55 protein-coding genes and 2 pseudogenes (1 of these 57 cut by a window edge) are annotated in these 55,081 nt (G+C 63.6%); 32 read left to right on the top strand and 25 right to left on the bottom strand.

What is annotated here, in order from left to right; all coding sequences use genetic code 11:
• The 4 genes from M2D63_RS03625 to M2D63_RS03610 all read right to left on the bottom strand — a co-directional run.
• A protein-coding gene (locus tag M2D63_RS03625) for a winged helix-turn-helix domain-containing protein (RefSeq protein WP_285861435.1) crosses the window boundary here: on the bottom strand, positions 1-715 show its 5' portion. It extends 65 nt beyond the left edge of the window; the window shows 715 of its 780 coding nt (coding positions 1-715); it begins with the start codon at positions 713-715; the stop codon falls past the left edge of the window.
• 175 nt (positions 716-890) lie between these two features.
• On the bottom strand, positions 891-2,387 hold the full coding sequence (locus M2D63_RS03620) for a YifB family Mg chelatase-like AAA ATPase (protein WP_285861434.1): 1,497 nt from the start codon (positions 2,385-2,387) through the stop codon (positions 891-893).
• Positions 2,388-2,573: 186 nt separating this feature from the next.
• The gene (locus M2D63_RS03615) at positions 2,574-3,002 is read right to left on the bottom strand and encodes a molybdopterin-binding protein (RefSeq protein WP_285861433.1); all 429 of its coding nucleotides are present in this window, start codon (positions 3,000-3,002) and stop codon (positions 2,574-2,576) included.
• 39 nt (positions 3,003-3,041) lie between these two features.
• Complete coding sequence (locus M2D63_RS03610; RefSeq protein WP_285861432.1) at positions 3,042-3,305, bottom strand: accessory factor UbiK family protein; 264 nt, start codon at positions 3,303-3,305, stop codon at positions 3,042-3,044.
• Positions 3,306-3,712: 407 nt separating this feature from the next.
• Between M2D63_RS03610 and glnK the strand changes: the two genes are divergently transcribed.
• The 3 genes from glnK to sutA all read left to right on the top strand — a co-directional run bounded on the left by glnK (position 3,713) and on the right by sutA (position 6,224).
• Positions 3,713-4,051 carry a P-II family nitrogen regulator gene (glnK, locus tag M2D63_RS03605; protein ID WP_002555808.1) on the top strand — a complete coding sequence of 113 codons (339 nt, stop codon included), beginning with the start codon at positions 3,713-3,715 and terminating at the stop codon, positions 4,049-4,051.
• Between the two features lie 42 nt (positions 4,052-4,093).
• Positions 4,094-5,425: an ammonium transporter gene (locus tag M2D63_RS03600; RefSeq protein ID WP_285861431.1), complete on the top strand. Its 1,332-nt coding sequence runs from the start codon at positions 4,094-4,096 to the stop codon at positions 5,423-5,425.
• A gap of 475 nt (positions 5,426-5,900) precedes the next feature.
• Positions 5,901-6,224, top strand: a complete 324-nt coding sequence (sutA, locus tag M2D63_RS03595; protein ID WP_285861430.1) for a transcriptional regulator SutA — start codon at positions 5,901-5,903, stop codon at positions 6,222-6,224.
• 128 nt (positions 6,225-6,352) lie between these two features.
• Here the strand turns inward: sutA and M2D63_RS03590 are convergent, their stop codons facing one another.
• The 6 genes from M2D63_RS03590 to M2D63_RS03565 are packed head-to-tail and all read right to left on the bottom strand — an operon-like array spanning position 6,353 to position 10,924.
• Positions 6,353-7,048, bottom strand: coding sequence for an HAD family hydrolase (locus M2D63_RS03590; protein WP_285861428.1), 696 nt, complete (start codon positions 7,046-7,048; stop codon positions 6,353-6,355).
• Entirely contained in the window at positions 7,045-7,944 is a 900-nt protein-coding gene (gene xerC, locus M2D63_RS03585; protein ID WP_285861427.1) for a tyrosine recombinase XerC, read from the bottom strand. Before xerC ends, M2D63_RS03590 begins: the two co-directional genes overlap by 4 nt.
• The gene (locus M2D63_RS03580) at positions 7,944-8,681 is read right to left on the bottom strand and encodes a DUF484 family protein (protein WP_285861426.1); all 738 of its coding nucleotides are present in this window, start codon (positions 8,679-8,681) and stop codon (positions 7,944-7,946) included. The genes xerC and M2D63_RS03580 overlap by 1 nt, the downstream gene beginning before the upstream one ends.
• Before the next feature lie 13 nt (positions 8,682-8,694).
• On the bottom strand, positions 8,695-9,525 hold the full coding sequence (gene dapF, locus M2D63_RS03575; RefSeq protein ID WP_285861425.1) for a diaminopimelate epimerase: 831 nt from the start codon (positions 9,523-9,525) through the stop codon (positions 8,695-8,697).
• Between the two features lie 4 nt (positions 9,526-9,529).
• Positions 9,530-10,777, bottom strand: coding sequence for a diaminopimelate decarboxylase (gene lysA, locus M2D63_RS03570; protein ID WP_285861424.1), 1,248 nt, complete (start codon positions 10,775-10,777; stop codon positions 9,530-9,532).
• A 3-nt stretch (positions 10,778-10,780) separates the two neighbouring features.
• Positions 10,781-10,924, bottom strand: coding sequence for a lipoprotein (locus M2D63_RS03565; protein ID WP_285861423.1), 144 nt, complete (start codon positions 10,922-10,924; stop codon positions 10,781-10,783).
• A gap of 193 nt (positions 10,925-11,117) precedes the next feature.
• Between M2D63_RS03565 and cyaY the strand changes: the two genes are divergently transcribed.
• From cyaY to rnk, 3 genes are all read left to right on the top strand, one after another.
• Positions 11,118-11,450, top strand: coding sequence for an iron donor protein CyaY (gene cyaY / locus M2D63_RS03560; protein WP_285861422.1), 333 nt, complete (start codon positions 11,118-11,120; stop codon positions 11,448-11,450).
• 1 nt (position 11,451) lies between these two features.
• Positions 11,452-11,673 (top strand): DUF1289 domain-containing protein, encoded by a 222-nt coding sequence (locus M2D63_RS03555; protein ID WP_285861421.1) that lies wholly within the window; start codon positions 11,452-11,454, stop codon positions 11,671-11,673.
• A 131-nt stretch (positions 11,674-11,804) separates the two neighbouring features.
• Complete coding sequence (gene rnk / locus M2D63_RS03550) at positions 11,805-12,224, top strand: nucleoside diphosphate kinase regulator (protein WP_285861420.1); 420 nt, start codon at positions 11,805-11,807, stop codon at positions 12,222-12,224.
• A 3-nt stretch (positions 12,225-12,227) separates the two neighbouring features.
• On the opposite strand, the gene M2D63_RS03545 is transcribed toward rnk, so the two are convergent.
• The 3 genes from M2D63_RS03545 to M2D63_RS03535 all read right to left on the bottom strand — a co-directional run bounded on the left by M2D63_RS03545 (position 12,228) and on the right by M2D63_RS03535 (position 15,846).
• On the bottom strand, positions 12,228-15,077 hold the full coding sequence (locus tag M2D63_RS03545; RefSeq protein ID WP_285861419.1) for a class I adenylate cyclase: 2,850 nt from the start codon (positions 15,075-15,077) through the stop codon (positions 12,228-12,230).
• Between the two features lie 153 nt (positions 15,078-15,230).
• Positions 15,231-15,476, bottom strand: coding sequence for a TIGR02647 family protein (locus tag M2D63_RS03540; protein WP_285861418.1), 246 nt, complete (start codon positions 15,474-15,476; stop codon positions 15,231-15,233).
• Positions 15,477-15,561: 85 nt separating this feature from the next.
• On the bottom strand, positions 15,562-15,846 hold the full coding sequence (locus M2D63_RS03535; protein ID WP_285861417.1) for a hypothetical protein: 285 nt from the start codon (positions 15,844-15,846) through the stop codon (positions 15,562-15,564).
• A gap of 147 nt (positions 15,847-15,993) precedes the next feature.
• On the opposite strand from M2D63_RS03535, the gene M2D63_RS03530 reads away from it, so the two are divergent.
• Together M2D63_RS03530 and M2D63_RS03525 are read left to right on the top strand one after the other, a co-directional pair.
• The gene (locus M2D63_RS03530) at positions 15,994-16,656 is read left to right on the top strand and encodes a glutathione S-transferase family protein (protein WP_285861416.1); all 663 of its coding nucleotides are present in this window, start codon (positions 15,994-15,996) and stop codon (positions 16,654-16,656) included.
• 122 nt (positions 16,657-16,778) lie between these two features.
• Positions 16,779-17,459, top strand: coding sequence for a glutathione S-transferase family protein (locus M2D63_RS03525; RefSeq protein WP_285861415.1), 681 nt, complete (start codon positions 16,779-16,781; stop codon positions 17,457-17,459).
• 16 nt (positions 17,460-17,475) lie between these two features.
• Here the strand turns inward: M2D63_RS03525 and argH are convergent, their stop codons facing one another.
• Entirely contained in the window at positions 17,476-18,870 is a 1,395-nt protein-coding gene (argH, locus tag M2D63_RS03520; RefSeq protein ID WP_285861414.1) for an argininosuccinate lyase, read from the bottom strand.
• 219 nt (positions 18,871-19,089) lie between these two features.
• On the opposite strand from argH, the pseudogene M2D63_RS03515 reads away from it, so the two are divergent.
• From M2D63_RS03515 to rsd, 8 genes and pseudogenes are all read left to right on the top strand, one after another.
• Positions 19,090-19,158: pseudogene (locus M2D63_RS03515) on the top strand (hypothetical protein); the annotation flags it as partial.
• Between the two features lie 35 nt (positions 19,159-19,193).
• Positions 19,194-19,940, top strand: a complete 747-nt coding sequence (locus M2D63_RS03510; protein WP_285861413.1) for a LytTR family DNA-binding domain-containing protein — start codon at positions 19,194-19,196, stop codon at positions 19,938-19,940.
• Between the two features lie 121 nt (positions 19,941-20,061).
• Positions 20,062-21,003, top strand: coding sequence for a hydroxymethylbilane synthase (gene hemC, locus M2D63_RS03505; RefSeq protein ID WP_285861412.1), 942 nt, complete (start codon positions 20,062-20,064; stop codon positions 21,001-21,003).
• A complete protein-coding gene (locus M2D63_RS03500; RefSeq protein WP_285861411.1) occupies positions 21,000-21,779 on the top strand; it encodes a uroporphyrinogen-III synthase in 780 nt (259 codons plus the stop codon). Before hemC ends, M2D63_RS03500 begins: the two co-directional genes overlap by 4 nt.
• A gap of 32 nt (positions 21,780-21,811) precedes the next feature.
• Entirely contained in the window at positions 21,812-22,906 is a 1,095-nt protein-coding gene (locus M2D63_RS03495) for a uroporphyrinogen-III C-methyltransferase (RefSeq protein WP_285861410.1), read from the top strand.
• A complete protein-coding gene (locus M2D63_RS03490) occupies positions 22,903-24,141 on the top strand; it encodes a heme biosynthesis protein HemY (protein ID WP_285861409.1) in 1,239 nt (412 codons plus the stop codon). Before M2D63_RS03495 ends, M2D63_RS03490 begins: the two co-directional genes overlap by 4 nt.
• A gap of 217 nt (positions 24,142-24,358) precedes the next feature.
• Positions 24,359-24,871, top strand: a complete 513-nt coding sequence (locus tag M2D63_RS03485; protein WP_285861408.1) for a disulfide bond formation protein B — start codon at positions 24,359-24,361, stop codon at positions 24,869-24,871.
• Between the two features lie 232 nt (positions 24,872-25,103).
• On the top strand, positions 25,104-25,574 hold the full coding sequence (rsd, locus tag M2D63_RS03480; RefSeq protein WP_285861407.1) for a sigma D regulator: 471 nt from the start codon (positions 25,104-25,106) through the stop codon (positions 25,572-25,574).
• 16 nt (positions 25,575-25,590) lie between these two features.
• Here the strand turns inward: rsd and M2D63_RS03475 are convergent, their stop codons facing one another.
• Positions 25,591-26,256 (bottom strand): FKBP-type peptidyl-prolyl cis-trans isomerase, encoded by a 666-nt coding sequence (locus tag M2D63_RS03475; protein ID WP_405309008.1) that lies wholly within the window; start codon positions 26,254-26,256, stop codon positions 25,591-25,593.
• A gap of 226 nt (positions 26,257-26,482) precedes the next feature.
• On the opposite strand from M2D63_RS03475, the gene M2D63_RS03470 reads away from it, so the two are divergent.
• Positions 26,483-27,586 carry an AlgP family protein gene (locus M2D63_RS03470; protein ID WP_285861405.1) on the top strand — a complete coding sequence of 368 codons (1,104 nt, stop codon included), beginning with the start codon at positions 26,483-26,485 and terminating at the stop codon, positions 27,584-27,586.
• On the opposite strand, the gene M2D63_RS03465 is transcribed toward M2D63_RS03470, so the two are convergent.
• Complete coding sequence (locus tag M2D63_RS03465; protein WP_285861403.1) at positions 27,562-28,041, bottom strand: TIGR02444 family protein; 480 nt, start codon at positions 28,039-28,041, stop codon at positions 27,562-27,564. The genes M2D63_RS03470 and M2D63_RS03465 overlap by 25 nt on opposite strands.
• Before the next feature lie 50 nt (positions 28,042-28,091).
• On the opposite strand from M2D63_RS03465, the gene M2D63_RS03460 reads away from it, so the two are divergent.
• The 5 genes from M2D63_RS03460 (at position 28,092) to M2D63_RS03440 (ending at position 33,977) form a co-directional block, all read left to right on the top strand.
• Positions 28,092-30,002: an ATP-binding cassette domain-containing protein gene (locus M2D63_RS03460; protein WP_285861401.1), complete on the top strand. Its 1,911-nt coding sequence runs from the start codon at positions 28,092-28,094 to the stop codon at positions 30,000-30,002.
• Positions 30,003-30,010: 8 nt separating this feature from the next.
• On the top strand, positions 30,011-30,589 hold the full coding sequence (locus M2D63_RS03455; RefSeq protein WP_405309047.1) for a mechanosensitive ion channel domain-containing protein: 579 nt from the start codon (positions 30,011-30,013) through the stop codon (positions 30,587-30,589).
• Between the two features lie 83 nt (positions 30,590-30,672).
• The gene (locus M2D63_RS03450) at positions 30,673-31,305 is read left to right on the top strand and encodes a LysE family transporter (RefSeq protein ID WP_285861399.1); all 633 of its coding nucleotides are present in this window, start codon (positions 30,673-30,675) and stop codon (positions 31,303-31,305) included.
• Between the two features lie 251 nt (positions 31,306-31,556).
• On the top strand, positions 31,557-33,455 hold the full coding sequence (locus tag M2D63_RS03445; protein WP_285861398.1) for a cytochrome c/FTR1 family iron permease: 1,899 nt from the start codon (positions 31,557-31,559) through the stop codon (positions 33,453-33,455).
• A gap of 60 nt (positions 33,456-33,515) precedes the next feature.
• Positions 33,516-33,977 carry a YaiI/YqxD family protein gene (locus tag M2D63_RS03440; RefSeq protein ID WP_285861396.1) on the top strand — a complete coding sequence of 154 codons (462 nt, stop codon included), beginning with the start codon at positions 33,516-33,518 and terminating at the stop codon, positions 33,975-33,977.
• Positions 33,978-34,057: 80 nt separating this feature from the next.
• On the opposite strand, the gene elbB is transcribed toward M2D63_RS03440, so the two are convergent.
• Positions 34,058-34,714: an isoprenoid biosynthesis glyoxalase ElbB gene (elbB, locus tag M2D63_RS03435; RefSeq protein WP_285861394.1), complete on the bottom strand. Its 657-nt coding sequence runs from the start codon at positions 34,712-34,714 to the stop codon at positions 34,058-34,060.
• Between the two features lie 113 nt (positions 34,715-34,827).
• Between elbB and M2D63_RS03430 the strand changes: the two are divergent.
• Positions 34,828-35,454: pseudogene (locus tag M2D63_RS03430) on the top strand (sterol desaturase family protein); the annotation flags it as partial.
• Positions 35,455-35,955: 501 nt separating this feature from the next.
• Here M2D63_RS03430 and M2D63_RS03425 read toward each other — a convergent pair.
• Positions 35,956-36,600, bottom strand: coding sequence for a DedA family protein (locus M2D63_RS03425; protein ID WP_285861393.1), 645 nt, complete (start codon positions 36,598-36,600; stop codon positions 35,956-35,958).
• A 207-nt stretch (positions 36,601-36,807) separates the two neighbouring features.
• Here M2D63_RS03425 and hemB point away from each other — a divergent pair, with 207 nt between their 5' ends.
• Together hemB and ppk1 are read left to right on the top strand one after the other, a co-directional pair.
• Positions 36,808-37,818, top strand: coding sequence for a porphobilinogen synthase (hemB, locus tag M2D63_RS03420; RefSeq protein ID WP_285861392.1), 1,011 nt, complete (start codon positions 36,808-36,810; stop codon positions 37,816-37,818).
• A gap of 79 nt (positions 37,819-37,897) precedes the next feature.
• Positions 37,898-40,078, top strand: a complete 2,181-nt coding sequence (ppk1, locus tag M2D63_RS03415) for a polyphosphate kinase 1 (RefSeq protein ID WP_405309045.1) — start codon at positions 37,898-37,900, stop codon at positions 40,076-40,078.
• Here the strand turns inward: ppk1 and ppx are convergent.
• Positions 40,065-41,567: an exopolyphosphatase gene (ppx, locus tag M2D63_RS03410; RefSeq protein ID WP_285861493.1), complete on the bottom strand. Its 1,503-nt coding sequence runs from the start codon at positions 41,565-41,567 to the stop codon at positions 40,065-40,067. The two genes, ppk1 and ppx, sit on opposite strands and share 14 nt — an antisense overlap.
• A gap of 241 nt (positions 41,568-41,808) precedes the next feature.
• Between ppx and trxA the strand changes: the two genes are divergently transcribed.
• The 5 genes from trxA (at position 41,809) to M2D63_RS03385 (ending at position 47,111) form a co-directional block, all read left to right on the top strand.
• On the top strand, positions 41,809-42,138 hold the full coding sequence (gene trxA / locus M2D63_RS03405; protein WP_045201042.1) for a thioredoxin TrxA: 330 nt from the start codon (positions 41,809-41,811) through the stop codon (positions 42,136-42,138).
• 229 nt (positions 42,139-42,367) lie between these two features.
• Positions 42,368-43,627, top strand: a complete 1,260-nt coding sequence (gene rho / locus M2D63_RS03400) for a transcription termination factor Rho (RefSeq protein WP_010221159.1) — start codon at positions 42,368-42,370, stop codon at positions 43,625-43,627.
• 127 nt (positions 43,628-43,754) lie between these two features.
• Positions 43,755-45,221: a 4-hydroxy-3-polyprenylbenzoate decarboxylase gene (ubiD, locus tag M2D63_RS03395; RefSeq protein ID WP_285861389.1), complete on the top strand. Its 1,467-nt coding sequence runs from the start codon at positions 43,755-43,757 to the stop codon at positions 45,219-45,221.
• Positions 45,222-46,190, top strand: a complete 969-nt coding sequence (locus tag M2D63_RS03390; RefSeq protein WP_285861388.1) for a CDP-6-deoxy-delta-3,4-glucoseen reductase — start codon at positions 45,222-45,224, stop codon at positions 46,188-46,190.
• Positions 46,191-46,466: 276 nt separating this feature from the next.
• Complete coding sequence (locus M2D63_RS03385) at positions 46,467-47,111, top strand: gamma-glutamylcyclotransferase (protein ID WP_285861386.1); 645 nt, start codon at positions 46,467-46,469, stop codon at positions 47,109-47,111.
• A 128-nt stretch (positions 47,112-47,239) separates the two neighbouring features.
• On the opposite strand, the gene M2D63_RS03380 is transcribed toward M2D63_RS03385, so the two are convergent.
• Positions 47,240-48,217, bottom strand: coding sequence for an NADPH:quinone oxidoreductase family protein (locus M2D63_RS03380; protein ID WP_285861384.1), 978 nt, complete (start codon positions 48,215-48,217; stop codon positions 47,240-47,242).
• A 156-nt stretch (positions 48,218-48,373) separates the two neighbouring features.
• Here M2D63_RS03380 and M2D63_RS03375 point away from each other — a divergent pair, with 156 nt between their 5' ends.
• Positions 48,374-48,778 (top strand): flagellar basal body-associated protein FliL, encoded by a 405-nt coding sequence (locus tag M2D63_RS03375; protein ID WP_285861382.1) that lies wholly within the window; start codon positions 48,374-48,376, stop codon positions 48,776-48,778.
• A gap of 12 nt (positions 48,779-48,790) precedes the next feature.
• Here the strand turns inward: M2D63_RS03375 and M2D63_RS03370 are convergent, their stop codons facing one another.
• The 4 genes from M2D63_RS03370 to M2D63_RS03355 all read right to left on the bottom strand — a co-directional run bounded on the left by M2D63_RS03370 (position 48,791) and on the right by M2D63_RS03355 (position 54,128).
• A complete protein-coding gene (locus tag M2D63_RS03370; protein ID WP_285861380.1) occupies positions 48,791-49,909 on the bottom strand; it encodes an ABC transporter permease in 1,119 nt (372 codons plus the stop codon).
• Positions 49,909-52,629, bottom strand: a complete 2,721-nt coding sequence (rbbA, locus tag M2D63_RS03365) for a ribosome-associated ATPase/putative transporter RbbA (RefSeq protein ID WP_285861379.1) — start codon at positions 52,627-52,629, stop codon at positions 49,909-49,911. Before rbbA ends, M2D63_RS03370 begins: the two co-directional genes overlap by 1 nt.
• The gene (locus M2D63_RS03360) at positions 52,626-53,585 is read right to left on the bottom strand and encodes an HlyD family secretion protein (RefSeq protein ID WP_285861378.1); all 960 of its coding nucleotides are present in this window, start codon (positions 53,583-53,585) and stop codon (positions 52,626-52,628) included. The genes rbbA and M2D63_RS03360 overlap by 4 nt, the downstream gene beginning before the upstream one ends.
• 93 nt (positions 53,586-53,678) lie before the next feature.
• A complete protein-coding gene (locus tag M2D63_RS03355) occupies positions 53,679-54,128 on the bottom strand; it encodes an EVE domain-containing protein (protein ID WP_285861377.1) in 450 nt (149 codons plus the stop codon).
• 182 nt (positions 54,129-54,310) lie between these two features.
• On the opposite strand from M2D63_RS03355, the gene M2D63_RS03350 reads away from it, so the two are divergent.
• Entirely contained in the window at positions 54,311-54,454 is a 144-nt protein-coding gene (locus M2D63_RS03350; RefSeq protein ID WP_285861375.1) for a hypothetical protein, read from the top strand.
• Between the two features lie 16 nt (positions 54,455-54,470).
• On the opposite strand, the gene M2D63_RS03345 is transcribed toward M2D63_RS03350, so the two are convergent.
• Positions 54,471-55,079 (bottom strand): 5-formyltetrahydrofolate cyclo-ligase, encoded by a 609-nt coding sequence (locus tag M2D63_RS03345; RefSeq protein ID WP_285861374.1) that lies wholly within the window; start codon positions 55,077-55,079, stop codon positions 54,471-54,473.
• Between the last annotated feature and the right edge of the window lie 2 nt (positions 55,080-55,081).

Genomic DNA, 55,081 nt, shown 5'->3' with positions numbered 1-55,081 from the left:
CGTTGTAAGCGCCGCCTGTTTGCCTGATACAGGACAAGTTGATGCGTGTGCCGGTTCTGCTGATAAAAACCTGACCATTGAGATTTTGTTCGGATAGGCCGAGCGTTAATAAATCAGACTTGAGTGTTTTCACGTCATGCTCGCTTTTGCCTACTGCTGAAATCGACAGCTCGCCTTGTCGGATCGTGGCAATGTGCAAATCATTGGTTGGCGCATACCAGCTGTACAGCCGCCATAGCGACAGCAGCGAGCACACGACCGCCAGCAGGTAGCCGAGCCGGACCAGGGTGCCGATGCCTTGCTTGCTGGCAGCCTGGACCACGGGCGGTTGTACGGACGCAGGCGCTTGTTCCTGAGGTGTTTGCGCGACTTCCGGGGCAGATAGCAGGTAGTCGCTGTTGAAGCGATAGCCCCGTCGCGGGACGGTGATCAGGATTTCGTGATCTTTGCTGTCGCCGAGCAGGTTCCTGAGCATGAAGATGGACTGGTTCAGGCTGCCTGCCGAGACGACCCGGCCTTCCCAGGCGTACGCCAGTATGTCCTCGCGAGAGCAGATCGCCCCCGGGTCCATCAATAGAAGTTCCAGGGCCCGTGAATCCGCGCGCGCCAGGGTAATCTCCTCCGGCGAGCCTTGTGTATCGGTGATGATGATCTTGCAGTGCTCGGAATTAAACTCTACAAGGGCGCTGTTTTTGAGTCGAAAATGATAGAGCATCAAACATTACGCGCGTTGTGGAATGCCCGGCTATTATAGTGTTCGGCGACAATGAAGCAAGTTGACGGGCGGTGCTTGTTGTTGTGCGTGAGTATTAATAGAATAATTGCCAGCATATATTTCAATGTTGAAATATATGCACTACTAGTTGAAATATTTGCTGGCTAGTTGCACTTCAGGTTGTAGTGGTCGGGCGGTACTGTAGTGCTTCGGCAAGGTGGGTCCGGTCAATTCGTTCGGCGTGTTCGAGGTCGGCCAGGGTGCGGGCCACCTTCAACAGCCGGTGTGCGGCGCGCAGCGACAGGGTAAGGCGCTCGCAGGCACTTTCCAGCCAGTGCTGGTCGGTTGTGGATAACCCGCAGTGCTGACGCAGGCCCGGCAGGTCGAGGAAGGCATTAGCGCAGCCCTGGCGTTTTTGCTGGGTATCGCGGGCGACGGCGACCTGGGTGGCGATGCTGGCGCTGCTTTCGCCGTTGCTGCCGCTTGGCGCCAAGGCGGTCGCTTCGCGGGCGACGGTCAGGTGCAGGTCGATACGGTCGAGCAACGGGCCGGAGAGTTTGTTGCGGTAGCGCTGGATCTGCTCGCTGCTGCAGCGGCAGCGTCCCGTGGGGTCCCCCAGGTAGCCGCAGGGGCAGGGATTCATGGCGGCGACCAACTGGAAGCGGGCCGGGAAACGGATCTTGTCCCGCGCCCTGGCGATGACGATCTCGCCGGACTCCAGGGGCTCGCGCAACACCTCCAGCACCCGTCGTTCGAACTCCGGCAGTTCATCCAAAAACAACACACCATGATGGGCGAGGGTGATTTCCCCTGGCTGCGGCCGGCTGCCACCTCCCACCAGCGCGGCACCGGAGGCGGAATGGTGAGGGTGCCTGAAGGGGCGCTGTGGCCAACTGTTGAGCGGCACATGGCTGGCGACTGACTGGATAGCCGCCACTTCCAGGGCCTCGCGCTCATCCAGCGGTGGCAGCAGCCCGGGCAGGCGGCTGGCGAGCAGGGTCTTGCCGGTGCCGGGCGGGCCGCTGAACAGCAGGTTGTGCGCGCCGGCCGCGGCCACCAGCAAGGCGCGCTTGGCCGCCTGTTGGCCCTGGACTTCGTTGAGGTCAGGGTAGGGGCGGCTGTGCAACAACAAGCCGTTGGCGGCATAGGGACTGATGGGGGCCTGGCCGCTGAAATGCGCGATCAGATCCAGCAAATGTTCCACCGCGAACACCGCCAGCCCCGAGGCCAGGCAGGCTTCTTCGGCGTTCTCCCGTGGCACCACCAGCGCCCGCCCGGCCTCCCGTGCTGCCAGCGCCGCCGGCAAAACGCCTTGCACCGGGCGCAGCGCACCCGACAAGGCCAGCTCGCCCAGGCACTCCACCTCGTCCAGTGCCTTGGCCGGAAACTGCCCGTTGGCGGCGAGAATCCCCAGGGCAATGGCCAGGTCGAAACGTCCGCCGTCCTTGGGCAGGTCTGCCGGCGCGAGGTTGAGGGTGATGCGCCGGGCCGGAAACTCCAGGCCCGAGTTGAGGATCGCGCTGCGCACCCGGTCCTTGCTTTCCTTGACCGTGGCCTCGGGCAAGCCGACCAGGGTCAGGGCTGGCAGGCCATTGGCCAGGTGGGCTTCTACGCTGACGGCAGGCGCCGACACACCCAGCTGGGCGCGACTGTGGACTAGGGCGAGGGACATGAACGCTCCATGATCGATGCAAAGCCGCGTCCTGCGGCTTTGCAAGGATAGTGGGGCGGGAAGGGTGAGGGCGGGGAAGAGTGAGTCGGCTTGTTACCAGGCGGTAGGAGCGGGCTTGCCCCGCGAAGCGATGCAACTGAAGAAACGCTATCGCGGGGCAAGCCCGCTCCCACAGGGGAATCGTGTTCAGCTGGCGACGCCGAGAATGATGTGCGAAGCCTTGATCACGGCGGTAGCCGCCACGCCAGGCTTGAGCCCCAGCTCATTCACAGCCTCGCGGGTAACGATGGAGAACACTTCGGTCCCACCCGCCAGTTGCACCACCACCTCGGCGTTGACCGCCCCATCGCTCACCCGCACGACCTTGCCCTCAAGGCAGTTGCGCGCCGAGAACCGGTAACCGCCGGCATCGGTCATCAGCACCACCCAGGGTGCCTTGACCAGGGCGACCGCTTCCTTGCCCACGGCAATGCCCAGGCTCTGCAGGCTGGCCATGGTGACCACGGCAACCAGTTGCTCGCCACCCGGAAGCTTCAGGGTGACTTCGGCATTCACTGCGCCTGCCTGCACATGGCTGACAGTACCTTTGAATACATTGCGTGCACTGACTTTCATCGCGAGACCCCTGCTGGTTGTGGCGTGAGGGCTGCGGGACTACTCCGCAGCTTGTGGATTCAGGCGGGCTTCCATCTCGGCCACCTTGGCTTCCAGCGCTTCAAGGCGGGCGCGGGTGCGGGCGAGCACCACCATCTGGCTGTCGAATTCTTCCCGGCTGACCAGTTCCAGTTTGCTGAAGCCGCTTTGCAGCAGGGCCTTGAACTGGCTTTCGAGTTCGCTGCGAGGCTGTGACGTGTCGCCGCTGAACAGGCGCGAGGCCTGGTCGCTCAGGGCATCGAGAAAGGCTTTGGGCGCGAGCATGTTCGGCAATCCGCTGTGTTCAATGGGGGGCCAGTGTAGCACGCAGTTTTGCCACCCTTGCGGTGCACGCTTTTCGCGCAGGGCGGTGAAAGGTCGCGCACCGTTGTTGTGCGCCGAAACGGTGCTGGCGACTGGCCAAACACCGGGCGTAATCGCAAGTCCCTGTTATTGGACGATTTAGCGGATCTGGCAAGGTTTCTGCAAAGACCTTCATGACCCATGCACTGATGCAGTCACCGTGACGGAGCAGGGTGCAGGCGGAGCATCACGCTGTTTCGTCAGGAGCGGTTTCTGGCGTCGACCGGGGGATATGAGGTCGACGATGCGTTACAAAGCCAGGCGCTGCGCTTAGACTTGAGTCGGGTTTGTTTTCCTGGGGCAAGTCCACCAATTCGGGAGAGAGTTACATGAAGCTAGTCACTGCCATCATCAAGCCGTTCAAGCTGGACGACGTGCGCGAGTCGCTGTCCGAAATCGGCGTGCAGGGCATTACTGTTACTGAGGTCAAAGGCTTCGGTCGCCAGAAAGGCCACACCGAGCTGTATCGCGGCGCTGAATATGTGGTCGATTTCCTGCCCAAGGTGAAGATCGACGTCGCCATCGACGACAAGGATCTGGACCGGGTCATCGAAGCGATCACCAAGGCAGCCAACACCGGCAAGATTGGTGACGGCAAGATTTTCGTGGTCAATCTGGAGCAGGCGATCCGCATCCGTACCGGCGAAACCGATACCGACGCGATCTAACAAAAAGCCTCACCAAACCCCAAAGCCCCAGGAGAAAACAACATGACTCTGCGTCGTTTCGCAGGGCTAGGAGCCCTTTTGTCCCTCGGAATGCCCGGCCTGGCCCTGGCAGAGGAGGCTGCCCCCGTACTCAACTCCGGCGACACCGCCTGGATGTTGACCGCCACAGCCCTGGTGCTGTTCATGACCATCCCCGGTCTGGCCTTGTTCTACGGCGGCATGGTGCGTTCCAAGAACGTGCTGTCAGTCATGATGCAATGCTTTGCGATCACCGGCCTGATCAGCGTCCTGTGGGTGGTCTACGGCTACAGCCTGGCGTTCGATACCACCGGTATGGAACAAGGCGTGGTCAACTTCAATTCCTTCGTTGGCGGTCTGTCCAAGGCGTTCCTCGCCGGCGTGACCCCGGCGAGCCTGACCTCTTCGGCGGCGCTGTTCCCTGAAGCGGTGTTCATCACCTTCCAGATGACCTTTGCGATCATCACCCCGGCGCTGATCGTCGGTGCCTTCGCCGAGCGCATGAAGTTCTCGGCCATGCTGATCTTCATGGCCATCTGGTTCACCCTGGTCTATGCACCGATTGCCCACATGGTCTGGAGCGGCAACGGCGGCTTGATGTGGGACTGGGGCGTACTCGACTTCGCCGGCGGCACCGTGGTGCACATCAACGCCGGTATCGCCGGCCTGGTGGCCTGCCTGGTGCTGGGCAAGCGCAAGGGCTTCCCGACCACGCCGATGGCCCCGCACAACCTGGGCTACACCCTGATGGGCGCGGCCATGCTGTGGATCGGCTGGTTCGGCTTCAACGCCGGCTCCGCCGCCGCCGCGAACGGCACCGCCGGCATGGCCATGCTGGTGACCCAGATCGCCACCGCTGCCGCCGCCCTGGGCTGGATGTTCGCCGAGTGGCTGACCCACGGTAAGCCAAGTGCCCTGGGCATCGCCTCGGGCGTGGTGGCGGGCCTGGTCGCCATTACCCCGGCGGCCGGCACCGTCGGCCCGATGGGCGCGCTGGTGATCGGTCTGGTGGCTGGCGTGATCTGCTACTTCTGCGCCACCAGCCTCAAGCGCAAGATGGGCTACGACGACTCCCTGGACGCCTTCGGCGTGCACGGTATCGGCGGTATCGTTGGCGCGATCCTCACCGGCGTATTCGCAGCGCCTGCCCTGGGCGGCTTCGGTACTGTCGAGGACATCGGCGCGCAAGTCTGGGTGCAGGCCAAGGGCGTCGGCTTTACCGTGATCTACACCGCGATCGCCACCTACGTGATCCTCAAGGTACTGGACCTGGTCATGGGCCTGCGGGTCAACGAAGAAGAAGAGTCGGTCGGTCTCGACCTGGCGCAACACAACGAGCGCGGCTATAACCTGTAACGCCCTCGAAAAAAACTTGCCCGGCTTGCCGGGCATTTTTTTGCCTGCCTGTTGTCGATTTCAGCCAACGCAAACGGTTTCATCCGGCGCTTTCACCATTGCTTTTCCGGTGCACTCCCGGTAGGCATAAAACTTACAGGTCACAGAGAGACTTAGGCACTTTGCTTTTTCTCTGAGCACGCTAGAATGCGCGCCGAAGGGAGCTGACAAGCTGTCCGCAAACTTCGCTGCCCTTTGCTAGGCTTGCCAATGAGCAGGCTGATCACGCCAGGGCAGGCCGACGCCCCGTTGTCGGTAGCTCTTTAATTTCGTCAGGCCCTGCCAAGAGCGGGGCTTGCGCGGCGCTCGCCCTCCGTTGTGGCGCACGCTTGAGGTGGCGGCAAACCCGCGACCCTTTGAATTTTTCCGGTGGCTGTCGATTCCCGGCGCCGCTGGTCTATAACTAATCTGCTTTTCGCAAGTCATGAGGTAGAACATGAGCGACGACGATCTGGAAAATGACGACCTCGAAGTAGGCGACGAAGACGAAGGCGATGAAGGCCTTGAAGCTGCGGCTGACGACGTAGCGGACGATAGCGGTGACGACAGTCCTGCGCCGGTAGCCAAGGGCAAGTCCAAGGCGGCGGTCTCGGTAGACGAGATGCCGAGCATGGAAGCCAAGCAGAAAGAGCGTGATGCGCTGGCCAAGGCGATGGAAGAATTCCTCGCCCGTGGTGGCAAGGTGCAGGAAGTGGAGGCCAACGTGGTCGCCGATCCGCCCAAGAAGCCGGACAACAAGTACGGTAGCCGCCCTATCTGAGTGGTTCCGCCAACAAGAAAGCCCGCCGTCGCTGCGGGCTTTTTTGTGGGCATCTGTAGGAGCGGGCTTGCCCCGCGATTGCGTTTCTTCAGTTGAATCGTTTCGCGGGGCAAGCCCGCTCCCACCTATCAACGCCAGCTGTTGAGGAGTTCGGGCAGCTGCGACAGGCGCTGGATTTCCGCGTCAGGGCGGCTCTCGGCTTCCCAGGCCTTGCCCTGGGGATTGAACCAGATAGCCCGCAGGCCGGCGCGTTGGGCGCCGGCGATGTCGTCGCCGGGGTGGTCACCGATATGCACCGCGGCATGGGCGTCGACCTGACCCTGGCGCAGCGCCTCGAGGAAGGGTTGCGGGTCGGGCTTGCCGATTCCCAGGTCCTCGGCGCACAGGGCGAACTTGAAGTAGTCGGCCAGCCCCAGGCGGCGCACATCGGCATTGCCGTTGGTGACCACGCCCAGGGTGTAGCTGTGGCGCAGGATCTCCAGCACCGGCTGGACCTCCGGGAAGATATCGATCTGGTGCCGGGCATGCAGGAACACTTCGAAGCCTTCGTTGGCCAACTCCCGGGCCTTGTTCTCGCTGTAGCCGACATCTTCCAGGGCGTGGAACAGCACACGCCGGCGCAAGGCGCTGATGCGGTGCTTCAGGCCCGGCTCGGCCTGCACCAGGCGCTCGCGGATGGCGTACAGATGCTCCACGGGCACGGCGCCAAGGTCCGGGGCATTGGCCGCCAGCCAGTCGCGCAGGATGGCTTCGGCACTGACGATGACCGGGGCGGTGTCCCACAGGGTGTCATCGAGGTCGAACGTGATCAGCTTGATGCTCATGAGTCGCTGCCCTTGTTGCGTTTGGCCCGTGGATGGGCGCTGTCATAGACGGCGGCCAAGTGCTGGAAGTCCAGGTGCGTGTAGATCTGGGTGGTGGCGATGTCGGCGTGGCCGAGCATCTCCTGTACCGCGCGCAGGTCCTGGGAGGACTCCAGCAGGTGGCTGGCAAAGGAGTGTCGCAACATGTGCGGGTGCAGGTTCTGGCCCAATTCCCGGGCGCCGGCAGCCTGTACCCGTAGCTGGATGGCCCGCGGGCCGAGGCGTCGCCCTTGCTGGCTGACGAACACCGCGCCGTCCTCGGGGCCGCTGCCACCGCGCAGGGGCAGCCACTGTTCAAGGGCTTCCCGGGCCTTGCGTCCGACCGGCAGTACGCGCGTCTTGCTGCCCTTGCCATGCACCTGGACCAGGCCTGCAGGCAGGTCCAGCTGGTCGAGGTTGAGGCTGGTCAGCTCCGACAGGCGCAGGCCCGAAGAGTAGAACAGTTCGAGCATGGCCTGGTCGCGGCGGGCGAGGAACTCGTCTTCCACCGCGCCGTCGAGCAGTTGCAGGGCGCGGTCGGTGTCCAGGGTCTTGGGCAGGCGGCGTTCGCCCTTGGGTGCCGACAGGCCGTTGGCCGGGTCGTGGCTGCACAGGCCTTCGCGGTTGAGGTAGCGGTAGAAGCCACGCACCGCCGACAGCAGGCGCGCCAGGCTGCACGATGACTGGCCCTGCTGGTGCTGGCGGGCGATCAGCTGGCGCAGGTGCTGGATCTGCAGGGCATCCCAGCTGTCGATTGCGTGCTTGTTGCAGAAGGCCAGGACGCTGTCGAGGTCGCGGCGGTAGGCCAGCTGGGTGTGTTCGGACACCTGGCGTTCATTGCGCAAGTGCGCGCTGAAGGCCTGCAGCTGGCGTTCCATCAGCGCACCGGGCGCAGGGTCTGGGTAAAGCGCGGCACGACACGGCCCAGCACTTCGGCAATGTAGCCGAGGAACAGGGTGCCGACCGTGCTCTTGTAGTGTTGCGGGTCGCGGCTGCCGATCGCCAGCACGCCATGCAGGCCCTGGTGGTTCAGGGTGGCGACGGCGGTGGAACCGACTTCCTTGCGCTGCTGTTCGCCGAACAGGAAGTCCAGTTCATGGTCGCGCAGGTTGCCGCTGACCGTCTTGCCGCTGCACAGCAGGCCGCCGATGGCTTGCTGGGCGTCGGCGCTGTTGACCCAGCGCCCCACCGGGGCGGCGGTTTCGCCGAACAGAATGAGGCTGACGAAGGGCACCTTGAATTCCTGGCGCAGGCTGTCTTCGACCGCCATGACCACGGACTCCAGGCTGTCGGCGTCGAGCAGGTCGAGGATCAACCGGCGGGTCTTGTCGAACAGCCGGTCGTTGTCGCGGGCCACGTCCATCAGTTGCGACAGGCGATGGCGCATCTCGATGTTGCGGTCACGCAACAGCTTGAGCTGGCGCTCCACCAGCGAAACGCTGTCGCCGCGCTGGTGGGGAATGTGCAGTTCGCTGAGCAGCTCGTCACGCTCGGCGAAGAAGGTGGGATTGTCGCGCAGGTAGGCGACCACGGCTTCAGCCCCGAGGGCGGGCATCGAGCCCCCGGCGCCAAGGTCGGTGGGCTGCTCAACGGGAGCCTGGGGCTGATCGCTCATGGTCGGTACTCACTCATAGACGAACTTGTCCTTCGAACACGCGCACGGCGGGGCCGGTCATCAGCACTGGCTTGCCCGGGCCTGCCCACTCGATGGACAGGCGCCCGCCGGGGAGGTCGATCAGCAGTGGCGAATCCATCCAGCCCTGGCTGATCGCAGCCACGGCCGCCGCACAGGCACCGGTACCGCAGGCCTGGGTTTCCCCGGCGCCACGCTCCCAGACGCGCAGCTGCGCGCGGTGGCGATCGATGATCTGGATGAAGCCGACATTGACCCGCTGCGGGAAGCGCGGGTGATGCTCGATCTGCGGGCCCAGTTCATGCACCGGTGCGCTGTTGATATCGTCGACCCGCAGCACGGCGTGGGGGTTGCCCATCGATACCGCAGCCAGCTCGACCTGGCGGCCGGCGACCTCCAGTGGGTAGCTCAGGGCCTGTTCCGCTGCCTCGAACGGGATCTCGGCCGGGACCAGCCGTGGCGGGCCCATGTCGACGCAGATCTGGCCGTCGTTGCGCACGTCGAGCTCGATGATTCCGCCCTTGGTTTCAACGCGGATACGCTTTTTCGCCGTCAGGCGCTTGTCCAGCACGAAGCGGGCGAAGCAGCGCGCGCCGTTGCCGCACTGTTCGACCTCGGAGCCGTCGGCATTGAAGATCCGGTAGCGAAAGTCGACCTCCGGATTGCTCGGCGCTTCGACGATCAACAGTTGGTCGAAGCCGATGCCGGTGTTGCGGTCGCCCCATTGCTTGGCGTGCTTGGGCAGGATGTGCGCATGCTGGCTGACCAGGTCCAGGACCATGAAGTCGTTGCCCAGCCCATGCATCTTGGTAAAACGCAGCAGCATGGGTTTACTCCGGCAGCAGGCTTTCGCCGGCGAACAGCTCGGCCACGGTTTCCCGACGGCGCACTTCGTACGCCTGGTCACCATCGACCAGGATTTCGGCACAGCGTCCACGGGTGTTGTAGTTCGAGCTCATGACAAAACCATAGGCGCCCGCGGAGTGAACTGCCAGCAGGTCACCTTCGGCCAGGTTGAGCGTGCGCTCCTTGGCCAGGAAGTCGCCGGTCTCGCAGATCGGTCCGACCACGTCGTAGGTGCGGCCTTCACCGGCCCGTGGCTGCACGGCGGTGACGTCCATCCAGGCCTGGTACAGCGCCGGGCGGATCAGGTCGTTCATCGCCGCATCGACGATGGCGAAGTCCTTGTGTTCGGTGTGCTTGAGGTACTCGACGCGGGTCAGCAGGACCCCGGCGTTGGCGACGATATAGCGGCCTGGTTCGAAGACCAGGGCCAGGTCGCGTTCGCCCACGCGCTCGCGGACCGCCTTGATGTAGTCGCCGGCCAGCGGCGGTTCTTCATCGCGGTAGCGCACGCCGACACCGCCACCCAGGTCCAGGTGACGCAGGAGGATACCGCAGTCGCCGAGGCGGTCGACCAGCGCCAGCAGGCGATCGAGGGCGTCGAGGAAGGGTTCCAGGGTGGTCAGCTGCGAGCCGATGTGGCAGTCGACACCGACCACTTCCAGGTTGGGCAGCTGGGCGGCGCGGATGTACACCTCTTCGGCATCGGCGATGGCGATACCGAACTTGTTTTCTTTCAGGCCGGTGGAAATGTACGGGTGGGTACCGGCGTCGACATCCGGGTTGACCCGCAGCGAAACCGGAGCGCGCACGCCCATTTCCGCCGCCACGACCTGCAGGCGCTCGAGCTCGTCGGTGGACTCGACGTTGAAGCAGTGCACGCCGACTTCCAGGGCGCGGCGCATGTCTTCGCGGGTCTTGCCGACGCCGGAGAAGACCACGCGGTCAGCGCGCCCGCCAGCGGCCAGGACTCGCTCCAGCTCACCGCCGGAGACGATGTCGAAACCTGCGCCGAGGCGGGCCAGCAGGTTCAGCACACCGAGGTTGGAGTTGGCCTTGACGGCAAAGCAGACCAGGTGCGAAACGCCCTGCAGGGCATCGGCGTAGCTGCGGTACTGGGCCTCGATGTGGGCGCGCGAGTAGACGTAGGTTGGCGTGCCGAAACGTTCGGCAATGGCCGACAGGGCCACGCCTTCCGCGAACAGTTCACCGTCGCGGTAGTTGAAAGCGTCCATGGTTTACCCTTGTTTGTGCTGGTGCGATTGCGATTTTTGACCGTCTTTGCCGTCTTCCGGCAGGTACAGCGGGCCCTTCTGGCCACAGGCGGAAACGAGGCAGGCAACCGCGACGAGCGCCGCGAGGGTGGAGATCAGGCGCTTCATGGCGTAATCCTTTGAAATAAGCAGTATTGCGCCCGAGTATACCGAGCACCCGCCGCCTTGCCTATGCGGGTAGGCGGCCGTCGGGCGGGGGCAGGCCGGTGGCTTGTGAGCTGGCGTTATTCTTTGCATTCGGCGCGCTGCGCTCGTATCTTGCCCGGCTTGCGTGTGTGCAGACATTTTTGAGGTTCTTGCAATGAGTTTGAGCGAAGCGCGTTTTCACGATCTGGTCGACGCGACCCAACAGGCCCTGGAAGACCTGTTCGACGAAAGTGACCTGGACCTGGACATGGAAAACTCGGCCGGCGTGCTGACCATCAAGTTCGACAATGGCAGCCAGCTGATCTTCAGCCGCCAGGAGCCGCTGCGCCAGCTGTGGCTGGCGGACAAGTCCGGCGGTTTCCACTTCGACTACGACGAAGAAGCGAAGAAGTGGGTGTGCGAAAAGACCGAAGAGCTGCTGGGCGAGATGCTCGAGCGCATTGTCTGGGAGCGCGCCGGCGAGAAACTCGATTTCGAAGAGATCTGAGATGAGCACTGCGCCCAAGCCGGCCAAGCCGCTGTACAGCAATGTCAGCCCGGCAGTGCCGTCACCGTGCATCAGCACCTGCCGGCTGGATGAGCACAAGGTCTGCATCGGCTGTTTCCGTCATGTCGAGGATATTCGCCAATGGCGCTCGGCCGATGACGAGCGGCGTCGGCAGATCTGCCGGGAGGCCGCGGCCCGCCGTCAGCAGACAAATCCGGTATGAATCCCGGCTATTGTGTATTTACTGAGCTGTGGTAGTGTCGAGTTTGCTTCGGCCATGCCGAGTACCTGCAAACCCCGCCCTTGGGCGGGGTTTTGCTTTTAATCGCCCAGAAAAAGGAGTCTGACTGGATCATGAGCACCAAGCCTTCCATTATCGTCACCCGATTGGACGTCCAGCGTCTCGAGCGTCTGATCGACAGCCTCGACGAGAAGACGCAGGATTCGCCGGGTGTGCTCGCCTTGCAGGACGAGCTGGACCGCGCCGAGCAGGTCGGTCACGAGGAGGTGCCGGCCGGTGTCGTGACCATGAACTCCCGCGTTCATTGCCGCGAAGAAGCCAGTGGCAAGGATTATCACCTGACCCTGGTGTACCCGAAGGACGCCAACGCCGATGAAGGCAAGATCTCCATCCTTGCCCCGATCGGCAGCGCGCTGCTGGGCCTGTCGGTGGGCGAGCAGATCGACTGGCCAGCCCCGGGCGGCAAGACCCTCAAGCTCAAGCTGCTGGCCGTCGAATACCAGCCGGAAGCAGCTGGCGACTTCGACCTCTGAACCTCAAGCCTGTGCCAGGGCCTCGTTGAGCGCCCGCTCCAGCTCGCCCTTGTAGCGCAGGTAGAGAATGCTCGACCCTTGACCCTCGACCAGCAGGCCGGAGAGGTCAAGGTCGGTGATGTAGCAGCGATAGCGCTCGGCTTGCCGGCGCTGGCTGACGATTTCCCGGGCGACCATGGCATACAGCTGGTCACCATGTTCTAGCTCGCAATACTCCCGTTGATTGCAGTAGAGGGTGACCTGCACCTGATCCTCGGCGCCCGGCTGCACGATCGCCTGCACCTCGTAATACGACGCGTCGAGGGTCATGGCCGGCGCCGGACGTAGTTCGGCGATGCGGGCCTTGCCCGGGCCCGATGGCAATAGCTGGTAGTAGAGGATCTCCTGCGAGCCCTGGCTGTGCAGGTGGTCCAGCGGCAGACGGGCGTCGCGACGGAACATGATCGACTGAAAGAAGCGCTGCAGCGGTAGCAGCAGACTGGGCTCGTCATGAAACGGCAGGCGCTGCTGCCACAGGGCATTACGCTCATCCAGCACATGGACGTCCGCCCAGGCATCCTGGATGCGGTAGAACACCTGGATGCAGCGCGGCATACCCAGTGGCAGGACCTGCGCCAGGTCATGGTCCTGCAGGGCGTTGGCATCCAGGTGCAACGGGCTGTAGTCGACGCGTTCTTCACCCAGGTAGTCCAGCAGTGCTTCGTGGCCTTCAAGGGTGACCAACTGCACGGCACCAGGCTGTAATTCAAGCGCATGGGTGTGCTGCTGGACCTGCAGCAGGTAGCGGTGGCCCAACCCCTGGCCGAGCAAGGCCTGGGCGTTGGCAAACACCTCCTCGACCCGCAGGGCGATGGCCTGCGCACGATTGTGGCAGAAGCAGCGGACTTGCAAGCGGGGGCGATGCGCGCCGCTGCCCAGGCTGTTGAGGTAGTCGCGCAGGCAGTACAGCAGCGCATGCTCGCCGTCGTAGCGCTGGACCTGGACTTCATTCCAGCTGTTGAGCGTGACCTGGTCCAGGGTCAGGACCAGGTTTTCGCGAACCCCGGCGTAGCTGAGCGAATCAGTGCGCTCGGTGGTCATCAGGATGTTCAGTTCGCGGTGGTGGCGCAAAGGGTCGATGCCGACGTTGACCAGCAACAGCATGTCATCGACCACGCTCGGTTGCAGCAGGCGTTGCTCGCTGACGCTGGGCAAGGGCAGGGCCACACTCTGTTGCAGGCTGCCGACCAGATTGAACAGTTCGAACTCGCTCAAGTCGCTGTCGCCCGGGTGCAGGGCCAGCCGGGTGCTGCTGTCGATCACGCCATTGCGGTGGGCCCAGGCCAGCAGTTCGAGCAGATCGCGGCAGCGCTTGAGCGGGGTGAAGTGTTCCCACTCATGGACGCCCAGATTGCCGTTGTACAGGCCCCAGTGATGGTGCCCGGGTTCCTTGCGGTCGGCGGCGCGGACCAGGGTCAGGGTGTCTTCGGCCAGATCCTGGGCGATGCCGGGGTTGATGAACTCGACTTTGCCGGCACGGCGTTCGAAGGCGGCATACAGGCGTCGGCCAAGCACGTTGAGATCGCGCTGGCCAATGCGGTTGTCGGCGTTCTGGTGGCGGGCAAACTGACAGAGAAAGCGATAGCTGTGGTTCAGCTCGTTCACCAGCGCCCGTCGTTCAACGGCGACCTGGCGCACTTTCCATTGGCTGCGGTTGTCGAGCAGCGCCAGCTGGCGCTCCTGCCAACCCCATTCCTGGCTCAGGCGCTGCAGCAGGTTGCGCTGCCAGCCCGTGTTGCGCTGGCGGGCCGTGTTGCTGAGTTTCTTGTTGATCTTCAGGTACAGGCTGCGGCGCACCAACTCCAGCCGTTCGCTTTCACCGCGACGTTGCAGGTACTGCTCGATGCGCCGGTAGACCATCATGTAAGGGTCGAGCGCATCGAGGTCCAGGCGATTGGCGAACACGGCCTGCTTGAACTGCAGGCTCAGGCAGTGCACCCGGGGAAACTCACTGGCATAGACTTCGGTGAGCAACAGCTTGAGCACCGACTTATAGGGAGACTCGATGCCCTTGAACAGTTGCCAGAGCCCGGCGCCGATGAATTCGCCCGCAGGGATATGCGCCAGGTGGCCCAGGTCCAGTGCGTCTTCGGCACGCACGAAACGCTTGCAAAGCAGGGTCTGGATGTACGCCTGGTAGCGGCGCTCTTCATACACGGGCACCAGCCACCACAGTGGCGTGCGCCCGGCCAGCCAGATCGCGGTGCGGTAGAACTCGTCCAGCAACAGGTAGTGCTGGGTAGTACCGCAGTCGTCGGAGCTCAGCTGGCTGTCGCGCTCGCCTTGCACGAAGCTGTCGGGCTCGATCAGGAACAGATGGGCTTCGGCGCCCTGGCTGGCGGCCCAGGCCTCCAGCAGTTGGCATTTCTTGCGCAGTTCCGCCAGTTCGCTCTCGCCCAGGTCGGCGGCATGGCAGATCCACAGATCCATGTCGCTCTGCTCGGCCTGGGCCAGGGTGCCCAGGCTGCCCATCAGGAACAGGCCGTGAATGGGTTGATGTGGGTTTGCGCGGCGGGCTTTATAGGAAAAGGATCGGGTCAGGCGCTGGGCTTCGGCCAGCACCTGAACGTCCGGCTCGAAGCCTGAGACACCGGCGGGCGTGGTGCCGGAAACATAGCCGGGCAGCAGCGGATGGTTGACGTGGAAGAACAGCGGCAGCAGGTTCAGGACCCGTTGCTGGCGGCTGGACAAGCCCTCCATGGCTCGCGCCAGACGGCCCTGGTTGAGCGTCAGGAACCGTGCGCGCAGCTGGCTGAGCACCTTGCGGTCGATGCCTTGGTCAAGGTCGGGGCGGATTTCGTGGGGGTGGTTCATTGCATGCCAACGCTGGCCATCAGGGGGAGCATCGGCGAGTTTAGCCTGAGTGGTGTGGTCGGGCTAAGGCGTATTTGATTTTTGACGCCATTTTGTCAGCGCTGGTCGCATCGCGGGGCAAGCCCGCTCCTACCGGGAGCGGGCCTGCCGGGATCAGGCTGGCTGAGGTGTCTTGAGGATGGTCAGCAGTTGCTGGACGCTCTCGACCGCGTCGTGGCCCAGGCTGGTCAGGTAGCCGCCATCTGGCTGGTCGGTCAGTTGCTTTTCATGCAGGCGTTTTGCTGCGGCGATGATGTCAGGAGCAGCGGTTGCGTGGACCTTGATGCCTTCCTGGCTGCTATCCAGGTTGAACAAGGCAAGGACTTCCAGCTCGGCAATCAGTTCGGGGGTAAACGACATAAAAGACTCCGACTTCCAGACAAGGAGGGCAGCACCGGTGCCGGTGCCTGGCTTTGCAGTGTAGTCAGGGAAATCCTGCTTTGCTTCATTCCTTTTCCGGCGGCAGCTCGGGCAAGGCGCGCAAGGCGGTTTCGTACCATTCGGTGTTGAACGGGCGGTCCTCGTCGAGCATCGCGTCAATCTCGTAGGCCAGTACGTGGGCCATGAGGTTGAGGATGTCTTCACGCTCGTAACCCACCAGGGTCAGCTTGTTGAAGGTGGCCTTGGCCGCCGGAGGGTTGTCGCTTTCGATCTGGTTTTCGATCGCTTCGATCAGGGTCGACTCGGCGAATTCTTCTTCGTCATTGTCGATATCGGTTGGCTCGCTCATGGGCGTTTTCCTCAGTAGGGGGGACCAGTTTGCCACGAGCCCGGCGCCAATGCCTTGCTATCGACATTCTCCATGATGCTGGTCACGTCCTTGCACTTGGGTCTATAACAACCCGGCCAACCCCTCAACGGCCTGGAGGCATGTTTCATGCTCAAGCTTCATGGATTTGCAGTCAGCAACTACTACAACATGGTCAAACTGGCACTGCTGGAAAAGGCTGTGCCGTTCGAAGAAGTGCTGTTCTTCGGTGGCCAGAGCCCCGAAGCACTGAAGAAAAGCCCGCGTGGCAAGGTGCCGACCCTGGAAACCGAACACGGTTTTCTCAGTGAGACCAACCTGATCATCGAGTACATCGAGCAAACCCAGGGCGGCAAGTCGCTGCTGCCCAAGGATGCCTTTGCCCGGGCCAAGGTGCTGGAGCTGGCCAAGGAAATCGAGCTGTACATCGAGCTGCCTGCCCGTGCTTGCTACTCCGAGGCCTTCTTTGGCGCCAAAGTCGATCCGGCCATCAAGGACAAGGCCAGGGCCGAGTTGCTTGCAGGCCTGGACACGCTCAAGCGCAATGGCCGTTTTGAGCCTTATGTGGCCGGCAGCGAAATGACCATCGCCGATATGCTGTTCTGCTTCAGCGTCGACCTGGCCAGTGCCGTGGGCAAGGAGGTGTTCGAACTGGATGTGCTGGCGAACTTCCCGCAGGCCAAGGCCTTGCTCAAGCAGTTGAGACAGAACCCCCATGTGCAGAAGATCGCCGCCGACAAGGAGGCGCAGATGCCGGCGTTCCTGGAAATGATACGTTCGGGCAAGCGCTAGGCGGATCGTGGCTGGCGGAGCGGATCGAGAACAATCCTACGCCTGATTAGGATTGATCTGGCTTTGTGAACCTTGCTTTCTTCGCACCATGCAGTCTTTTCCACGTCGGCCAGGAGGCCACAATGCTTCGACTGCATGGATTCGCCGCCAGCAACTACTACAACATGGTCAAGCTCGCCTTGCTGGAAAAGGGCCTGCCCTTCGAGGAAGTGCCCTTGCACGGCTGCCAGGACCCCGAAACCCTGGCGATCAGCCCGCGTGGCAAGGTGCCGGTGCTGGAAACCACCCAGGGCTTCATCAGCGAGACCGATGCCATTCTCGATTACCTGGAAGAAGTCTGGCCGTCGGCGCCGCTGTTGCCCACCGCGCCGTTCGCCCGCGCCCAGGTCCGGGCGCTGGCCAAGGAAATCGAGCTGTATATCGAACTGCCCGCCCGGTATTGCTATGCCGAGGTTTTTTTCGGTGGAAGGGCAACGCCGGATGCCCTGAAAGCCAAGGCCCGGCGGGATCTGGACAAGGGCTTTGTGGCCCTGGGCCCACATGGCCGGTTTACCCCGTTCGTGGCGGGAGAGCGCTTCACCCTGGCGGACCTGTACTTTGTCTTCAGCGTCGACCTGGCGCGGGAAGTCGGCCAGCGCTTGTTCAGGGTGGATTATCTGCAGGCGCTGCCTGGCGCCAGGGCACTGCTCGAGCGCCTGGGCGAAAACCCCAACGTACAGAAGGTGGCGGCAGACAAGCAGGCTGAATTTCCAGCCTTTCTGGCCCGGTTGCAGGCAGCTGCCCGGTCACAGCGGACCGGGTAGCTGCCAGGGCGGTGGATTAACGCGCGGCCAGCAGTTGCTTGCCGCGTGCCACGGCAGCCCGCACTTGGGCCGGGGCAGTACCGCCGATGTGGTTGCGGGCGTTGACCGAGCCTTCGAGGGTCAGCACGGCAAACACGTCTTCATCGATCTGGTCGCTGAACTGGCGCAGTTCGTCGATGCTCATCTCGGCCAGGTCCTTGCCGGTGTCGACGCCGTATTTCACGGCATGACCGACGATTTCGTGGCAGTCACGGAACGGCAGGCCGCGGCGAACCAGGTAGTCGGCGAGGTCGGTGGCGGTAGAGAAACCGCGCAGGGCGGCTTCACGCATGATCGCGTGACGCGGCTTGATCGCCGGGATCATGTCGGCGAAGGCACGCAGCGAGTCGCGCAGGGTGTCGGCGGCGTCGAACAGCGGTTCCTTGTCTTCCTGGTTGTCCTTGTTGTAGGCCAGCGGCTGGCCTTTCATCAGGGTCAGCAGGCCGGTCAGGGCGCCGAACACGCGACCGGTCTTGCCGCGTACCAGCTCCGGCACGTCGGGGTTCTTCTTCTGCGGCATGATCGAGCTGCCGGTGCAGAAGCGGTCAGGCAGGTCGATGAACTGGAACTGGGCGCTGGTCCACAGCACCAGCTCTTCGGAGAAGCGCGACAGGTGCATCATCGCCACGCTGGCGGCGGCGCAGAATTCGATGGCGAAATCGCGGTCGGACACGCCATCGAGCGAGTTGCCGGCCACGGCTTCGAAGCCCAGCAGCTGGCAGGTCAGTTCGCGGTCGATCGGGTAGGTGGTACCGGCCAGCGCGGCGCTGCCCAGCGGCATGCGGTTGGCGCGCTTGCGGCAGTCGACCAGGCGCTCGTAGTCGCGGCTGAGCATTTCGAACCAGGCCAGCAGGTGGTGGCCGAAGGTCACTGGCTGGGCGGTCTGCAGGTGGGTGAAGCCGGGCATGACGGTTTCGGCTTCACGCTCGGCCTGCTCCAGCAGGCCCTGCTGCAGGCGGGTGATTTCGGCCAGGATCAGGTCGATCTCGTCGCGCAGCCACAGGCGGATGTCGGTGGCGACCTGGTCGTTGCGGCTACGGCCGGTGTGCAGCTTCTTGCCGGTGATGCCGATGCGGTCGGTCAGGCGTGCTTCGATGTTCATGTGCACGTCTTCCAGGTCGACGCGCCAGTCGAAGTTGCCGGCCTCGATTTCACCCTGGATGGTCTTGAGGCCATCGATGATGCTGTCGCGCTCGGCGTCGGTGAGCACGCCGACCTTCGCCAGCATGGTGGCATGGGCGATCGAGCCCATGATGTCGTGGCGGTACAGGCGCTGGTCGAAGTTGACGGAGGCGGTGAAGCGGGCGACGAAGGCGTCGACGGGCTCACTGAAGCGGCCGCCCCAGGACTGATTGGTCTTGTCGGTGCTCATGGATTCACTCGTTGAAGGCGTGAACGGAAAAGTGGCGTCGATGATAACAGGGTTGATGACCCTGCCGCAGGGCGGCGGTCGGGGCAAATGCGGGTTTATGTCGCAGTAATGCCAATAAAGACCCTGCTCGGAGCAGGATATTTATCGAATGAACGGCAGTGTTGCGGCAACCGTCTACAGTTGGACAGAGGATCGGCATGTTTCCTGCCGGACCAGTGAATCTTTAGCCACCGTGCGAGTCTGAGCGTGGATCGCCGTGACGGTCGTCACCTCACCTGTCTACGCTAACCTTGTGCGAGACTCACGCAGGAATCCAGCACCATATGAATGTCCTGATCGTTGATGACGAACCCCAAGCCCGGGAACGCTTGAGCCGCCTGCTCGGCGAACTGGAGGGCTATACAGTTCTGGAGCCCAGCGCCACCAATGGCGAAGAGGCCCTGGCGCTGATCGACAGCCTCAAACCCGAGGTGGTGTTGCTCGATATCCGCATGCCGGGCCTGGACGGCCTTCAGGTCGCCGCCCGCCTGTGCGAGCGAGAAGCCCCGCCGGCCGTGGTGTTCTGTACCGGTGACGACGAGTTCACCGTGCAGTCCTTCACCGACAGCACCCTGGGTTATGTGCTCAAGCCCGTGCAGTCCGACAGCCTGCGCGACGCCTTGCGCAAGGCCGAACGTCCCAGCAGGGTGCAATTGGCTGCACTGACCCGGCCAGCCGCCGAGAGCGGGAGCGGGCCACGAAGTCATATCAGTGCTCGCACCCGTAAGGGTATCGAACTGATCCCGCTGGACCAGGTGATCTACTTCATTGCCGATCACAAGTACGTGACGCTGCGCCATGAAAACGGCGAAGTGCTGCTCGACGAGCCGCTCAAGGCCCTGGAAGACGAGTTTGGCGAGCGTTTCGTGCGTATTCACCGCAATGCCCTGGTCGCCCGCAATCGCATCGAGCGCCTGCAGCGAACGCCGCTGGGGCATTTCCAGCTGTTCCTCAAGGGGCTCAACGGCGATGCCCTGATTGTCAGCCGCCGCCATGTCGCCGGCGTGCGCAAGATGATGCAGCAACTCTGAAGGGCGCGAACCGGAAGCGTCCGGCGACCAGGGATGGTCGCAGGTTGACGTGATTTAGATCTGCAAGCGGATTGGGCTGAGCTGTTATCATCGGGAGAATCTATCTCGTACGGATCGTTCCATGTCCACTCGCGAAATCCGCATTGCCACCCGCAAAAGTGCCCTGGCCCTGTGGCAGGCCGAATATGTCAAAGCCCGCCTGGAGCAGGCGCACCCCGGGTTGCTCGTGACCCTGGTACCGATGGTCAGCCGTGGCGACAAGCTCCTGGATTCGCCGCTGTCGAAAATCGGTGGCAAGGGCCTGTTCGTCAAGGAACTGGAAACCGCCCTGCTGGAAAACCAGGCCGACATCGCCGTGCACTCGATGAAAGACGTACCGATGGACTTCCCCGAGGGCCTGGGCCTGTACTGCATCTGCGAGCGTGAAGACCCGCGCGATGCGTTCGTGTCCAATACCTTCAAGAGCCTCGACGAGCTGCCCGCCGGCAGCATCGTGGGCACCTCCAGCCTGCGCCGCCAGGCCCAGTTGCTGACCCGTCGCCCGGACCTCGAGATCCGCTTCCTGCGCGGCAACGTCAACACCCGCCTGGCCAAGCTCGATGCCGGCGAGTACGACGCGATCATCCTCGCCGCCGCCGGTCTGATCCGCCTCGGTTTCGAAGACCGCATCACCTCGGGCATCAGCGTTGACGACAGCCTGCCCGCCGGTGGCCAGGGCGCAGTGGGCATCGAGTGCCGCAGCGTCGACAGCGAAATCCATGCACTGCTGGCCCCGCTTCACCACCAGGACACCGCCGACCGCGTGGTGGCCGAGCGTGCGCTGAACAAGCGCCTCAATGGCGGTTGCCAGGTGCCGATTGCCTGCTACGCCGTGCTCGAAGGCGAGCAACTGTGGCTGCGCGGCCTGGTCGGCGAGCCCAGCGGCGGCAAGCTGCTGACCGCCGAGGCCCGGGCACCTCGTGGCGATGCCGAAGCCCTGGGTGTCCAGGTGGCTGAAGACCTGCTCAAGCAAGGCGCCGAAGACATTCTCAAGGCAGTTTATGGCGAGGCCGGCCACCCGTGAGCGGCTGGCGCCTGCTCCTGACCCGGCCGGCGGAAGAATGCGCGGCCCTGGCTCAGTCGCTGGCTGAACAGGGGGTATCCAGCAGCAGCCTGCCGTTGCTGGAGATCCAGGCACTGAGCCTGGATGAGCACCAGCTTGGCCTGTTGCGCGGGCTTGATCAGTACGCCGCGATCATCGTGGTCAGCAAGCCGGCGGCCCGTCTCGGTCTGGCTGGTGCGACCCGCTACTGGCCCCGATTGCCGCCGTTGGCCTGGTTCACCGTGGGCGCCGCCACCGCGCAAGTGCTGCAGGACCAGGGCTGTCAGGTCAGTTATCCACAAGCCGGCGATGACAGTGAGGCGTTGCTGCAACTGCCCGCCTTGCACCAGGCACTGGCCGGTCCGGCACCTCGGGTGTTGATCATGCGCGGTGAAGGGGGGCGTGAATTGCTAGCAGAGCGTCTCGTCGAGCTAGGTGCTAGTGTCGATTATCTGCAACTCTACCGTCGCAACCTGCCCACCTACCCGCAGGGCGTGCTCTCTGCGCGTGTGGCCGGGGAGCGCCTGAATGGCCTGGTGGTCAGCAGTGGACAAGGGTTTGAACACCTGCGGCAGCTGGCCGGGGAGGGCTGGGCGCAACTGGCCCGATTGCCCTTGTTCGTGCCCAGCCCGCGGGTAGCGCAACAAGCCCGGGAAGCCGGGGCACAGAATGTAGTGGACTGTCGCGGTGCCAGTGCCGCGGCTTTGATGACAGCGTTGCGGCAAACGACCGCACCTGCCCCTGAGGCGCTAAGCTGATTGGCGACGAGCCCAATGCAAAGGATGGATACGTGAGCGAAACTGTCTTGCCCAACGATGATCTGCAATCGACGCCCGAAGCGTCTGAACCCACTGCCGCCACTTCTGGCAAACGTTCGGGCAATGGCCTGGCGTTCCTGGCCCTGCTGCTCGGTGCGGCAGGTGTTGCGGTTGGTGGGTGGGGGGTATGGCAGGTGCGTCAGCTCCAGGGTGCCGAGCAGGGCCAGGGCCAGTACCTGCAATCCCTGAGCGAGAAGACCCAGGCGTTGCAACTGCGTGAGCAGCAGATCTCGGCACAGCTGGCGAGCCTGCCCGCCGCCACCGAACTCGAAGACCGTCGACGCCTGGTGGCCCAGTTGCAAGGCGACCAGCAGCGCCTGAGCCAGCGCCTGGAAACCATCCTCGGCGCCAGCCGCAAGGACTGGCGCCTGGCCGAGGCCGAGCACCTGTTGCGTCTGGCCAGCCTGCGCCTGTCGGCCCTGCAGGACATCGCCAGTGCCCGCGCCCTGGTCGAGGGCGCCGATCAGATCCTGCGCGAGCAGAGCGATCCGGGTGCCTTCGCGGCCCGTGAACAACTGACCAAGAGCCTGGCTGCCCTCAACAGCACCCAGCAGCCGGACCGCACCGGGTTGTTCCTGAAACTGGCCGCCCAGCGTGAACAGGTGCAGCAACTCAGTGCCCTGTCCCCGGAATTCAACTCCGGTGCCGACGCGCTCGGCGCCCTGACCGCAGATGGCGATGGCGCCAGTCGCTGGTCGCAGTGGTGGGCGGAACTGTCGAAGTACTTCCAGATCGACTTCGATGCCGACGACAACATCCGTCCGCTGCTGGCCGGGCAATCGCTCAATCAACTGCGCCTGGCGCTGAGCCTGACCATCGAGCAGGCCCAGTGGGCCGCGCTCAATGGCGAAGCCAAGGTCTATAACCAGGCCCTGGATGATGCGCGCAGCGTCCTGCTGGCCAATTTCAATCCGGACAACCCGCAGAGCAAGGCCATGCTCGACAGCCTCAACGCGCTGGCCGACGAGCCGGTCTCGGTGGTGGTTCCGGACCTGGCAGACAGCCTTGCCGCTGTCCAGGCCTACCTGGAGCGCCGGCACTTGCCAGCCGAGGAGGCCAAGCCATGAAACGCGTCTACCTGCTGGCGGTCATCGCCATTGCAGTCGCGGCTGCGCTGGGCATCGCGATCGCCAAGCACAGTGGCTACGTGCTGATTTCCTACGGTGGTTTTCGCTATCAATCCGGGCTCTGGGCCGCGCTGGCAGCCCTGGCGAGCATCATCCTGGTGATTCTGGCGGTACGCTACCTGGTTGGCCTGGTGCTGACCTCCAGCGGAGTGGTCAACCCCTGGTCGCGGCGTAACCGCAGCCGACGTACCCAGCTGGCTATCGAGCAGGGGCAACTGGACCTTGCCGAGGGTCGCTGGGCCAGCGCCCAGCGCCACTTGCAGCGCGCTGCCGAAGCCGAGCGCCAACCGCTGCTGTACTACCTCGGTGCGGCGCGGGCTGCCAACGAGCTGGGGCGTGTCGAAGAGCGTGACAACCTGCTCGAGCGCGCGCTGGAGCGCCAGCCACAAGCCGAGTTGGCCATTGCCTTGAGCCATGCCCAGTTGCAGATGGACCAGGGTGAAAGCGAAGCGGCGCTGGTGACCCTGCAGGCCATGCAGGAGCGTCATCCCCATAACGCCCAGGTGCTGCGCCTGCTGCAGCGCCTGTATCGCGAGCGCGGTGACTGGTCGGCACTGATCCGGCTGATGCCGGACCTGCGCAAGGACAAGGTTTTGCCTGCTGCCGAACTGGCGGAGCTGGAACAACGGGCCTGGGGCGAGAACCTCAGCCTGGCCGCCAGTCGCGAAGGGGAAGAGCAAAGCGCCCGCCAGTCACTGGAAAGGGCCTGGCAGCAACTGACCGCCGCCCAGCGCCAGGAGCCGCAACTGGTGCTGGCCTATGCCGAGCAACTGCGTCAGCTGGGCGCCGAGAGCGAGGCCGAGGAGGCGCTGCGCACGGCGCTCAAGCGCCAGTACGAAAGCCATCTGGCACGGCTCTATGGCCTGGTGCGCGGGTCCGATCTGGCGCGCCAGCTGCACACTGCAGAAGGGTGGCTGAAGCAGCATGGCGACGACCCCAGCCTGCTGCTGACCCTGGGGCGACTGAGCCTGCAGAATCGACTCTGGGGCAAGGCGCGTGACTACCTGGAAAACAGCCTGCGCCTGCAACGCAATCCGGAAGCCTGTGCCGAGCTGGCGCGGCTGCTGGCCGGGCTGGGCGACACCGAGCGCAGCAACCAGTTGTTCCAGGAAGGCCTGGGCCTGCTGGATGAGCGGCTGCTGGCTCTGCCTTTGCCGGAAGCCGTTCGCGCTTGAAGCACCCTTGGGCTCGCGGCAGATCGCGGGCCCAAGCCTTCGGAGTATTTTCCTACATGCTCCTTCGCCAGAGCCTGCTAACGGGTGAGGCAGTTTCTGCGAAATCTCCCGATTATTCCCTTTCCAATCAGTGATTTGTCGTAGTTGTAGCGCCTTGAAACAAGGCGCGCCTTTCCTCTACCGTTTAGGCCTGCCCATCTCGAACACTGGATACTCCATGCTCATGGCTCGCTTGCGCTCACTGTTCTTTCCGGCCTTCCTGGCCTCAGTGTTGATGCTGGGCGTCGCGTTCTATCTCGAATGGGGCATGGGGCTGGCGCCCTGTCCGCTGTGTTACAGCCAGCGCTTGTTCCTGGGGGCCTTCGCGATGGTCTGCCTGGGCGCATTGCTGCAGGCACCCGGGCGCCTGGGGGCGCGCGTCTATGCCGCGCTGGCGCTGTTCTTTGCCACGGGTGGCGCCATCCTGGCGGCCAGGCATGTCTGGTTGCAGGGCATACCGTCGCGGGTCGCTGCCGACTGCACGCCACCCTTGGGCTATGTGGTCGAAAGCATGCCGCTGAGCCAGGTGCTCAAGGCCATGGTCGTCGGTAGCCCTGACTGTGTGCCGATCAACTGGAGCTTTCTCGACCTGACCATCGCCGAATGGAGCCTGCTGTCCTTCGTCCTGCTGGCCACCCTGCCGCTTTTCCGCTTGTTCGGGAACAGCCGTGCGGTGCTCCACCTGCGCTGAAAATCCAGGGCAAACGGTTGCCGATGCATTCGACCGACGGCATCGTCAGAAAGGATTAAACACTTGTATGAACTTTGTCGCGTGCGTACCTTGAAGCCTGGGACGCACGGGAATAATCTCCCTGCACGCATATCGAAAACACAGCTGCTCGATGCCGTCCTGCTGATTTCACCTTTGCTCCGCATGCTTGCGAGCGGGGGCAGGCGCATGACCCAGAAGGGAAGAGATCGCCATGCTTGATAGTTGTCAGAATGCTCAGGAACGCTGGGGTGGTGTTCACAAGCTCATTGACCGCTGGCTGGAGGAACGTGCAGAGCTAGTCACTGCCTTCCGCGAGCTACGCGATGCCAAGCCGGCTTTTGCCGACAAGGACAAGAGTCGAGATTTCTGTGCGGTGCTGATCGATTACGTGTCGGCCTGGCACTTTGAAGTGAGCGAGCAATTGGTGAGCGAAGCCAAGGCGTTCGGGGACACCCGGGGGCTGGAGCTGGCCAAGCAGATCAGTCCGCGCATCGATGCGACCACCGAGTTCGCCTCGGCGTTCAACGATCATTGCGACAAGGGCAACTGCAACGACCCCGAGCGTTTCGCGGAAAAGCTCGGTAAGCTCGGTAGCCTGTTGCATGAACGCTTCGAGCTCGAGGACTGTCTGATCGAAGTGCTGCACAACGCGCACAGCGAAGAAGCCACCCTTCAAGTCTGATCGGTGTGCCGATGCTTCAGTCGGCCACCCCGAGCAACTCGATTTCGAACACCAGGGGCGTATAGGGCGCAATCAGGTCACCCGCGCCCTCGGCGCCATAGGCCTGTGCGGACGGGATGACCAGGCGCCATTTCGAGCCTGTCGTCATTTCCGGCAACGCCACCTGCCATCCCTCGATCACGCTGCCCAGGCTGAACCACTGCGCCTGCTGGTTCTGATCGAAGACCGTGCCATCCGGCAACTTGCCGACGTAACGTACCTGTACTTTTCCCTTCGACGTAGCTTTTGCGCCGCTGCCCTTGACCTGCTCGCTGACCAGAATGCCGTTGGCCAGTTCACGCACGCCCGCGCGTGCACGCTCGGTGGCCATGAAGCGCTTTTCCGCATTCAGTAACTGTTCACGTTGTGCGTCGAGCGCAGCCTGATTGGCCTGTTGTTCATGTTCGCCGAGTATCGCGTCCATGCGCTCTTTGCTCAGGGTCAGCGGCTTGTTCTGATAGGCCTGGCGCAAGCCATCGATCAGGGCGTCCAGTTGCAAGTTGGGAACTTCGCTACGCAGGCGCTCCCCCAGGCTTGCACCCAGGCTGTAAGCCAGGTCGTGGTCGTTGTTGGTAGGGGCGGCAGGTGCCGCCATCAGCGATGCCGGCAATAGAAAAAGACCTAATACAAAATAGCGCGACACCGGCTTACTCCTGCTTCAGCGGATATCAAGTATGCCAGCCTTCACGGGATACTTTGTGTAAATATCAGCAACACTTTGTACAGCATCTACACTTGATTCCAGCTGCAGCGATAACAACTTTGCCCAGGCATGCAACGCGGCGCCTTCGATACTGTCAACATGCCCTAGCGGCGGTAGCAGCAGAAGCATAGTATGAGCCGCACTCTCGTCAGCCAGGAGGTAAACCATGTCGGCCAATAAGAAGCCAGTAAGTACGCCGTTGCACCTGCTCCAACAACTCTCGGGCAGCCTGCTCGATCATTTGGAAAATGCCTGCTCGCAAGCGCTGGCTGATGCTGAAAAACTCCTCGCCAAGTTGGAAAAACAACGCGGCAAGGCGCAAGAGAAACTGCACAAATCCCGCCTCAAACTGCAGGACGCTGCCAAGGCCGGTAAAGCCAAGGCACAGGCCAAGGCCAAGTCGACCGCTGCCGAACTGGAAGAGTTGCTCGACTCGCTCAAGGAGCGCCAGTCGCAGACACGCACCTACATTGCCCAGCTCAAGCGTGATGCCCAGGAAAGCCTGAAACTGGCCCAGGGCGTTGGCAAGGTCAAAGAAGCTGCTGCCAAGGCGCTGACGCTGCGTTCGGCAAAACCTGCGCCTGTAGCTGCCAAACCAGCCACCAAGGCACCGGCCAAGCCAGCAGCCAAACCTGCCAGCAAACCAGCAGCGGCAAAAACACCTGCTCGCACTGCTGCCGCCAAACCAGTTGCAGCGAAACCAGCGGCCAAACCTGCCGCGGCCAAAGCACCTGCCAAGCCAGCAGCCAAACCTGCCAGCAAACCAGCAGCGGCAAAAGCACCTGCTCGCGCTGCTGCCGCCAAACCAGTTGCAGCGAAACCAGCGGCCAAACCTGCCGCGGCCAAAGCACCTGCCAAACCAGCAGCCAGGACTGCTGCGGCCAAGCCGGCAGCCAAACCAGCAGCCAAACCTGCTGCGGCCAAGCCGGCAGCCAAGCCAGCGGCCAAGCCTGTTGCAGCCAAAGCGCCAGCCAAGCCAACGGCCAAACCTGCTGTTGCCAAGGCACCAGCCAAGCCAGCGGCCAAACCTGCTGCGGCCAAGGCACCAGCCAAGCCAGCGGCCAAACCTGCTGCGGCCAAAGCACCGGCCAAGCCCGCTGCAAAACCGGCAGCCAAGCCCGCTGCGCCAGCAGTTGCCGCCAAACCGGCTACTCCGGCAGCGCCTGTGACCCCGGCAGCCACGCCGGCAGCTGCGGCACCGGCACCTACTCCGTCGGCTGCACCGGCCGCTTCGGTAACGGCCCCTCAGACCCCGTCTTCGGCGTCCTGAGTCGAGCCCATCACGACGCGCAGCCTGTGCAGCGCGTCGTGATTCGCGCTGGCGTCTGTTGCCAGCCATTGCAACCAGTCTGCGCCACGCTCGGGTGTCGGTACCCAGTGCTCGCAGAGGCCTTCCAGACGCTCCAGCAGAATGCGTTCTGCCGCCAGTTCCACTCCCTTGATCTGCTCACGCAAGCCCGCCAGTTGCGGATCGTCCGCGGCTGCCTGTCGCCATTGTTGGCGCACGCGGCGTAGCGGTTCGACCACCTCGGTTTGCCAGGCATCGGCCTGCTCGCGCAGTGCACGCATGCGTTGTGCGTCCGGTGTCACACCTCGTTCGCCCAGCCACACGGCGCAGAGCAGCAGGCAGACATCGCCGCCCTGATCCTGCCAGTGCAGGCACGCCGCTTCGACGCCTGGGCGGGCGTAGAGATTCAGGGCAAAATTCCACAGGTCGGTGTGCATGGTTCCACTCGCGCCAGTCGCCGACGAAGCTGGTAGACTCCGCGGCCATTATGATCAGACTATCGAACCTCACTTTACAGCGTGGTCCCCAGCGCCTGCTAGAAGGCGCCGAGATGACCCTGCACGCCGGTCAGAAGGCCGGCCTGATCGGTGCCAATGGTGCCGGTAAATCCAGCCTGTTCGCCCTGCTGCGCGGTGAGCTGACGCCCGACTCCGGCGACTGTCAGCTGCCGGCCGACTGGCGTATCGCGCACATGCGCCAGGAGGTCGATACCCTCGACCGACTGGCGGTCGACTATGTGCTCGATGGTGACGCCCGCCTGCGCAAGGTGCAGGCCGAGCTGGCCGCCGCCGAAGCCGCCCATGACGGTACGGCATTGGCGCGCCTGCATATCGAGCTGGACAGCGCCGATGGCTACACCGCCGATGCCCGGGCGCGCAAGCTGCTGGCGGGCCTGGGCTTTACCAACGCGCAGATGGATCGCCGGGTCGGTGACTTCTCCGGTGGCTGGCGGATGCGCCTGAACCTGGCCCAGGCACTGATGTGCCCGTCCGACCTGTTGCTGCTCGATGAGCCGACCAACCACCTGGACCTCGATGCCATTCTCTGGCTGGAAGACTGGCTCAAGGGCTACCCGGGCACGCTGCTGCTGATTTCCCACGACCGCGATTTCCTCGATGCGGTGGTCGATCATGTCGCCCATGTCGAGCAATGCAAGCTGACGCTATATCGTGGCGGCTACACCGCCTTCGAGCGCACCCGTGCCGAACGCCTGGCCCAGCAGCAACAGGCCTACGAGAAGCAGCAGGCCCAGCGCGCGCACATGGAAAAGTACATTGCCCGGTTCAAGGCCCAGGCCACCAAGGCACGCCAGGCGCAAAGCCGGATCAAGGCCCTGGAGCGCATGGAGGAGCTGTCGGCTGCCCATGTCGATTCACCGTTCGACTTCGTCTTCCGCGAGTCGGAGAAGATCTCCAGCCCCTTGCTCGACCTCTCCGAGGGTCGCTTGGGCTACGGTGACAAGACCGTGCTGGAGAAGGTCAAGCTGCAGCTCACCCCGGGTGCGCGCATCGGCTTGCTCGGCCCCAACGGCGCGGGTAAGTCGACCCTGATCAAGAACCTCGCCGGCGAACTGGAGCCGCTCAGTGGACGCCTGGTGCGCGGCGAGAACCTGTCGGTGGGTTACTTCGCCCAGCACCAGCTCGACTCCCTGGACAACAAGGCCAGCCCCTTGCTGCACCTGCAGCGCCTGGCACCGACCGAGCGTGAGCAGACCCTGCGCGACTTCCTCGGCGGCTTCGACTTCCGTGGCGGGCGCATCGACGAGCCGGTGGTGAACTTCTCCGGTGGCGAAAAGGCCCGGTTGGCCCTGGCCCTGATCGCCTGGGAACGCCCGAACCTGTTGCTGCTCGACGAACCGACCAACCACCTGGACCTGGAAATGCGCCTGGCGCTGACCATGGCCCTGCAGGAGTTCAGCGGCGCGGTGCTGGTGGTCTCCCACGACCGTCACCTGCTCAAGAGCACCACGGATGACTTCCTGCTGGTGGCCGATGGCAAGGTCGAGACCTTCGACGGCGACCTGGACGACTACACCCGCTGGCTGGTCGAGTACCGCCAGCGCAATGCGCCGGTCAGCAGCGCACCGGTCAACGCCGACAAGACCGACAAGAAAGCCCAGCGCCAGGCCGCAGCGGCCCTGCGCCAGCAGCTGGCCCCGCACAAGCGTGAGGCGGACAAGCTCGAACGCGAGCTGGGCACCCTGCACGAGCAACTGGCGAAGATCGATGCCAGCCTGGGTGACAGCGCCTTGTATGAAGCGGCACGCAAGGATGAGCTGCGTGACCTCTTGGCCCAGCAGGCCAAACTCAAGGTTCGCGAGGCTGAACTGGAAGAAGCCTGGATGGCCGCCCTCGAGCAGCTGGAGACCATGCAGGCGGAGCTGGAGGCGCTGTCTTGATAGGGTCGTTGCAACTGCCGGTGCCGCCGGAGTGGATCGCTCCGTTCTGGCTGGGCCTGCAGATCCTGCTGATCCTGTGCGCCGCCTTTGTCCTGCAGCGCCTGGTCGGGCGCTGCCTGAAGCGTCTGGGCGAGCGCTATCCGCTGCCACCGGAGCTGATGATGCCGGTACGTGGTGGCCTGCGCTGGCTGATCATGGGCAGTGCGCTGGTATTCGTGCTCGAACGCCTGGGGGTGTCTGCCACGGTGCTGTGGACAGCCTTGTCCGGCTTCGTTGCCGTGGCGGCGGTGGCGTTCTTCGCCATGTGGAGCGTGTTGTCGAACCTGTTGTGCGCCGTGTTGATCTTCACCGTCGGGCCGTTTCGCATCGGCGACGTGGTGGAGTTGGTCGAGACCATCGACAAGCCTGGGGTGAAGGGGCGGGTGGTCGCCATCAACCTGCTGTACACCACCCTGATCGAACTGCCGGAAGCCGGTGGGGCAACGGTGCAGGTACCCAACAGCCAGTTCTTCCAGAAGTCGGTGCGGCGTTGGCGCGGCGCTGAGATCGTGCCGCTGGTCGGTGAAGACAAGCCGGCCGGCAATTGATCGATTGCTGAAAAAAATCGTGGTTATTTTTTCGCCAGCGCACTAGCTTAGAGCTTTGTAACAAGCCAGGGCCGAGGTGTGCGATGTCGTTGGAAACGTGGTTGGCATTTTTTGCCGCTTGCTGGGTGATCAGCCTGTCGCCGGGTGCCGGGGCCATTGCCTCGATGTCCTGCGGTTTGCAGTACGGTTTTTGGCGTGGCTACTGGAACGCCCTGGGCCTGCAACTGGGCCTGGTGCTGCAGATCGCGATCATCGCGGCAGGCGTCGGCGCGGTCCTGGCAGCATCGGCCACGGCGTTCCAGGTGATCAAATGGTTTGGCGTGGCCTACCTGGTCTACCTGGCGGTCAAGCAGTGGCGCGCATTGCCCGCCGATATCACCGATGAATCTGCCGTGCGGCCTATCGGCAAGCCGCTGAGCCTGGTGTTCCGTGGTTTCCTGGTCAACGTCAGCAACCCCAAGGCATTGATCTTCATGCTCGCGGTGCTGCCGCAGTTCATCAACCCCCATGCGGCCCTGTTGCCCCAGTACCTGATCATTACTGCGACCATGATCACCGTCGACCTGCTGGTCATGGCCGGCTACACCGGGCTGGCGGCGCGGGTATTGCGCCTGCTGCGCACGCCCAAGCAGCAGCGGCGGATGAACCGCACCTTTGCCGGGCTGTTCCTCGGTGCAGCCACCTTGCTGGCAACCATTCGCCGCGCACCGGTGTAGGGGCAACCGACTTTGTGGGAGCTGGCGAAGCCTGCGATGGGGGTCACACCGGCCTCATCGCCGGCGCTGCCGGCTCCTACAAGGGCTTCGGTATGCACCACCCCCAATAAAAAAGGCGACCTCAGGGTCGCCTTTTTTATTGAATATGAAATTGTCACTAGATTTTGCAGAGATTGACCTGCAAACCTTGAGTGATGGCCATTGGAAGTGAACAATGCAATACCTCGCATTGTCATTTGAGATTGGCCCCCATGATTGCCCGTTCCCGCTTGCTCGCCTGGCTGCTTTGGCCGGTGCTGGCGCTGTGCAGTACCACGCTTCTGGCCGACACGGTCGAAGACGCGGCCAAGGCCCTGCACCTGCTCGACTACATTGGCGCCGACTATCCCGCCACGGTCGAGGCGGGCAAGGTGGTGGACGAAGGTGAATACCGCGAGCAGCTGGAGTTCACCGACGTGCTGCAAGGCCTGGTCGCAGGTTTGCCGACCCGCGCCGAGCGTCAGGCGCTGGAGCAGGGCGTGGTCGGCCTGCGCCAGGCGATCAGCCAGCGCCAGGACGGTGCCAGCGTCGCGCGTCAGGCCCGGCAGCTGGGAGCACAGCTGGCGCTGACCTATGAGGTCAGCCAGGCACCGATCATCACCCCTGACCCCAGCCGCGGCGCACCGTTGTACGTCCAGCACTGTTCGGTCTGCCACGGCGACAGCGGTGCCGGTGACGGCCCGGCGGGCGTGGGCCTGACCCCGCCACCCGCCAACCTGCGTAGCAGCGAGCGCCTCGATCGGCTGAGCCTGTACGACCTCTACAACACCCTGGGACAGGGCATCGAAGGTACCGACATGCCGTCCTTTGCCGACCAGCTCGACGAGCGTCAGCGCTGGGACCTGGCCACCTACATCGCCAGCTTCACCGCCGAGCCGGCCAAGGCCAAGGGCGAAGCCCGCTTCAATCTCGCCGACCTGGCCCGCCAGACGCCACTGGAAGTCGAGGCCTCCCAAGGTGCCGAAGCGGCAGCGGTCTTCCGCGCCCAGCGCGCCCAGCCTCCGCAGGTCCAGCGCGGCCCGGCGCAGCTGCTGGACTACACCGCGAGCACCCTGGACAAGAGCCTGGCGGCCTACCAGGCCGGCGATCACGAGCAGGCCTACGATCTGTCGGTGGCGGCCTACCTCGAAGGTTTCGAGCTGGTCGAAAGCTCGCTGGACAACATCGACACCAACGTGCGCAAGGACACCGAGAAGTCGCTGATGGCTTACCGGCAGTCCTTGCAGGACGGTTTGCCGCCGGAACAGGTGAGCCAGCGCCTGCAGGTGGCCAAGGCCAAGCTCAAGGAGGCCGGTGGCCTGCTTGGCGGTGACGGCCTGAGCTGGTCGCTGAGCTATATCTCCGGGTTGCTGATCCTGCTGCGCGAAGGCCTGGAGGCGATCCTGGTGCTGGCGGCGATCCTGGCGTTCCTGCGCAACACCGGCCAGCAGTCGGCCATGCGCAGCGTCAACATCGGCTGGGGCCTGGCCCTGCTGGCCGGGTTGGGGACCTGGGCCGTGGCGGCCTATGCGATCGATGTCAGTGGCGCCCAGCGCGAGTTGCTGGAAGGCTGCACGGCATTGTTCGCCAGTGTCATCGTATTGTGGCTCGGGGTGTGGATGCATGATCGCCGGCACGCGGCATCCTGGCAGAACTACATCAAGAGCAGCCTGGTCAGCGGAGGAGGCCGCTTCGGTTTTGCCGTGCTGGCCTTCTTCTCGGTGTACCGCGAGCTGTTCGAGGTGATCCTGTTCTACGAAACCCTCTGGCTGCAGGCCGGTGCCGCCGGGCACAACGCCGTATTGGCTGGTGGTGCCACCGCGCTGGTGCTGCTGGTGGGGCTGGCCTGGGTGATTCTGCGCGGTTCGGCGAAATTGCCGCTGGCGCTGTTCTTCAGCATCAACGCCGGGTTGCTCTGCGCCCTGTCGGTGGTGTTCGCCGGGCACGGGGTCAAGGCCCTGCAGGAGGCGGGTGTGTTCGGTACGCGGCCGGTGTCGTTCTTCGAGTTCGACTGGCTGGGCATCCACGCCGACGCCTACTCGCTGGCGGCCCAGGTGACGGCCTTGCTGGCCATTGCGGTGTTCTACGGGCGTAGCCGCCTGGCCGAGAAGCGCCGCGTCTCGGCGGGTTGATTTGAAGCCGGACGGGCGAGCAGGGATACTGTTCGCCCGTTTTCGTTGGAATCTGATGTGATGCGTGTCTGGATCGATGCCGATGCCTGCCCCAAGGCGGCCAAGGATCAGGTCGTCAAATTTGCCCTCAAGCGCCAGCTGGAGGTCGTGCTGGTGGCCGGGCAGAGCCAGATCAAGCCGGCTTTCGCCTGTGTCAGGCTGATCGTTGTGCCCAGCGGTCCGGATGCGGCCGATGATTACCTGGTCGAACATGCCGTACCGGGTGAGCTGGTGATCTGCAGCGACGTGCCCCTGGCCGATCGCCTGGTCAAGAAGGGTGTGGCCTGCCTCGATCCCCGGGGCCGTGAATTCGATGAGCGCAACATGGGTGAGCGGCTGGCGGTGCGCAACCTGTTCACCGACCTGCGCGAGCAGGGCCAGGTCGGGGGTGGCCAGGCGCCCTATGGCGATCGCGAGAAGCAGGCCTTCGCCAACTCACTGGACCGCATTCTGACGCGCCTGGCGCGCCAGAATCCGGCCTGAGGGCCACTGTAGTGGGAGCGGGCTTGCCCCGCGATTGATCTCGCCGCCGCATCGCGGGACAAACCCGCTCCCACACTCGCCTACTGGGTCAGCTCCAGTACCCGGTCGACCAGCTTGTAAATGCCGCCTGCGGCTTCGCTGATGCTCTTGGCGAGCATGTAGGCCGGGGTGCTGACCAGCTTGCGCTGGGTATCTTCGACGATGTCATGGACATCGCACTCCTCGTGGGTGCCGCCCATCTTGACGATGGCCGCGCTGGTGCCCGCATCGTTGCCGATGGTGCAGACCACGCCCGGGCCATAGATCTTCGCCGCCAGGGCCGGCGAGATGCAGATCAGGCCGACCGGCTTGCCGGCTTCGGCGAAGGCTTCGGCCAGGGCCAGCACGTCCGGGTGGACGGTGCAGCCGGTGCCTTCGACGGCGAAGTTGGACAGGTTTTTCGCCGAGCCGAAGCCGCCGGGCACGATCAAGGCATCGAAATCCTTGGCATCCGCTTCACGCAGGTCCTTGATCTCGCCGCGTGCGATGCGCGCCGATTCCACCAGGACATTGCGCGATTCGGGCATTTCTTCGCCGGTCAGGTGGTTGATCACATGCATCTGCGCGATGTTCGGTGCAAAGCACTGCACCTGGGCGCCGCGCTGGTCGAGGCGCAGCAGGGTAATCACGCTCTCGTGGATTTCGGCGCCGTCATAGACACCACAGCCGGAAAGAATCACTGCAACTTTTTTGGTCATGCTCACTACTCCCGAGTCGAGGCGCTAAATGTCCTCTAAATTGGCAGATGTCGCCATAGGGTTCGGGGCCATCCGGGCCTAATCTTGTGCAATAGCCTGGAGATGGATGACCCATGGACCTGATTTTGCTGGCGGTGCCGTTCTTCTTTGTCCTGATTGTGGTCGAGTTGCTCGCCGACCGCCTGCGCGGCATGCGCACCTACCGCTTGGCCGACGCCATCAACAGCCTCAGCACCGGCGTGCTGTCGACCACCACGGGGCTGTTGACCAAGGGGGTAGGGCTGGTGACCTATGCCCTGGCCTGGGAGCACCTGGCGCTGTTCAGGCTGCCGGGCGAGGCGCTCTGGACCTGGGTGCTGGCCTTCGTCCTCTACGACCTGTGCTACTACTGGCTGCACCGCTTCGGCCATGAGCGCAATATCCTCTGGGCGGCACATTCGGTGCATCACCAGAGCGAGGACTACAACCTGTCCACGGCCCTGCGCCAGACCAGCAGCGGTTTCCTGTTGTCGTGGATCTTCTACCTGCCCCTGGCGGTATTGGGCGTGCCGCCGCTGGTGTTCATCACGGTTGCGGCACTGAACCTGCTTTACCAGTTCTGGGTGCATACCCGGCACATTCCCAAGCTGGGCTGGTTCGAGTGGCTGTTCATCACGCCGTCCAATCATCGCGTCCACCATGCACAGAATCCTCTGTACTTGGATCGCAACTACGGTGGAGTGTTCATTGTCTGGGACCGTCTGTTCGGCACCTTCCAGGAGGAGGACGACAACGAGCCGGTGATTTTCGGCGTGACCACGCCGCTGGCCAGCTGGAATCCGCTGTGGGCCAACCTGCAGTTCTATGCCCAGTTGTGGCATGACGCCCGGCATGCCGAGCACTGGTGGGACAAGCTGCGGATCTGGTTCATGCCCACTGGCTGGCGCCCGGCGGATGTGGCGCGGCGCTTTCCCCAGCCCAAGCAGGACCTGAGCCGCTTTCGCAAGTTCGAGGTGCCGCTGGGCTGGCCGCAGCAGGTCTATGTGACGCTGCAGTTTGCATTGTATGTCGGGCTGGGCAGCTACCTGATGGAGCATGCCGGGCAGCTGTCGACCGCAGCCCTGGTGCTGGGCTGGGCGGTGATGGCATTCGGTTTGTTCGTGTTCGGCGCGGCCCTGGAGAATCGCCCCTGGGCCGTGCGCCTGGAACTGCTGCGGCTGGGACTGAATGTCCCGGCCATGCTGCTGGCCGGGATCACCGGTTTATGGCCGGTCACTACCCTGATCTGGGTCGCGCTGGTCGGTTACAGCCTGCTCAGCCTGGTCGGCCTTTACGCCAGCCGCTTCCTTGCGAGCGACCCGCGCCGCCCTGAAGCGACGGCGCAGCCACAGGCAGCCGCCGAGGGCCAGCAGGCCGCCGAGCACCCATAGCTCGTATTCCTTCACGTTGCCCAGGATACCTTCGAGGATGGCGCCGAAGTGATAGGCGGCGGCGCCCAGGGCCAGGGCCCAGACGATGGCGCCAATACCGTTGAGCAGCAGGTAGCGGCGCGGCGGGTAGCCGGACAGGCCGATGGCCACCGGCATCACCGTGCGCAGGCCGTAGACGAAGCGGAAGCTCAGGACCCAGATATCCGGATGGCGGCGGATATGCTCCAGCGCGCGATCACCCATCATCTGCCAGCGCGGTTTGCGCGCCAGCAGCTTGCGCCCGTGTTTACGCCCCATGAAGTACCACAGCTGGTCACCGGCATAGCTGCCGAAGAAGGCCACCAGGACCACCAGGTTGATATCCATGTATCCGCGGGACGCAAGGAAGCCTGCGAGAACCAGGATGGTCTCACCTTCAAAAAACGTACCGAGAAAAAGGGCAAAGTAGCCGAAATCCTGCAGGAATTGTTGGAGCATTTTCTGGGTGCTGGCGAAATGAACGCGCAGCCTAACCCTTCGTGGCCTTTGGGGAAAGTGTCCAAATGTGTCTCGACGTGAAGAATGCCTACAAGGACAATGGCTGCGTCCTCAAGTCGCAGGGTTGTCCCTGGCTGTCATTCAAGCGTCATAATGGCCGCTTATAACTGTCGCGCTCGCCCGCCTGCGCGGGCTCAGGAGTCTGCCGTGAGCTTTACCCCCGCTAACCGTTTGTTTCCTGCCACCCGTCTGCGCCGTAACCGCCGTGACGATTTTTCCCGTCGCCTGGTTCGCGAAAACGTACTGACTGTCGATGACCTGATCCTGCCGGTGTTTGTCCTGGAAGGCGAAAATCGCCGCGAGGAAGTCGCGTCGATGCCGGGCGTCGAGCGCCTGAGCATCGATTTGTTGCTGGAAGCTGCGCAAGAGTGGGTGAGCCTGGGCATTCCTGCCCTGGCGCTGTTCCCGGTGACCCCGAGCGAGAAAAAGTCCCTGGACGCTGCCGAAGCCTGGAACCCGGAAGGTATCGCCCAGCGCGCCACCCGCGCCTTGCGCGAGCGTTTCCCGGAACTGGGGGTGATCACCGACGTGGCCCTGGACCCGTTCACCACCCACGGCCAGGACGGCATCCTCGACGAGGAAGGCTACGTACAGAACGACATCACCGTCGATGCCCTGGTGCGCCAGGCCTTGTCCCATGCCGAAGCCGGTGCCCAGGTGGTGGCGCCTTCGGACATGATGGACGGTCGTATCCAGGCCATCCGTGAAGCCCTGGAGCTGGCCGGTCATGTCAATGTGCGTATCATGGCCTACTCGGCCAAGTACGCCAGTGCCTACTACGGCCCGTTCCGCGATGCGGTCGGCTCGGCCCTGAACCTGGGCAAGGCCAACAAGGCCTCCTACCAGATGGACCCGGCCAACAGCAACGAAGCGCTGCACGAAGTGGCCGGGGACCTGGCCGAAGGCGCCGACATGGTCATGGTCAAGCCAGGCATGCCGTACCTGGATATCCTTTATCGGGTCAAAGAGGAATTCAAGGTCCCGACCTTTGTCTATCAGGTCAGTGGCGAGTACGCCATGCACATGGCCGCGATCCAGAACGGCTGGCTCAGTGAGGGCGTGATCCTGGAATCCCTCACGGCCTTCAAACGGGCGGGCGCTGATGGCATCCTGACCTATTTCGCCGTTCGCGCTGCTCAATTGATGAGAGGGCAGTAACGCCCTTCAGGAACGCCAGATGAATAACGAAGTACTTAGCGAAGTCGATGTGAAGCAAGCCCAGCCCGTGCCCGAGCAGATGCTCGAAACACCGCCGGAGCCTGCCGCAGTGCCGGAACCCGTGGCCGAGGTCGAGGCGCCTGCGCCTGCGCCCGCCCCGGTGGCACCGGCCATCGCCGTTCCCGGCCTGGACGACAGCAGCCTGTACATTCATCGCGAATTGTCCCAGCTGCAGTTCAACATCCGCGTGCTGGAGCAGGCACTGGACGAGAGCTATCCCTTGCTGGAGCGGCTGAAGTTCCTGCTGATCTTCTCCAGCAACCTGGATGAGTTCTTCGAAATTCGTGTGGCGGGCCTGAAGAAGCAGATCACCTTTGCCCGTGAGCAGGCCGGGGCTGACGGCCTGCAACCGCACCAGGCGCTGGCGCGGATCAGCGACCTGGTGCACAGCGAAGTGCACCGCCAGTACGCGATCCTCAACGACGTGCTGCTGCCGGAGCTGGAAAAACACCAGATCCGTTTCATCCGTCGCCGGCACTGGAACACCAAGCTCAAGACCTGGGTGCGGCGTTTCTTCCGTGACGAAATCGCCCCGATCATCACCCCGATCGGCCTCGACCCGACTCACCCGTTCCCGTTGCTGGTGAACAAGAGCCTGAACTTCATCGTCGAACTCGAAGGCGTGGACGCCTTCGGCCGCGATTCGGGCCTGGCGATCATTCCCGCGCCACGCCTGCTGCCGCGGGTGATCAAGGTGCCGGAGGAGGTGGGTGGTCCTGGCGACAACTACGTGTTCCTGTCGTCGATGATCCACGCCCACGCCGATGACCTGTTCCAGGGCATGAAGGTCAAGGGTTGCTATCAGTTCCGCCTGACCCGTAACGCCGACCTGGCGCTGGACTCCGAGGACGTCGAGGACCTGGCCCGGGCCCTGCGTGGCGAGCTGTTCTCGCGGCGTTATGGCGATGCGGTGCGCCTGGAAGTGGTCGACACCTGCCCGAAACACCTGTCCGATTACCTGCTCAAGCAGTTCAGCCTGAGCGAAAGCGAGCTGTACCAGGTCAACGGTCCGGTCAACCTGACCCGTCTGTTCAGCATCACCGGGCTCGATAGCCACCCGGAGCTGCAATACACCCCGTTCACGCCAGCGATTCCCAAGTTGCTGCAGAACGCCGACAACATCTTCAGCGTGGTCGGCAAGCAGGACATCCTGCTCATGCACCCGTTCGAGTCGTTCACCCCGGTGGTCGACCTGCTGCGCCAGGCCGCCAAGGACCCGAACGTCCTGGCCGTGCGCCAGACCCTGTACCGCAGCGGTGCCAACTCGGAAATCGTCGACGCGCTGGTCGATGCCGCACGTAACGGCAAGGAAGTCACCGCGGTGATCGAGCTGCGGGCGCGCTTCGACGAAGAGTCCAACCTGCAATTGGCCAGCCGCTTGCAGGCCGCCGGTGCGGTAGTGATCTATGGTGTGGTGGGCTTCAAGACCCACGCCAAGATGATGCTGATCCTGCGCCGTGAGCAGGGCGAGATCGTCCGTTACGCGCACCTGGGTACCGGTAACTACCACGCCGGCAACGCCCGCCTGTACACCGACTACAGCCTGCTGACCTCGGACGACGCCCTGTGCGAAGACGTCGGCAAGCTGTTCAGCCAGCTGATCGGCATGGGCAAGACCTTGCGCATGAAGAAGCTGCTGCACGCGCCGTTCACCCTGAAGAAGGGCATGCTCGACATGATTGCCCGGGAAACCCAGTTCGCCCTGGAGGGCAAACCGGCGCACATCATCGCCAAGTTCAACTCGCTGACCGATCCGAAGATCATCCGTGCCTTGTACAAGGCCAGCCAGTCCGGCGTGCGTATCGACCTGGTGGTGCGTGGCATGTGCTGCCTGCGTCCGGGGATTGCCGGGGTGTCGCACAACATCCAGGTGCGTTCGATCGTCGGTCGCTTCCTGGAGCACACCCGGGTGTTCTACTTCCTCAACGGTGGCGAGGAGCAGATGTTCCTTTCCAGCGCCGACTGGATGGAACGCAATCTCGACAAGCGGGTCGAGACCTGCTTCCCGGTCGAGGGCAAGAAGCTGGTCCTGCGGGTGAAGAAAGAGCTGGAAGGGTATCTGACCGACAACACCCACGCCTGGATCCTGCAGCCGGACGGCCGCTACGTACGCAGCACGCCAACCGGCAACCAGAACCCGCGCAGTGCCCAGGCCGCCCTGCTCGAGCGCCTGAGCAACCCGGTCCTCAGCGTACGCTGAGGACGAAGCTGACCCGGGTCAGCCACTCCGCCTCCAGGGCGAAGTCGGCCTGGGTCAGCTGGTTCTGCTCCAGCCAGCCTGCCGGAAACTCGACGTCGAGGCTGTCGCCGGCGGCGTGCAGGGTGACGGTAGGCATCTGCTGGGTGCCACGGATGTGGTGGAACAGGATCGCAAAGCGCAGCAGCACGCACAGGCGGATCAGCTTGACGCCTTCGTCACCGAATTCGGCAAACTTGTCCTTGGGAATGTTACGGCGGTGGCCGCGCACCAGTAGCGACAGCATCTGCTGGTCTTCCCGCGAGAAGCCGGCAAGGTCGGAGTGCTCGATCAGGTAGGCGCCGTGCTTGTGGTATTGGTAGTGGGCGATATCCAGGCCCACTTCATGCACCTTGGCGGCCCAGCCGAGCAGTTCGCGCCAGATCCCGTCCTCCAGGTCCCAGGCCTGGGCCACCTGGTCGAAGGCATGCAGGGCCTTGCGCTCGACCCGGGCAGCCTGCCCCTGGTCGACATGGTAACGCTCCATCAGCGAGGTCAGGGTGCGCTCGCGCACGTCTTCGTGCTGATGACGACCCAGCAGGTCGTAGAGCACGCCTTCGCGCAAGGCACCGTCGCAGTGATCCATGCGCTGCAGTTCCAGTGCGTCGAAAATGGCTTCGAGGATGGCCAGGCCCGCCGGGAAGATCGCCCGACGGTCCGGCTTGACCCCGTCGAAGTCGATCTTCTCGACTTCACCCAGCTTGAACAGCTTGCGTTTGAGCCAGGCCAGGCCTTCGGCGTTGACCTCGCCGCTGCCCAGGCCGCCGGACTTGATCGCCAGGCCAATGGCGCGGATGGTACCGGACGAGCCGATGGCCTCGTCCCAGGTCAGGCGGTGCAGGGCGTTCTCGATGCTCATCAGCTCCAGGCGCGCCGCGGTGTAGGCCTGGGCATAGCGCGCCGGGGTGATCTTGCCGTCGCGGAAATAGCGCTGGGTGTAGCTGACGCAACCCATTTGCAGGCTTTCGCGCAGCAGCGGTTCGAAGCGCTGGCCGATGATGAATTCGGTACTGCCGCCGCCGATATCGGCGACCAGGCGTTTGCCGGGGGTGTCGGCCAGGGTGTGGGACACGCCGAGGTAGATCAGGCGTGCTTCCTCGCGGCCGGAAATCACTTCCACCGGGTGACCGAGAATGTCTTCGGCGCGGCGGATGAATTCGCCGCGGTTGCGTGCTTCGCGCAGGGCGTTTGTGCCGACGATGCGCACGGCACCATCAGGCATGCCGCTGATCAGCTGGGCAAAGCGCTTGAGGCAGTCCAGGCCGCGTTGCATGGACTCTTCATTGAGCTGACGTTCTTCGTTGATGCCGGCGGCCAGTTGAACCTTTTCCCCGAGCCGCTCAAGAATGCGGATCTCGCTATGGTGGGCCTTGGCCACGACCATATGGAAGCTGTTGGAGCCCAGGTCGATGGCAGCGATCAGGGACAGATTCTTCGCTGTGGTTTGCGGCATGATCATGGTTTCTCGGTCGATAACCCGGCAATCCTGCCACGATCCACGGCTGACGCCAACGCGCAGCGTATCAAGGCTTGATGTGGGGCAGGTTGAGTGGGAAATATGACGTTCCTGTGGCAGCGGTGATATGCGCGGTCATGCACAACTATAGTTAGACTCAATCGCCCGCGACTTCCTGTCCGTCGCCGGTGCGGCTATGATGGGCCACGTTTTTTTGCTTACGACCTTGGAGACTTCCATGAGCAGCGATCTTATCAAACACGTCACCGACGCCACCTTCGAAGCCGAAGTACTGAAGGCTGAAGGCCCGGTGCTGGTCGACTACTGGGCTGAATGGTGCGGCCCTTGCAAAATGATCGCTCCGGTTCTGGACGACATCGCCGCTACCTACCAGGGCAAACTGACCGTCGCCAAACTGAACATCGACGACAACCAGGAAACCCCGGCCAAGCACGGCGTGCGTGGCATCCCGACGCTGATGCTGTTCAAGAACGGCAACGTCGAGGCCACCAAGGTCGGCGCACTGTCCAAGTCTCAGCTGGCAGCCTTCCTGGACGCCAATATCTGAGTCAAAAAAGCCCCGCATTCGTCGGGGCTTTTCTTTATCGAGTGACTAGACGGCAGAAAATGCAGGTGTTACATTCGGCCTCGCACTGTTTCTTCGGTGCCCTCTGCACGCCGTCGCCGACACATCCCTAATTCGAATCAGTACGCGATCCTGTCGCCTTCTCTGCGGCGCGGCTTCATCAAGCCGGAAGCTTAATTCCCCCTTCTTACATGATTACGTCACTCCCCTTATGAACCTGACTGAACTCAAGCAAAAGCCGATTACCGATCTGCTCGAAATGGCCGAACAGATGGGCATAGAAAATATGGCCCGTTCGCGCAAGCAAGATGTGATTTTCTCCCTGTTGAAAAAGCATGCGAAGAGCGGCGAGGAAATTTCCGGTGACGGCGTGCTGGAGATTCTCCAGGACGGTTTCGGCTTCCTGCGCTCGGCTGACGCTTCGTACCTGGCAGGTCCGGACGACATCTATGTGTCGCCAAGCCAGATTCGCCGCTTCAACCTGCGTACCGGCGACACCATCGTCGGCAAGATCCGCCCGCCAAAAGAAGGCGAGCGTTACTTCGCCCTGCTGAAAGTCGACACCATCAACTTCGACCGGCCGGAAAACGCGAAGAACAAGATCCTGTTCGAAAACCTGACGCCGCTGTTCCCCAACGAGCGCCTGAAGATGGAAGCCGGCAACGGTTCCACCGAAGACCTCACCGGCCGGGTTATCGACCTCTGCGCCCCGATCGGCAAGGGCCAGCGCGGCCTGATCGTCGCCCCGCCGAAAGCGGGCAAGACCATCATGCTGCAGAACATCGCGGCCAACATCACCCGTAACAACCCCGAGTGCCACCTGATCGTCCTGCTGATCGACGAGCGCCCGGAAGAAGTGACCGAAATGCAGCGCACCGTGCGCGGCGAAGTGGTTGCCTCGACCTTCGACGAGCCGCCAACCCGCCACGTGCAGGTTGCCGAAATGGTCATCGAGAAGGCCAAGCGCCTGGTCGAACACAAGAAGGACGTGGTCATCCTGCTCGACTCGATCACCCGTCTGGCCCGTGCCTACAACACCGTGATCCCGAGCTCCGGCAAGGTCCTGACCGGTGGTGTCGATGCCCACGCCCTGGAGAAGCCGAAGCGTTTCTTCGGTGCCGCGCGTAACATCGAAGAAGGCGGCTCGCTGACCATCATCGCCACCGCGCTGGTCGAAACCGGCTCGAAGATGGACGAAGTGATCTACGAAGAGTTCAAGGGCACCGGCAACATGGAACTGCCGCTGGACCGCAAGATCGCCGAAAAACGCGTCTTCCCGGCCATCAACATCAACCGTTCGGGTACCCGTCGCGAAGAGCTGCTGACCGCCGACGACGAGCTGCAGCGCATGTGGATCCTGCGCAAGCTGCTGCACCCGATGGATGAAGTCGCGGCCATCGAGTTCCTGGTCGACAAGCTCAAGCAGACCAAGACCAACGACGAGTTCTTCCTGTCGATGAAGCGCAAGTAATTCACTGCGCTGAGCAAGAGCCGGGGCAACCCGGCTTTTTGCTATCTGTACTTTGGCTATTCTGGCTGGCCGGCGAAGGCGATACACTCTGCACCCCCGACCGGTACGGCGAATACGAGGCTTTTGCATGCAGTATCGCGATTTGCGCGACTTTATCCGTGGCCTGGAACAGCGCGGCGAACTCAAGCGCATCCAGGTTCCGATCTCTCCTGTCCTGGAAATGACCGAAGTCTGCGACCGCACCCTGCGCGCCAAAGGCCCGGCCCTGTTGTTCGAAAAGCCTACCGGCTTCGACATTCCGGTACTGGGCAACCTGTTCGGCACCCCGGAGCGGGTGGCCATGGGCATGGGCGCGGAAAGTGTCAGCGAGCTGCGTGAAATCGGCAAGCTGCTGGCGTTCCTCAAGGAGCCCGAGCCGCCGAAGGGCCTCAAGGATGCCTGGTCGAAGCTGCCGATCTTCAAGAAAGTCGTGTCCATGGCGCCGAAAGTGGTCAAGGATGCCGCCTGCCACGAAGTGATCATCGAAGGCGACGACGTCGACCTCGGCCAGTTGCCGGTCCAGCATTGCTGGCCGGGCGACGTGGCGCCGCTGATCACCTGGGGCCTGACCGTAACCCGCGGGCCGAACAAGGATCGCCAGAACCTGGGCATCTATCGCCAGCAGGTCATTGGTCGCAACAAGGTCATCATGCGCTGGCTGAGCCACCGTGGCGGCGCGCTGGACTACCGCGAATGGTGCGAGAAGCACCCGGGCCAGCCGTTCCCGGTGTCGGTCGCCCTCGGCGCGGACCCTGCGACCATCCTCGGTGCCGTCACCCCGGTGCCGGATACCCTGTCCGAATATGCGTTCGCCGGCCTGCTGCGGGGCAATCGCACCGAACTGGTCAAGTGCCGTGGCAATGACCTGCAGGTGCCGGCCACCGCCGAGATCATCCTCGAGGGTGTGATCCACCCGGGCGAAATGGCCCCGGAAGGTCCGTATGGCGACCATACCGGCTATTACAACGAGGTGGACAGCTTCCCGGTGTTCACCGTCGAGCGCATCACCCATCGGCACAAGCCGATCTACCACAGCACCTACACCGGCCGTCCACCGGATGAGCCGGCGATTCTCGGTGTGGCGCTGAACGAAGTGTTCGTGCCGATCCTGCAGAAGCAGTTCCCCGAGATCACCGACTTCTACCTGCCGCCCGAAGGCTGCTCCTACCGCATGGCGGTGGTGACCATGAAGAAGCAGTACCCGGGGCACGCCAAGCGCGTGATGTTGGGTGTCTGGTCGTTTTTGCGACAGTTCATGTACACCAAGTTCGTTATCGTCACCGACGACGACATCAACGCTCGCGACTGGAATGATGTGATCTGGGCGATCACCACGCGCATGGACCCCAAGCGCGATACGGTGATGATCGACAACACCCCGATCGATTACCTGGACTTCGCCTCGCCGGTGTCCGGCCTGGGGTCGAAGATGGGTCTGGATGCGACCCACAAGTGGCCAGGTGAAACCACCCGTGAGTGGGGACGCGTCATCGTCAAGGATGAAGCGGTCACCCGGCGGATCGATGAGCTGTGGAACCAGTTGGGAATAGACTAAATGCAGGTAACCTTGCAGCCGTCCGGGGCCGTGTTGGCACTCAAGCCCGGGGAAAGGATTCTGGATGCGGCGCGACGCCTGGGCTACGAGTGCCCGCAAAGCTGTCGCAATGGCAACTGCCACGTCTGTGCCGCGTTGCTGGTCGAAGGCCGGGTGCGTCAGGATGGCCAGGAGCGTGATCACGGCGAGCTGTTTACCTGCATCGCCGAGCCGCTGGAGGACTGTGTCTTGTTATGGGATGGCGTGCTTGCCCTGGGCGAGTTGCCGGTACGGACGCTGGCCTGTCAATTGACTGAGTGCGTGGAGGTCGGTGGCGACGTCTGGCGCGTGCGCCTGCGTGCGCCGGCCGGCAAGCCGCCGCGCTACCACGCCGGGCAGTACCTGATGATCGAGCGCGCCGGTGGCGACAAGGCCGCCTTCTCCCTGGCCTCGGCGCCCCACAGTGGGCGCGACCTCGAACTGCACGTGCTGGCCCGTGACAACAGTGCCGTCGAATTGATCGCCCAGTTGCAGCGCGAGCGCATGGCGCGGCTGGAGATGCCCTTTGGCGATACCCACCTGGCGGAGTTGCCCGATGGCCCGCTGGTGCTGATCGCCGCCGGTACCGGCATGGCGCAGATGCACAGCCTGCTGGAACATTGCCGGGCCCAGGGCTTCAAGCACCCGGTGCACCTGTACTGGGGGGTACGCCTGCCTGAAGACTTCTACCAGATCGAGCATTGGGCCGAATGGGAGCAATTGCCGAACTTGTTCCTGCACAAGGTGGTCAGCGATCTGTGTGGCTGGGAAGGGCGCTGCGGGATGCTGCATGAGGCCGTCTGCGAGGACCTGGGCGATCTGCGCGGGGTCCATGTATACGCCAGTGGTTCGCCCAACATGATCTATGCCACCCTCGATGCCCTGGTCGAAGCCGGTATGGATGCACACCAGATGCGCGCCGATGTATTCGCCTATGCCCCGCGCGGTTGATTGATGGAATCAGGCACGCTGCAACAGCGTGCCGGTTTTAATAACCGCTGTTGTTTGTGCCCGGCATAAGACAAGTATTATTGCCGCTGGCGTAAATAACTTTCGCTACACTTGAAACAACACCCGGTCGTTGGCGCTGTGCCTTGTCACAGAGCGCTTCCGGTGTGGGGTGAGGCTTGTATTGAATACACAATCTGCCGTACGGTAACTACGCAGGCGAAGTATTCGTTTACAGTGCCTTACTTCAGTAGTTCACGGGGAAATCTGGCGGCAGCTATGTCGGCAATTGAATCTGCATCTTTGAATGTGGCTTATCCTCCGTTGCTCGACTTCGGGCAACAACTGTCCCACGAGCAACTTCAACACTCGGTTCAACACACCATGTCGCGCCACCAGGGTGGCCCGGTCTGGCTGTTTGCCTACGGCTCGCTGATCTGGCGCCCGGAGTGCAACGCCGCCGAGCGTCGTCGTGCCCGGGTGCATGGTTATCATCGCGGGCTTTACCTGTGGTCCCATGAGCACCGGGGTACCCCGGAGAACCCGGGGCTGGTCTTCGGTCTGGACCGGGGCGGCTCCTGCAGTGGTTTTGCCTATCGCCTGCCGGATGAGTGCCTGGAGGATTCGCTGCTGGCCCTGTGGCAACGGGAAATGCCCTATCCGGCCTATCGACCGCACTGGCTGACCTGCCGGCTGGAAGATGGCAGCAAGGTGCAGGCCCTGGGCTTCGTCCTGGAGCGGCACCTGCCGTGCTATGCCGGCAACCTGCCGGACGATCTGCTGAGCAAGATCTTCGCCAGCGCCAAGGGGCGATATGGCACCACCCGCGACTACGTCGAGCAGACCCTCAATGCCCTGCGCAGTCACGCCATGCCGGATCGCAACCTGGAGGCGCGCTTTCGCCGCTGCCACTCGCAGCGGTAGGGGCGGCGCCCGGACTTGTCCTGCTTTCCTGACTGTGGGAGCGGGCTTGTCCCGCGATTGCGATGTGTCAGTTACATCGCAATCGCGGGGCAAGTCGAGCCGTCGCACCGCCGCTCCTACAGGCGATATCAGGTCATGGTTACGACCAGCTTGCCCACTGCCTTGCGCTGGCCCAGCAGGTCGATCGCCGAACCGGCCTCAGCCAGCGGGAAGGTCTGCGACACCAGCGGCTTGAGCTTGCCCTCGGCATACCAGGCAAACAGCTGCTCGAAATTCGCCGCGTTATCGGCCGGCTGGCGCTGGGCAAAGGCGCCCCAGAACACCCCGAGCACCGCCGCGCCCTTGAGCAGCGCCAGGTTGACCGGCAACTGCGGGATGCGCCCGCTGGCAAAGCCCACCACCAGCAGGCGGCCATTCCAGGCGATGCCGCGCACGGCCTGGTCGAACAGGTCACCACCGACCGGGTCGTAGATCACGTCGACGCCATTGCCGCCGGTCAGGCGCTTGATCTCGTCCTTGAGGCTGTGTTCGCTGTAGTTGATCAGCTCATCGGCACCTGCTGCCTTGGCCACGGCAAGCTTCTCGGCGCTGCTGGCCGCGGCAATGACTCGTGCGCCCATGGCCTTGCCGATTTCCACCGCCGCCAGTCCGACACCCCCGGATGCGCCCAGCACCAGCAGGGTTTCGCCGGCCTTGAGCTGGCCGCGTTGCTTCAACGCATGCATCGAGGTGCCGTAGGTCATGCCGAAGGCGGCTGCGCTGGTGAAGTCCATCTGCGCCGGAATCGGCAGCACGTTGTAGGCCGGCACGGCTACCTGTTCGGCGAAGCTGCCCCAGCCGGTCAGGGCCATGACCCGGTCGCCGACCTTGAAGTCGCTGACTCTTTCACCCACCGCACTGACCACACCCGCCGCCTCGCCGCCGGGAGAGAACGGCAGCGGCGGCTGGAACTGGTACTTGCCCTCGATGATCAGGGTGTCGGGAAAGTTGACCCCGGCCGCCCGCACGTCCAGCAAGACCTCGTTCTTCTTCGGGGCGGGACTGGCGACCTCTTCCAGGACCAGGTCCTGCGCCGGCCCAAGGTTTTTGCACAGCACTGCTTTCATCGGGACTATTCCTTTGCGCGTTGTGGCCGATAAGTGTAGGTGGGTCGGGTGCCGGGTCAACGAGCATGGCCCGCCCTGATAGGCCGGCATAAGCCCGGGCTTGGGATTGACCGGTGCGCTGGGTATGCTGGCGCCAATTGTTTGAGGAGCGAATTCGTGAAAGCGTGGATCTTGATGCTGCTGGCCCTGGCCCTGCCGATGGCAGCCATGGCCGAAGAGGCCAAGGAAGATGGGCCGAAGGTTTCCTACATCTCCTTGAGCCCGCCCTTTGTCGGCAACTATGCCCTCGATGGCGGGGCCAGGCTGCGGGTGTACAAGGCCGATGTGGCCCTGCGTGTGAACAGCGATGCCGCCGCCGCGGTGGTACGCCACCACGAGCCGCTGATCCGCAACCAGCTGGTGGCCCTGTTCACCCAGCAGAACCTGGAAAGCATGAGCAACGTCGAGTCCAAGGAAAAGCTGCGCCAGGAAGCCCTGAAGCAGGTCCAGCAGGTGCTCGAAAACGAAGAAGGCAAGCCGACGGTCGATGACCTGCTGTTCAACAACCTGATCGTGCAGTAACGCCCGCCGGTCCTAGGACGTAAGGCTGCGGCGAAAGCGCCCGAGGGCGATGGCGAAGAACGCCAGGCCAATGGCGGCCAGGGCCAGCAGGTCCGGCCAGACCACCGCCAGCCCTGCGTCGCGAAACAGGATCGCGGCGCTGAGGCTGACGAAGTGGGTCGACGGCGAGAGCTGCATGACCCATTGCAGCCATTGCGGCATGCTGTCCAGCGGCGTACTGCCGCCGGACAGCAAGAGCATGGGGATGATCACCGGGATCGCCAACAGGCCGAACTGCGGTGTCGAGCGCGCCAGGGTGGCGAGGAAGATCCCCAGGGCGGTGCTGGCGAACAGGTACAGTGCCGTCACTGCCAGGAACAACGCCTGCGAGCCGGCCAGCGGCACGCCCAGCGCCCCTTTGACCACCACCTCCAGCGATAGCCAGGTGCACAGCACCACCACCAGGGCGTTGCTGCCGATTTTTGCCAGCATGATTTCCAGTGCCGTCAGGGGCAGCACCAGCAGGTGATCGAGGGTGCCGTGTTCGCGCTCGCGCAGCAGCGCGGTGCCGGTCAGGACGATGGCCAGGATGGTGATGTTGTTGACGATCTGGATCACCGCCAGGAACCAGCCACCCTCAAGGTTGGGGTTGAACAGGGCCTTGGCACTGATCTGCGCCGGGCTGCTGGTTGCTGCCGAGCCCTGGTTGGCGTAGTCGAGCAGTTCGCGCTCGAAAATCCGCCCGATGTAGCCGGCGCCCATGAACGCCTGGCTCATGGCCGTGGCGTCGACGTTGACCTGCAGCTCAGGCGAGCGCCCGGCCAGCAGGTCGCTGTGGAAATTCACCGGTACGTTGATCACGAAGGTATACAGGCCGCTGTCCAGCGCCTGGTCGAGTTGATCGTAGGGCAGCGGCACGGCGGTCTGGAATTCCGGTGGCTGCAGGGCTTCGGACAGTTTGCGCGAGAGCTGGCTGTGGTCTTCGTCGATGACCGCCACGCTGGCGTTGTGTACGCCGATGATCGAGCCTGCGGCGGGCATGTAGATCGCCACGCTGAAGGCATAGAGCAGGAACAACAACAGGACGCTGTCGTGGCGCAGGCTGGTCAGTTCCTTGAGGCCCAGGCGCAGGGTGTGTGCCAAACGATGCATCAGGCCTCCTGCTTCTTCAGCATGGCCAGGCTCAGGCCGGTGAACCCGAGGAAGAACCCCGCCAGCGCCAGGCATTGCGGCCACAGCTCACGCAAGCCCAGGGCCTTGGTGAAGGTGCCGACGGCGATGTCGAGAAAGTAACCTGCCGGGAACAGCTGCCCCATCAACGCCGCCGAGCCATCGAGCGACGAGCGCGGCACGATCAGGCCGGAGAACTGGATGGTGGGTAGGCTGGTGATGATCATGGTGCCCAGGATCGCGGCGATCTGGGTGCGGGTGAACGCCGAGATCAGCAGCCCCAGGCTGGTGGTCGCCAGCAGGTACAGCAGGCCGCCGAGCGCCAGGGCCAGCGCGCTACCCTTGAAGGGCACCCCGAACAGCCAGCGGTTCATGGCCACCAGCAAGGCCAGGTTGACCAGGCTGATGAGCAGGTAAGGTGCCTGCTTGCCCAGCAGGAACTCCAGGCGGGTCAGGGGTGTGGCGTAGAAGTTGGTGATCGAGCCCAGTTCCTTCTCGCGTACGATGCCCAGAGCGGTGAGCATCGCCGGGATGAAGGCCAGGATCAGGGCCATGACGCCGGGGCCGATGGCGTTGACGCTGACCACATCCTGGTTGTAGCGAAAACGTGTTTCCAGGCGCACCGGTGTTTGTCCCGACAGGGCCCTGTTGCTCAGGGCCGCCAGTTGCTCCAGGTTGGCCTGGTGCACCGCCTCGACATAGTTGCGGCTGGTCTCGGCCCGGAACGGCATGCCGCCGTCGAGCCAGGCCGCCACTACCGGCTGGCGCCCGGCGTACAGGTCGCGGCCGAAGCCGGGCGGGATCTCCAGGGCGAGCTTGATTTCCGAGCGTTGCAGGCGCTGGTGCAGCTGTGCCGCGTCGCGGATAGGCGGCTGCTCGGCGAAGTAACGCGAGCCACGGAAGGCCTCCAGATAGGCCCGGCTTTGCGGGCTCTGGTCCTGGTCGTAGACGGCGAAGGCGAGGTTTTCCACGTCCAGCGAAATGCCGTAGCCGAAGATCACCATCATGAACAGCGCACCGAGCAGGGCAAAGGCCAGGCGCACCTTGTCGCGCAGCAGTTCCTTGCCTTCGCGGGTGGCCACGGCGAACAGGCGCTTGAGGCTGAACCCCCGGCGCAACGGCGGCACGGGGCTGGCGGTGACGTCGGCGCGGGTGGTGGCCGCGGGCGCCTCGCTGGCCCCCTGGGCCTGCTCCAGGCAGGTGACGAAGGCGTCTTCGAGGGTGGCGCCGGCATACTGTTGTTGCAGCGCTGCCGGTGTGTCGCAGGCCAGCACCTTGCCGGCGTGCATCAGGGAAATGCGGTCGCAGCGCAGGGCTTCGTTCATGAAGTGGGTGGACAGGAAGATGGTCACGCCCTGTTCACGCGACAGCTCGATCAGCAGCCGCCAGAAGTCATCGCGGGCGGCTGGATCGACCCCCGAGGTGGGTTCGTCGAGGATCAGCACTTCCGGCCGGTGCAGCACCGCCACGGCCAGTGACAGACGCTGGCGCAGGCCCAGGGGCAGGGCGGCGGACTGCTGGTCGGCGATATCGCCGAGGGTGAAGCGCTCGATCAGCTCGGCAATGCGGGCAGTGCTCTCGGCCTTGGGCAGGTCGAACAGGCGGGCATGCAGCTCAAGGTTCTGGCGGACGCTGAGCTCGCCATACAGCGAAAAGCTCTGGGACATGAAGCCGACGCGCTTGCGGGTGGCCAGGTCGTTGGCGTCCACCGGGCGGCCCAGCAGCGTGGCACTGCCTTCGCTGGCCGGCATCAGGCCAGTGAGGACCTTCATGGTGGTGGTCTTGCCGCAGCCGTTGGAGCCGAGGAAGCCGAAGATCTCGCCACGGCCGATGGCGAAGCTGACCTTGTTCACCGCGGTGAAGTCACCAAAGCACAGGGTCAGTTCATGGGCTTCGATGGCAATGGCCGCATCGTCGGCAAGCCGTGGTGGAATCTGCAGCGGCTGGGCGTCGTGGGCGCTGTCGCCCTGGTAATGGGTGAAGGCATCGTCCAGTTTGCCGCTGGGTGTGACCGCGGCCAGGGCGTGGGTCTGGCCAGAGGCGATGAGTTTGCCGCGATCGAGCATCAGGCAGTGCTCGAACTGCTCGGCCTCTTCCATGTAGGCGGTGGCCACCAGCAGGGTCAACTGTGGCCGTTCCTGGCGCACCTGTTCGACCAGCTCCCAGAAGCGCCGGCGCGACAACGGATCGACGCCGGTGGTCGGTTCGTCGAGGATCAGCAGGTCCGGCTCGTGGATCAGTGCGCAGCACAAGCCGAGCTTCTGCTTCATGCCGCCGGACAACTTGCCCGCCGGGCGCTCGGCAAAGCGCGCCAGGTCGGTGGCCAGCAGCAGGTTGTGCATGCGTTGCTCGCATTCGGCGGCACTGAGACCGAACAGCGTGGCGAAGAAACGGATGTTCTCGCTGATCGACAGCTCGGGATACAGGTTGTTGCCCAGGCCCTGGGGCATGAAGGCGATGCGCGAGTACAGGGTATTGCGGTGGCGGCGCCGACGGATGGAGCCGTCGAGCACCTGCAACTCGCCCTGTTGCAATTTCTTCACCCCGGCAATCAGGCCGAGCAGGCTGGACTTGCCGGCCCCGTCCGGACCGATCAGGCCGCAGCGGGTACCCGCGGGCAAACTGAAGGCGATGTCCTGCAGGGCGCTCAGCTTGCCATAGGCATGGCTGATGCCTTCAGCCTGCAGCGCCAGCCCGTTCATTGCAGGTTGGCCGGCCAGTCCACGTCAGCCGTGCGCACGTAGCCGGCGCCGGGCATGCCGGGCTTGGCCTGGGGCGCGGCACTGGGGTCGGTCAGGCGCAGTTTGACCCGGAACACCAGCTTCTGCCGCTCGTCGCGGGTTTCCACTTGCTTCGGGGTGAACTGGGCCTTGGCGGCGACAAAGGCGATTTTCGCCGGCAGGGCTTTTTCCGGCAGGGCGTCGAGCACCACCCGGGCCTGATCGCCGACGGTCAGGCGACCGGTGGTGGAGGCGGGCAGGTAGAGGTTCATGTACTGGTCGTTCGGGTCGATCAGCATCAACACCCGGCCTCCGGCGCCAAGCACCTCGCCCGGCTCGGCCAGGCGCAGCTGGATAACGCCGTCGATAGGCGCGCGCAGGCTGCTGTCGTCGATTTCGCTGGTGAGCTGGGCGACCTGGGCCTCTGCGGCGCCGATGGCCGCCTTGATGGCGGCCAGTTGCGCGCGCGCGGCGACCACGGCGGAGCTGGCGGTGTCGTAGCGTGCCTGCTGCTGGTCAAGCAACTGCTGGCTGGCGTAATTGCGCTGGAAGATCTCGCGAACGCGCTTGAGCTCCTGGCTGGCCAGCAGCAGCTCGCTCTGGCGCAATTGCACGTTGGCCTGGGCGGCCGAGTAGTTTTCCCGGGCCCGCAGCACTTCGGCCTCGGCCTGGCTGCGCTGGGCTTCGAGGGTGCGGGTGTCGATGCGGGCGAGCAACTGGCCCTGGCGGACCTTGTCACCTTCGTCGACCAGCACTTCGGCCAGGCGTCCGGGGATCTTGCTGGCAATCTGCACTTCAGTGGCTTCGAGCCGACCGTTGCCCATGCTCAGGCCTTCGGGCAGGCGATCGTGCAGGGACTTCCAGTAGCCCAGGCCGCCCGCGGCCAGGAGCAGGGCGATCAAGGCGCCGGCAAACAGTTTGGGAGTACGTTGAATCATCGGTCTGCATCCTGCTGCATTCACGTCGGAGTGTGACGCGGCACCGATCCTGGTGCGTTGATGTTCGTCAAATGTGCGGCAATCCTAGCCTATTTAACGCAGTGCGAGTACCGCAGCCCATTGTTCGGCGGTTACCGGCATGACCGACAGGCGACTGCCTTTTTGTACCAGAGGCAGTTCGGCCAGGGCGGCCTGCTGCTTGAGATAGCCCAGTTGCAGGACCTTGCCGAAGGTCTCGACATGGCTGACATCGACTGCGCTCCAGGGGTTCTTCTCCTCATTGGCCTTGGCGTCGAAATAATGGCTTTGCGGGTCAAGGGCCGTTGGGTCGGGATAAGCGGCGGCGCTGATGCGGGCAATGCCGGCGATGCCGGGTTCGGGGCAGCTGGAGTGGTAGAAAAAGAACTGGTCGCCCACCGCCATGCTGCGCAGGAAATTGCGCGCCTGATAGTTGCGAACGCCGTCCCAGCGCGCTTCCTTCAGGCGTGCCAGATCCTTGATCGAGAGTTCGTCGGGCTCGGATTTCATTAGCCAATAGGCCATGGGTGCTGCTCCTGGCAAAGTTCGAAATAACCTGTTGCATGAAACCGACAGTCGGTTGGCGCCAAGGTTTGCGTGTCGACGCGCGTTGTCGGAGAATGCGCCAAATTTTACGCTTGGCGCTGTTGCAACCACTAAATAAACGTTGCTGACAACGTGATCAGTTTGCCTGAGGGGGGCAATCGATGAATCGCAAACCGGACCTGCTCTGGATTTTGGTATTTTTGTTCGGTCTGGGTGTTGTCACCACCGGTTATGCGCAAAGCCTCTGGGAGCGCAAGCTCGACGCCCCCTACGAAATGCCGGTCAATCCGCAACAACAGCGTTGATCGCCTTGCTGGCGCCTCAAGCAGGCGCCAGGTACCAGCCACGGTCCGAGACCGTCCCTTGTAGCGGCACGTCCCAACTGGCCTGGGCCAGTCGTTCGACCTTCTGGCATTCATGGGCCAGCCCCAGCAGCAAGGGCTTTTTCCAGGCCTTGCGGCGTGCTTGATAGGCCAGGCTGCGGTCATAGAAGCCGCCGCCCATGCCCAATCGGCCGCCCACTTCGTCAAATCCCACCAGCGGCAGCAGGATCAGGTCCAGCGCCCAGATAGGCCGTTGCCGGGCCAGGCTGATGTGCGGCTCGGGAATGCGAAAGCGGTTGGGGCGCAGCTTCTCTCCGTGTTCGATGCGCTGGAAAACCATTTTGCTTTTCGGCCAGGCGTGCAGTACCGGCAGGTAGGTGCGCTTGCCCCGGCGCTGGGCCTCGCGCAGCAACAGGCGCGGGTCGATCTCGCAGTCGTTGGGCAGGTACAGGGCGATGTGGCGGGCGCGGCGGAACAGCGGATGCTGGGCCAGTTGCCGGTACAGGCCTTGCGCAGCCTGACGCTGCTGGGCCGGGCTCAGTGCTCGGCGGGCATCACGTAACAGGCGACGGAGTTGGGGGCGGGTGAGCAGCGCGGTGTCGGTCATGG

The sequence above is a fragment of the Pseudomonas sp. BJa5 genome (assembly GCF_030272875.2).
Classification (GTDB): domain Bacteria; phylum Pseudomonadota; class Gammaproteobacteria; order Pseudomonadales; family Pseudomonadaceae; genus Aquipseudomonas.
This window is presented reverse-complemented; position numbering and strand designations above follow the sequence as displayed.

Bases quoted from the DNA above. Each gene is read 5' to 3' on its own strand.
- M2D63_RS03600 (WP_285861431.1), top strand. From the start codon at position 4,094: ATGACTCTGCGTCGTTTCGCAGGGCTAGGAGCCCTTTTGTCCCTCGGA.
- M2D63_RS03360 (WP_285861378.1), bottom strand. From the start codon at position 53,585: ATGATTCAACGTACTCCCAAACTGTTTGCCGGCGCCTTGATCGCCCTG.
- elbB (WP_285861394.1), bottom strand. From the start codon at position 34,714: ATGACCAAAAAAGTTGCAGTGATTCTTTCCGGCTGTGGTGTCTATGAC.
- M2D63_RS03620 (WP_285861434.1), bottom strand. From the start codon at position 2,387: ATGTCCCTCGCCCTAGTCCACAGTCGCGCCCAGCTGGGTGTGTCGGCG.
- M2D63_RS03390 (WP_285861388.1), top strand. From the start codon at position 45,222: ATGCAGGTAACCTTGCAGCCGTCCGGGGCCGTGTTGGCACTCAAGCCC.
- M2D63_RS03580 (WP_285861426.1), bottom strand. From the start codon at position 8,681: ATGAGCGATCAGCCCCAGGCTCCCGTTGAGCAGCCCACCGACCTTGGC.
- M2D63_RS03450 (WP_285861399.1), top strand. From the start codon at position 30,673: ATGTCGTTGGAAACGTGGTTGGCATTTTTTGCCGCTTGCTGGGTGATC.
- M2D63_RS03485 (WP_285861408.1), top strand. From the start codon at position 24,359: ATGCTCATGGCTCGCTTGCGCTCACTGTTCTTTCCGGCCTTCCTGGCC.
- sutA (WP_285861430.1), top strand. From the start codon at position 5,901: ATGAGCGACGACGATCTGGAAAATGACGACCTCGAAGTAGGCGACGAA.
- M2D63_RS03545 (WP_285861419.1), bottom strand. From the start codon at position 15,077: ATGAACCACCCCCACGAAATCCGCCCCGACCTTGACCAAGGCATCGAC.
- M2D63_RS03530 (WP_285861416.1), top strand. From the start codon at position 15,994: ATGCTCAAGCTTCATGGATTTGCAGTCAGCAACTACTACAACATGGTC.
- M2D63_RS03445 (WP_285861398.1), top strand. From the start codon at position 31,557: ATGATTGCCCGTTCCCGCTTGCTCGCCTGGCTGCTTTGGCCGGTGCTG.
- M2D63_RS03470 (WP_285861405.1), top strand. From the start codon at position 26,483: ATGTCGGCCAATAAGAAGCCAGTAAGTACGCCGTTGCACCTGCTCCAA.
- xerC (WP_285861427.1), bottom strand. From the start codon at position 7,944: ATGGAACGCCAGCTGCAGGCCTTCAGCGCGCACTTGCGCAATGAACGC.
- M2D63_RS03460 (WP_285861401.1), top strand. From the start codon at position 28,092: ATGATCAGACTATCGAACCTCACTTTACAGCGTGGTCCCCAGCGCCTG.
- M2D63_RS03610 (WP_285861432.1), bottom strand. From the start codon at position 3,305: ATGCTCGCGCCCAAAGCCTTTCTCGATGCCCTGAGCGACCAGGCCTCG.
- ubiD (WP_285861389.1), top strand. From the start codon at position 43,755: ATGCAGTATCGCGATTTGCGCGACTTTATCCGTGGCCTGGAACAGCGC.
- ppx (WP_285861493.1), bottom strand. From the start codon at position 41,567: ATGCCGCAAACCACAGCGAAGAATCTGTCCCTGATCGCTGCCATCGAC.
- M2D63_RS03385 (WP_285861386.1), top strand. From the start codon at position 46,467: ATGTCGGCAATTGAATCTGCATCTTTGAATGTGGCTTATCCTCCGTTG.
- M2D63_RS03535 (WP_285861417.1), bottom strand. From the start codon at position 15,846: ATGAGCGAGCCAACCGATATCGACAATGACGAAGAAGAATTCGCCGAG.
- rnk (WP_285861420.1), top strand. From the start codon at position 11,805: ATGAGCACCAAGCCTTCCATTATCGTCACCCGATTGGACGTCCAGCGT.
- M2D63_RS03350 (WP_285861375.1), top strand. From the start codon at position 54,311: ATGAATCGCAAACCGGACCTGCTCTGGATTTTGGTATTTTTGTTCGGT.
- M2D63_RS03490 (WP_285861409.1), top strand. From the start codon at position 22,903: ATGAAACGCGTCTACCTGCTGGCGGTCATCGCCATTGCAGTCGCGGCT.
- rho (WP_010221159.1), top strand. From the start codon at position 42,368: ATGAACCTGACTGAACTCAAGCAAAAGCCGATTACCGATCTGCTCGAA.
- ppk1 (WP_405309045.1), top strand. From the start codon at position 37,898: ATGCTCGAAACACCGCCGGAGCCTGCCGCAGTGCCGGAACCCGTGGCC.
- M2D63_RS03510 (WP_285861413.1), top strand. From the start codon at position 19,194: ATGAATGTCCTGATCGTTGATGACGAACCCCAAGCCCGGGAACGCTTG.
- M2D63_RS03615 (WP_285861433.1), bottom strand. From the start codon at position 3,002: ATGAAAGTCAGTGCACGCAATGTATTCAAAGGTACTGTCAGCCATGTG.
- M2D63_RS03345 (WP_285861374.1), bottom strand. From the start codon at position 55,079: ATGACCGACACCGCGCTGCTCACCCGCCCCCAACTCCGTCGCCTGTTA.
- rsd (WP_285861407.1), top strand. From the start codon at position 25,104: ATGCTTGATAGTTGTCAGAATGCTCAGGAACGCTGGGGTGGTGTTCAC.
- M2D63_RS03590 (WP_285861428.1), bottom strand. From the start codon at position 7,048: ATGAGCATCAAGCTGATCACGTTCGACCTCGATGACACCCTGTGGGAC.
- dapF (WP_285861425.1), bottom strand. From the start codon at position 9,525: ATGCTGCTGCGTTTTACCAAGATGCATGGGCTGGGCAACGACTTCATG.
- cyaY (WP_285861422.1), top strand. From the start codon at position 11,118: ATGAGTTTGAGCGAAGCGCGTTTTCACGATCTGGTCGACGCGACCCAA.
- M2D63_RS03370 (WP_285861380.1), bottom strand. From the start codon at position 49,909: ATGCATCGTTTGGCACACACCCTGCGCCTGGGCCTCAAGGAACTGACC.
- M2D63_RS03540 (WP_285861418.1), bottom strand. From the start codon at position 15,476: ATGTCGTTTACCCCCGAACTGATTGCCGAGCTGGAAGTCCTTGCCTTG.
- hemC (WP_285861412.1), top strand. From the start codon at position 20,062: ATGTCCACTCGCGAAATCCGCATTGCCACCCGCAAAAGTGCCCTGGCC.
- M2D63_RS03525 (WP_285861415.1), top strand. From the start codon at position 16,779: ATGCTTCGACTGCATGGATTCGCCGCCAGCAACTACTACAACATGGTC.
- M2D63_RS03555 (WP_285861421.1), top strand. From the start codon at position 11,452: ATGAGCACTGCGCCCAAGCCGGCCAAGCCGCTGTACAGCAATGTCAGC.
- M2D63_RS03425 (WP_285861393.1), bottom strand. From the start codon at position 36,600: ATGCTCCAACAATTCCTGCAGGATTTCGGCTACTTTGCCCTTTTTCTC.
- trxA (WP_045201042.1), top strand. From the start codon at position 41,809: ATGAGCAGCGATCTTATCAAACACGTCACCGACGCCACCTTCGAAGCC.
- glnK (WP_002555808.1), top strand. From the start codon at position 3,713: ATGAAGCTAGTCACTGCCATCATCAAGCCGTTCAAGCTGGACGACGTG.
- M2D63_RS03465 (WP_285861403.1), bottom strand. From the start codon at position 28,041: ATGCACACCGACCTGTGGAATTTTGCCCTGAATCTCTACGCCCGCCCA.
- rbbA (WP_285861379.1), bottom strand. From the start codon at position 52,629: ATGAACGGGCTGGCGCTGCAGGCTGAAGGCATCAGCCATGCCTATGGC.
- M2D63_RS03565 (WP_285861423.1), bottom strand. From the start codon at position 10,924: ATGAAGCGCCTGATCTCCACCCTCGCGGCGCTCGTCGCGGTTGCCTGC.
- M2D63_RS03380 (WP_285861384.1), bottom strand. From the start codon at position 48,217: ATGAAAGCAGTGCTGTGCAAAAACCTTGGGCCGGCGCAGGACCTGGTC.
- M2D63_RS03355 (WP_285861377.1), bottom strand. From the start codon at position 54,128: ATGGCCTATTGGCTAATGAAATCCGAGCCCGACGAACTCTCGATCAAG.
- M2D63_RS03440 (WP_285861396.1), top strand. From the start codon at position 33,516: ATGCGTGTCTGGATCGATGCCGATGCCTGCCCCAAGGCGGCCAAGGAT.
- argH (WP_285861414.1), bottom strand. From the start codon at position 18,870: ATGAGCACCGACAAGACCAATCAGTCCTGGGGCGGCCGCTTCAGTGAG.
- lysA (WP_285861424.1), bottom strand. From the start codon at position 10,777: ATGGACGCTTTCAACTACCGCGACGGTGAACTGTTCGCGGAAGGCGTG.